At 66.0% G+C, this 55,023-nt stretch carries 57 protein-coding genes (2 of these 57 running past the window's edge); 39 read left to right on the top strand and 18 right to left on the bottom strand.

The window, feature by feature from the left end:
* Positions 1-245: the final stretch of a PLP-dependent cysteine synthase family protein gene (locus GN331_RS16345; protein WP_156643389.1), read on the top strand. The gene continues 874 nt to the left of window position 1, outside the view; only the last 245 of its 1,119 coding nucleotides appear in the window; its start codon lies off the left edge, out of view; the stop codon is at positions 243-245.
* On the opposite strand, the gene GN331_RS16340 is transcribed toward GN331_RS16345, so the two are convergent.
* The gene (locus GN331_RS16340; protein ID WP_156643357.1) at positions 166-1,332 is read right to left on the bottom strand and encodes an alginate export family protein; all 1,167 of its coding nucleotides are present in this window, start codon (positions 1,330-1,332) and stop codon (positions 166-168) included. The genes GN331_RS16345 and GN331_RS16340 overlap by 80 nt on opposite strands.
* A gap of 195 nt (positions 1,333-1,527) precedes the next feature.
* Between GN331_RS16340 and GN331_RS16335 the strand changes: the two genes are divergently transcribed.
* The 7 genes from GN331_RS16335 to GN331_RS16305 all read left to right on the top strand — a co-directional run bounded on the left by GN331_RS16335 (position 1,528) and on the right by GN331_RS16305 (position 8,490).
* A complete protein-coding gene (locus tag GN331_RS16335) occupies positions 1,528-1,692 on the top strand; it encodes a hypothetical protein (protein WP_156643356.1) in 165 nt (54 codons plus the stop codon).
* Positions 1,693-1,720: 28 nt separating this feature from the next.
* Complete coding sequence (gene nirK / locus GN331_RS16330) at positions 1,721-3,235, top strand: copper-containing nitrite reductase (protein ID WP_156643355.1); 1,515 nt, start codon at positions 1,721-1,723, stop codon at positions 3,233-3,235.
* 1 nt (position 3,236) lies between these two features.
* The gene (locus GN331_RS16325; RefSeq protein ID WP_156643354.1) at positions 3,237-4,022 is read left to right on the top strand and encodes a formylglycine-generating enzyme family protein; all 786 of its coding nucleotides are present in this window, start codon (positions 3,237-3,239) and stop codon (positions 4,020-4,022) included.
* Positions 4,019-4,612: an SCO family protein gene (locus GN331_RS16320; RefSeq protein WP_156643353.1), complete on the top strand. Its 594-nt coding sequence runs from the start codon at positions 4,019-4,021 to the stop codon at positions 4,610-4,612. Before GN331_RS16325 ends, GN331_RS16320 begins: the two co-directional genes overlap by 4 nt.
* Positions 4,613-4,724: 112 nt before the next feature.
* Positions 4,725-6,617 (top strand): DUF3604 domain-containing protein, encoded by a 1,893-nt coding sequence (locus GN331_RS16315; RefSeq protein WP_156643352.1) that lies wholly within the window; start codon positions 4,725-4,727, stop codon positions 6,615-6,617.
* A complete protein-coding gene (locus GN331_RS16310; protein ID WP_156643351.1) occupies positions 6,614-7,486 on the top strand; it encodes a peptidyl-prolyl cis-trans isomerase in 873 nt (290 codons plus the stop codon). The genes GN331_RS16315 and GN331_RS16310 overlap by 4 nt, the downstream gene beginning before the upstream one ends.
* Positions 7,483-8,490, top strand: coding sequence for a HupE/UreJ family protein (locus tag GN331_RS16305; RefSeq protein WP_156643350.1), 1,008 nt, complete (start codon positions 7,483-7,485; stop codon positions 8,488-8,490). The genes GN331_RS16310 and GN331_RS16305 overlap by 4 nt, the downstream gene beginning before the upstream one ends.
* A 12-nt stretch (positions 8,491-8,502) precedes the next feature.
* Here GN331_RS16305 and GN331_RS16300 read toward each other — a convergent pair whose 3' ends face one another.
* Positions 8,503-8,913 carry a g-type lysozyme inhibitor gene (locus GN331_RS16300; protein WP_156643349.1) on the bottom strand — a complete coding sequence of 137 codons (411 nt, stop codon included), beginning with the start codon at positions 8,911-8,913 and terminating at the stop codon, positions 8,503-8,505.
* A 146-nt stretch (positions 8,914-9,059) separates the two neighbouring features.
* Between GN331_RS16300 and GN331_RS16295 the strand changes: the two genes are divergently transcribed.
* Positions 9,060-9,884: a CHAD domain-containing protein gene (locus GN331_RS16295; RefSeq protein WP_156643348.1), complete on the top strand. Its 825-nt coding sequence runs from the start codon at positions 9,060-9,062 to the stop codon at positions 9,882-9,884.
* Here GN331_RS16295 and ppk2 read toward each other — a convergent pair.
* Positions 9,868-10,680 carry a polyphosphate kinase 2 gene (ppk2, locus tag GN331_RS16290; protein WP_156643347.1) on the bottom strand — a complete coding sequence of 271 codons (813 nt, stop codon included), beginning with the start codon at positions 10,678-10,680 and terminating at the stop codon, positions 9,868-9,870. The genes GN331_RS16295 and ppk2 overlap by 17 nt on opposite strands.
* 33 nt (positions 10,681-10,713) lie before the next feature.
* Positions 10,714-10,989, bottom strand: coding sequence for a hypothetical protein (locus tag GN331_RS16285; RefSeq protein ID WP_156643346.1), 276 nt, complete (start codon positions 10,987-10,989; stop codon positions 10,714-10,716).
* Between the two features lie 117 nt (positions 10,990-11,106).
* Here GN331_RS16285 and GN331_RS16280 point away from each other — a divergent pair, with 117 nt between their 5' ends.
* The 4 genes from GN331_RS16280 to GN331_RS16265 all read left to right on the top strand — a co-directional run bounded on the left by GN331_RS16280 (position 11,107) and on the right by GN331_RS16265 (position 14,226).
* Entirely contained in the window at positions 11,107-12,807 is a 1,701-nt protein-coding gene (locus tag GN331_RS16280) for a SulP family inorganic anion transporter (RefSeq protein WP_156643345.1), read from the top strand.
* A gap of 85 nt (positions 12,808-12,892) precedes the next feature.
* Positions 12,893-13,279 carry an EF-hand domain-containing protein gene (locus GN331_RS16275; RefSeq protein ID WP_156643344.1) on the top strand — a complete coding sequence of 129 codons (387 nt, stop codon included), beginning with the start codon at positions 12,893-12,895 and terminating at the stop codon, positions 13,277-13,279.
* Positions 13,276-13,800, top strand: a complete 525-nt coding sequence (locus tag GN331_RS16270; protein WP_197427200.1) for a DUF3011 domain-containing protein — start codon at positions 13,276-13,278, stop codon at positions 13,798-13,800. The genes GN331_RS16275 and GN331_RS16270 overlap by 4 nt, the downstream gene beginning before the upstream one ends.
* 6 nt (positions 13,801-13,806) lie before the next feature.
* Positions 13,807-14,226 carry an ion channel gene (locus GN331_RS16265; protein ID WP_156643342.1) on the top strand — a complete coding sequence of 140 codons (420 nt, stop codon included), beginning with the start codon at positions 13,807-13,809 and terminating at the stop codon, positions 14,224-14,226.
* 157 nt (positions 14,227-14,383) lie between these two features.
* Here GN331_RS16265 and GN331_RS16260 read toward each other — a convergent pair whose 3' ends face one another.
* Together GN331_RS16260 and GN331_RS16255 are read right to left on the bottom strand one after the other, a co-directional pair.
* Positions 14,384-15,652 carry a HEAT repeat domain-containing protein gene (locus GN331_RS16260; RefSeq protein WP_156643341.1) on the bottom strand — a complete coding sequence of 423 codons (1,269 nt, stop codon included), beginning with the start codon at positions 15,650-15,652 and terminating at the stop codon, positions 14,384-14,386.
* A 370-nt stretch (positions 15,653-16,022) separates the two neighbouring features.
* Positions 16,023-16,553 carry a GNAT family N-acetyltransferase gene (locus tag GN331_RS16255; RefSeq protein ID WP_231734552.1) on the bottom strand — a complete coding sequence of 177 codons (531 nt, stop codon included), beginning with the start codon at positions 16,551-16,553 and terminating at the stop codon, positions 16,023-16,025.
* A 17-nt stretch (positions 16,554-16,570) separates the two neighbouring features.
* On the opposite strand from GN331_RS16255, the gene msrB reads away from it, so the two are divergent.
* The 3 genes from msrB to GN331_RS16240 all read left to right on the top strand — a co-directional run bounded on the left by msrB (position 16,571) and on the right by GN331_RS16240 (position 18,141).
* The gene (gene msrB / locus GN331_RS16250) at positions 16,571-17,020 is read left to right on the top strand and encodes a peptide-methionine (R)-S-oxide reductase MsrB (protein ID WP_156643340.1); all 450 of its coding nucleotides are present in this window, start codon (positions 16,571-16,573) and stop codon (positions 17,018-17,020) included.
* Between the two features lie 132 nt (positions 17,021-17,152).
* The gene (locus GN331_RS16245; RefSeq protein ID WP_156643339.1) at positions 17,153-17,617 is read left to right on the top strand and encodes a glycine zipper 2TM domain-containing protein; all 465 of its coding nucleotides are present in this window, start codon (positions 17,153-17,155) and stop codon (positions 17,615-17,617) included.
* Positions 17,618-17,673: 56 nt separating this feature from the next.
* Positions 17,674-18,141: an FUSC family protein gene (locus GN331_RS16240; RefSeq protein WP_156643338.1), complete on the top strand. Its 468-nt coding sequence runs from the start codon at positions 17,674-17,676 to the stop codon at positions 18,139-18,141.
* Between the two features lie 13 nt (positions 18,142-18,154).
* On the opposite strand, the gene GN331_RS16235 is transcribed toward GN331_RS16240, so the two are convergent.
* The gene (locus GN331_RS16235) at positions 18,155-18,595 is read right to left on the bottom strand and encodes an Ohr family peroxiredoxin (protein ID WP_197427199.1); all 441 of its coding nucleotides are present in this window, start codon (positions 18,593-18,595) and stop codon (positions 18,155-18,157) included.
* A 164-nt stretch (positions 18,596-18,759) separates the two neighbouring features.
* Between GN331_RS16235 and GN331_RS16230 the strand changes: the two genes are divergently transcribed.
* Entirely contained in the window at positions 18,760-19,455 is a 696-nt protein-coding gene (locus GN331_RS16230; protein ID WP_156643337.1) for a DUF4410 domain-containing protein, read from the top strand.
* Positions 19,456-19,503: 48 nt separating this feature from the next.
* Here the strand turns inward: GN331_RS16230 and GN331_RS16225 are convergent, their stop codons facing one another.
* Positions 19,504-19,989, bottom strand: coding sequence for a DUF6491 family protein (locus GN331_RS16225; RefSeq protein WP_156643336.1), 486 nt, complete (start codon positions 19,987-19,989; stop codon positions 19,504-19,506).
* Positions 19,990-20,138: 149 nt separating this feature from the next.
* Here GN331_RS16225 and GN331_RS16220 point away from each other — a divergent pair, with 149 nt between their 5' ends.
* Positions 20,139-20,501, top strand: coding sequence for a hypothetical protein (locus tag GN331_RS16220; protein ID WP_156643335.1), 363 nt, complete (start codon positions 20,139-20,141; stop codon positions 20,499-20,501).
* 3 nt (positions 20,502-20,504) lie between these two features.
* Here GN331_RS16220 and GN331_RS16215 read toward each other — a convergent pair whose 3' ends face one another.
* Positions 20,505-21,674, bottom strand: coding sequence for a carbohydrate porin (locus GN331_RS16215; protein ID WP_156643334.1), 1,170 nt, complete (start codon positions 21,672-21,674; stop codon positions 20,505-20,507).
* A gap of 12 nt (positions 21,675-21,686) precedes the next feature.
* Positions 21,687-22,706, bottom strand: a complete 1,020-nt coding sequence (locus tag GN331_RS16210) for a DUF4105 domain-containing protein (protein WP_156643333.1) — start codon at positions 22,704-22,706, stop codon at positions 21,687-21,689.
* 84 nt (positions 22,707-22,790) lie between these two features.
* Between GN331_RS16210 and GN331_RS16205 the strand changes: the two genes are divergently transcribed.
* Complete coding sequence (locus GN331_RS16205; RefSeq protein ID WP_156643332.1) at positions 22,791-24,212, top strand: metal-dependent hydrolase family protein; 1,422 nt, start codon at positions 22,791-22,793, stop codon at positions 24,210-24,212.
* Here the strand turns inward: GN331_RS16205 and GN331_RS16200 are convergent.
* From GN331_RS16200 to GN331_RS16185, 4 genes are all read right to left on the bottom strand, one after another.
* Entirely contained in the window at positions 24,209-25,798 is a 1,590-nt protein-coding gene (locus GN331_RS16200) for an MFS transporter (protein ID WP_197427198.1), read from the bottom strand. The genes GN331_RS16205 and GN331_RS16200 overlap by 4 nt on opposite strands.
* A gap of 19 nt (positions 25,799-25,817) precedes the next feature.
* Positions 25,818-26,819, bottom strand: coding sequence for a glutaminase A (glsA, locus tag GN331_RS16195; protein ID WP_156643331.1), 1,002 nt, complete (start codon positions 26,817-26,819; stop codon positions 25,818-25,820).
* Between the two features lie 111 nt (positions 26,820-26,930).
* Positions 26,931-27,176, bottom strand: a complete 246-nt coding sequence (locus GN331_RS16190; protein ID WP_156643330.1) for a hypothetical protein — start codon at positions 27,174-27,176, stop codon at positions 26,931-26,933.
* Positions 27,173-28,249 (bottom strand): MBL fold metallo-hydrolase, encoded by a 1,077-nt coding sequence (locus GN331_RS16185; protein WP_156643329.1) that lies wholly within the window; start codon positions 28,247-28,249, stop codon positions 27,173-27,175. Before GN331_RS16185 ends, GN331_RS16190 begins: the two co-directional genes overlap by 4 nt.
* A 79-nt stretch (positions 28,250-28,328) precedes the next feature.
* Between GN331_RS16185 and GN331_RS16180 the strand changes: the two genes are divergently transcribed.
* From GN331_RS16180 to GN331_RS16155, 6 genes are all read left to right on the top strand, one after another.
* Positions 28,329-28,943 (top strand): TetR/AcrR family transcriptional regulator, encoded by a 615-nt coding sequence (locus GN331_RS16180; RefSeq protein WP_156643328.1) that lies wholly within the window; start codon positions 28,329-28,331, stop codon positions 28,941-28,943.
* 137 nt (positions 28,944-29,080) lie between these two features.
* Positions 29,081-30,358, top strand: a complete 1,278-nt coding sequence (locus tag GN331_RS16175) for an FG-GAP-like repeat-containing protein (RefSeq protein WP_156643327.1) — start codon at positions 29,081-29,083, stop codon at positions 30,356-30,358.
* A 34-nt stretch (positions 30,359-30,392) separates the two neighbouring features.
* Positions 30,393-30,953, top strand: coding sequence for a peroxiredoxin (locus GN331_RS16170; protein WP_156643326.1), 561 nt, complete (start codon positions 30,393-30,395; stop codon positions 30,951-30,953).
* 253 nt (positions 30,954-31,206) lie between these two features.
* Positions 31,207-33,951, top strand: a complete 2,745-nt coding sequence (locus tag GN331_RS16165; protein WP_156643325.1) for an Orn/Lys/Arg family decarboxylase — start codon at positions 31,207-31,209, stop codon at positions 33,949-33,951.
* Positions 33,952-33,965: 14 nt separating this feature from the next.
* Positions 33,966-35,666, top strand: coding sequence for an aspartate:alanine exchanger family transporter (locus GN331_RS16160; protein ID WP_156643324.1), 1,701 nt, complete (start codon positions 33,966-33,968; stop codon positions 35,664-35,666).
* A complete protein-coding gene (locus GN331_RS16155) occupies positions 35,663-37,012 on the top strand; it encodes an OprD family outer membrane porin (protein WP_156643323.1) in 1,350 nt (449 codons plus the stop codon). Before GN331_RS16160 ends, GN331_RS16155 begins: the two co-directional genes overlap by 4 nt.
* Before the next feature lie 4 nt (positions 37,013-37,016).
* On the opposite strand, the gene GN331_RS16150 is transcribed toward GN331_RS16155, so the two are convergent.
* Positions 37,017-38,627: a M20/M25/M40 family metallo-hydrolase gene (locus tag GN331_RS16150; protein ID WP_156643322.1), complete on the bottom strand. Its 1,611-nt coding sequence runs from the start codon at positions 38,625-38,627 to the stop codon at positions 37,017-37,019.
* Positions 38,628-38,910: 283 nt separating this feature from the next.
* Between GN331_RS16150 and GN331_RS16145 the strand changes: the two genes are divergently transcribed.
* From GN331_RS16145 to GN331_RS16130, 4 genes are read left to right on the top strand one after another with little or no spacing between them, the layout of a single operon-like run.
* A complete protein-coding gene (locus tag GN331_RS16145; protein ID WP_156643321.1) occupies positions 38,911-40,842 on the top strand; it encodes a DUF3604 domain-containing protein in 1,932 nt (643 codons plus the stop codon).
* Complete coding sequence (locus GN331_RS16140; protein ID WP_156643320.1) at positions 40,842-41,720, top strand: peptidyl-prolyl cis-trans isomerase; 879 nt, start codon at positions 40,842-40,844, stop codon at positions 41,718-41,720. The genes GN331_RS16145 and GN331_RS16140 overlap by 1 nt, the downstream gene beginning before the upstream one ends.
* Positions 41,717-42,715, top strand: a complete 999-nt coding sequence (locus tag GN331_RS16135; protein WP_156643319.1) for a HupE/UreJ family protein — start codon at positions 41,717-41,719, stop codon at positions 42,713-42,715. The genes GN331_RS16140 and GN331_RS16135 overlap by 4 nt, the downstream gene beginning before the upstream one ends.
* A gap of 18 nt (positions 42,716-42,733) precedes the next feature.
* A complete protein-coding gene (locus tag GN331_RS16130; RefSeq protein ID WP_156643318.1) occupies positions 42,734-44,188 on the top strand; it encodes an alpha/beta hydrolase in 1,455 nt (484 codons plus the stop codon).
* Here the strand turns inward: GN331_RS16130 and dbpA are convergent.
* Complete coding sequence (gene dbpA / locus GN331_RS16125) at positions 44,154-45,536, bottom strand: ATP-dependent RNA helicase DbpA (protein ID WP_156643317.1); 1,383 nt, start codon at positions 45,534-45,536, stop codon at positions 44,154-44,156. The genes GN331_RS16130 and dbpA overlap by 35 nt on opposite strands.
* A 16-nt stretch (positions 45,537-45,552) precedes the next feature.
* On the opposite strand from dbpA, the gene GN331_RS16120 reads away from it, so the two are divergent.
* The 4 genes from GN331_RS16120 (at position 45,553) to GN331_RS16105 (ending at position 48,252) form a co-directional block, all read left to right on the top strand.
* Positions 45,553-46,560 carry an SRPBCC family protein gene (locus GN331_RS16120; RefSeq protein WP_197427197.1) on the top strand — a complete coding sequence of 336 codons (1,008 nt, stop codon included), beginning with the start codon at positions 45,553-45,555 and terminating at the stop codon, positions 46,558-46,560.
* 80 nt (positions 46,561-46,640) lie between these two features.
* Positions 46,641-47,141 (top strand): pyridoxamine 5'-phosphate oxidase family protein, encoded by a 501-nt coding sequence (locus GN331_RS16115; RefSeq protein ID WP_156643315.1) that lies wholly within the window; start codon positions 46,641-46,643, stop codon positions 47,139-47,141.
* A 39-nt stretch (positions 47,142-47,180) separates the two neighbouring features.
* Positions 47,181-47,861 carry a 2OG-Fe(II) oxygenase gene (locus tag GN331_RS16110; RefSeq protein ID WP_231734551.1) on the top strand — a complete coding sequence of 227 codons (681 nt, stop codon included), beginning with the start codon at positions 47,181-47,183 and terminating at the stop codon, positions 47,859-47,861.
* Positions 47,862-47,871: 10 nt separating this feature from the next.
* Positions 47,872-48,252, top strand: a complete 381-nt coding sequence (locus tag GN331_RS16105; RefSeq protein WP_156643313.1) for a VOC family protein — start codon at positions 47,872-47,874, stop codon at positions 48,250-48,252.
* Positions 48,253-48,259: 7 nt separating this feature from the next.
* Here the strand turns inward: GN331_RS16105 and GN331_RS16100 are convergent, their stop codons facing one another.
* Together GN331_RS16100 and GN331_RS16095 are read right to left on the bottom strand one after the other, a co-directional pair.
* The gene (locus GN331_RS16100; protein ID WP_197427196.1) at positions 48,260-49,921 is read right to left on the bottom strand and encodes an acyltransferase family protein; all 1,662 of its coding nucleotides are present in this window, start codon (positions 49,919-49,921) and stop codon (positions 48,260-48,262) included.
* A gap of 81 nt (positions 49,922-50,002) precedes the next feature.
* Entirely contained in the window at positions 50,003-50,353 is a 351-nt protein-coding gene (locus GN331_RS16095; RefSeq protein ID WP_156643311.1) for a hypothetical protein, read from the bottom strand.
* A gap of 131 nt (positions 50,354-50,484) precedes the next feature.
* Between GN331_RS16095 and GN331_RS16090 the strand changes: the two genes are divergently transcribed.
* The 6 genes from GN331_RS16090 to GN331_RS16065 form a co-directional block, all read left to right on the top strand.
* Positions 50,485-51,126 carry a glutathione S-transferase family protein gene (locus tag GN331_RS16090; protein ID WP_156643310.1) on the top strand — a complete coding sequence of 214 codons (642 nt, stop codon included), beginning with the start codon at positions 50,485-50,487 and terminating at the stop codon, positions 51,124-51,126.
* Positions 51,127-51,192: 66 nt separating this feature from the next.
* Positions 51,193-51,492 carry an I78 family peptidase inhibitor gene (locus tag GN331_RS16085; protein WP_156643309.1) on the top strand — a complete coding sequence of 100 codons (300 nt, stop codon included), beginning with the start codon at positions 51,193-51,195 and terminating at the stop codon, positions 51,490-51,492.
* A 133-nt stretch (positions 51,493-51,625) separates the two neighbouring features.
* On the top strand, positions 51,626-52,237 hold the full coding sequence (locus tag GN331_RS16080; RefSeq protein ID WP_156643308.1) for a GspH/FimT family pseudopilin: 612 nt from the start codon (positions 51,626-51,628) through the stop codon (positions 52,235-52,237).
* The gene (locus GN331_RS16075) at positions 52,231-52,845 is read left to right on the top strand and encodes a prepilin-type N-terminal cleavage/methylation domain-containing protein (RefSeq protein ID WP_156643307.1); all 615 of its coding nucleotides are present in this window, start codon (positions 52,231-52,233) and stop codon (positions 52,843-52,845) included. The genes GN331_RS16080 and GN331_RS16075 overlap by 7 nt, the downstream gene beginning before the upstream one ends.
* Positions 52,846-52,862: 17 nt before the next feature.
* Positions 52,863-54,602: a hypothetical protein gene (locus tag GN331_RS16070; protein ID WP_156643306.1), complete on the top strand. Its 1,740-nt coding sequence runs from the start codon at positions 52,863-52,865 to the stop codon at positions 54,600-54,602.
* 13 nt (positions 54,603-54,615) lie between these two features.
* A protein-coding gene (locus GN331_RS16065) for a prepilin-type N-terminal cleavage/methylation domain-containing protein (protein ID WP_156643305.1) crosses the window boundary here: on the top strand, positions 54,616-55,023 show its 5' portion. It continues 1,929 nt past the right edge of the window; the window shows 408 of its 2,337 coding nt (coding positions 1-408); its start codon is at positions 54,616-54,618; its stop codon lies beyond the right edge, outside the window.

The raw sequence follows: 55,023 nt of genomic DNA, 5'->3' as shown, positions 1-55,023 counted from the left end.
GCCTGCGACTTGCCGCGGCGATGCGCGCGCGCGGCGCGCGGGGCAGCATCGTCGGACTGCTTTGCGACCGGGGCGAACGCTACGAGGAAACGCTGTATTCGACTGCGTGGTTGCGGGAACGCGGCATCGCGCCGCCTGCGCTGCCGGCCGAACTCGACGACGCCGTCAGTGCGCCCATTCGAGTTGGACCCACAGCTTCGTCGTGTCCCGTGCGAATCCGTCGGCCGCGTAGTCTGCCAACTTGACGAGTCCCTTGACGCGCTTGCCCACGGGAAAGCCGAACGACGCATTCGACTCCGTGCCGTAGGCGCCGCCGACATCCGCATCGTAGCGATGCCAGGCGACTTGCCAATCGAGCGTGCCGCCGCGCGCGGCGCCTTCGAGTGCGATCCAGCGATCGTCGAGACCGCCCACCGGCGTCGTGTTGAACTTGTCGGCCCAACCGTTGAACGCGTGCAGGCTGGCGAGCGGCGTCTGCAACGCATGGCGCCCGTTGCCACCGAGGTGTTCCCATCCCAGTCGGCCCGTCGCGTGCGCGAAGGTCCACGCAGGCTCGATTCGCCAGTACGCATGCGCGAAGTGCAGCGGGTTGTCGGCGTAGTCGCGTTGCAGCGCGTAATCCAATGCGATCGACGGCCCCTGCGTTTTCGGCGGACGCGTCGTCGCGAGCCGCAGGCCGGTGGTGACGGTGGAAGCGGCGCGCACGTCCTGGTCTTCGTGCAGCAACGCGTAGGCCTGCCACTGCCACGTCGCATCGCTCGCCCATTGCAGCCAGACCATGTGCGTCGCCAGGTCGCGTTCGCGCGCGAGCGGATCGCGCGCATCATCGCCTGCGACGCGGTGGACGCGATCGAACCAGGCGTAACGCGCGTCGAGGTTGTCGCGGACATGCCACTGCAGGGCCAGTGCGTCGAACGTCTGCTCGTTCTGTCGCCAACCGCTGTTGCCGACCCAGCGCTGGTTACCGAAAGTCACCCGCTGGCGACCCAGCGTCACCTGCTTGCCGTCGCGCTTGAACGCCACCCACGCCTGGTTCCACTCTGCGCCGGCGGGATCGACGATCGCGGGCAGATCGCGGCGCGCGTTGGTGCCATCGTCGTGCGCGCCACCGGCCACGATGCCTTCGCCTTCGATCAGGGCCGACCATTCGTCGGACCACGCAAACCTCGCACCGAGGCGCAGGCGCAGCGTCGTGGCGTCGGCGTCGTGGAGGAAGGCCTGATCCTCCACGTGCTCGTTGCGCAGGCGTAAGTTCCACTCGGTCGACACCTGCGCGCACGCGAGGGTCGGCACGCCGAGGAGCAGTGCACAGCAACCGCGGAACACGTTCATTCGAACCCATCCGGAAGGGAGATGGCGCCAATCTCACCGTTGTCCGCAATCGCAGCCATGACCCAGGTCAAGCGATCTCGCACGTACCGCAAAGCGGCTTTTGCTTGATCCAGGTCAGGGCCACGCCGCGACGGCGGGCGGAGACTGACGCTCGAAGTCCAAGTCCTCCTTCCAATCGATGACCGGGGAAACTCCATGAAAGACGTAACCCTTTATGCGTTGGTCTCTGTCGCGCTGCTCGCCGCGGCCCTTGCGGTGGTCGGCCTCGTGACTGCTGCAGAGTCAGCCGCTCCGCAATCCACGCGTGCGCAAGTCTCCAGCGAGGTTGCCTCGCCGCACGCGATGTCCGTTCCGTTCTGACGAACGCCAGGCAAACAGGAGTCGGGAGATGATCAAGCGCTTCGCACGTGTCCTCGTCGTGGCCGCCTGCATCGCAGCGGTCGCCGGCTGCGGCGGCAAGGACAAAGCGGTCGACGGTGGGAAACCCGTCGCGACCGAATCCGGTGGTTCGCTCAAGGGCGACCTCGGTCCGCCGCAGGGACCCGATGTCCGTGCGGTGTTGACGACGCCGCCGATGGTGCCGCCCGCCACGGGTCGCAAGGCGCCCGCGCGCGTCATCGTCGAGCTGGATGTCATCGAAAAGGAGATGCCGATTTCCGAGGGCGTGACCTACACGTTCTGGACCTTCGGCGGAACGGTGCCGGGCAGTTTCATCCGCGTGCGGCAAGGCGACACGGTGGTGTTCCACCTGCGCAACATGCCGCACAGCAAGATGCCCCACAACATCGACCTGCATGGCGTGACGGGGCCGGGTGGTGGTGCCGCATCCAGCTTCACCGCGCCGGGCCATGTCACGCGCTTCACGTTCAAGGCGCTCAATTCGGGCCTGTTCGTGTATCACTGCGCGACCGCGCCGGTCGGCATGCACGTGGCGAACGGCATGTACGGCCTGATCCTCGTCGAACCGCCGGAAGGCATGCCGCCGGTGGATCGCGAGTACTACGTGATGCAGGGCGACTTCTACACCACGGGCAAGTATCGCGAGAAAGGCCTCCAGCCCTTCGACATGGAAAAGGCGATCGACGAGCATCCGACCTACGTGTTGTTCAACGGCATGGAAGGCGCGCTCACCGGCGACAAGGCCCTCAAGGCGAACACCGGCGAAACCGTGCGGCTGTACGTCGGCAACGGCGGGCCCAATCTCGTCTCGAGCTTCCACGTCATCGGCGAGATATTCGACAAGGTGTGGTTCGAAGGCGGCACGCGCTTCCAGGAGAACGTGCAGACCACGCTGATTCCCGCAGGCGGCGCGGCGATCATGGACTTCCATCTCGAAGTCCCGGGCAGCTACGTCCTCGTCGACCACTCGATCTTCCGCGCGTTCAACAAGGGCGCACTCGCGATCCTGAAAGCCGACGGCCCCGAGCGGAAGGACATCTACTCCGGCAAGGAAGTCGATGCGATGTACATCGGCGACCGCGCCAGCGCGAACCTTTCGGCCGTCACGCAGGCGGCGACCGCCGCGACGACCGGCGCGCTGACGCCCGCGGACCAGACCAAGGCAGGCGAAGCGCTGTTCGCGGGCACGTGTTCGACGTGCCACCAGGCGAACGGGCAGGGCATGCCGGGTGTGTTCCCGCCGCTGGCCGGTTCGGACTACATCGCCGCCGACCCGAAGCGCGTGGCCTCCATCATCCTGCACGGCCTCGTCGGCAAGGTCACGGTCAACGGCAAGGAGTACAACTCCAACATGCCGCCGATGAGCCAGCTCACCGACGACGAAGTGGCCAACATCGCCACCTACGTCCTCAACAGTTGGGGCAATCCGGGCGGACACGTGACGAAGGAAGAGGCGGCGGCAGCGCGCGCCGCAAAACCCACCACGGCGTCCGAAGGACATTGAGATGCGTGCAGTCGTCGCCGGCACGTGCGTGTTCGCCTGCCTGGCCGCGTTCGCGGTCGCGGCAGGCAACACCGCGCCGCGTTACGCGGGATTGCCCGGCGGCAAGTTCAAGTCCGCGCTCGCGTACGAAGATGCGAAGCAGGGCGTGCGGATCGCGCCGTTCGCACTCATGCGCAAGCCGGTGACCAACGGCGAGTTCCTCGCGTTCGTGCGCGCGCATCCAGAATGGCAGCGGGGCCGCGCGCCGGCGGTCTTCGCCGAGGGGCGTTATCTGACGCACTGGGCCGGACCGACAACGCTCGGCGATCACGCACGGCCGGAGCAACCGGTGACGTGGGTGAGCTGGTTCGCCGCCGACGCCTACTGCGCGTCGGTCGGCGCGCGCCTGCCGACCTGGAACGAATGGGAATACGCGGCGGCGGCGGACGAAACGCGTCGCGATGCACGCAGCGACCCTGCGTGGCGAGAACGCATCCTCGCGTGGTACGCACGTCCGTCCACGCAAGCGCTGCCGCGCGCCGGATTGCAGGCGCCCAACGCCTACGGCGTGCAGGATCTGCATGGCCTGGTGTGGGAATGGACAGACGACTTCGCATCGCTGCTCGTCTCCGGCGACAACCGCAACCAGGGCGATGCCGACCGACAGAAGTTTTGCGGCGCGGGCGCGCTGTCGATGGACGACCGCGACAACTACGCGGTGCTGATGCGCGTGGCGATGCTCTCCTCGCTCGATGCGCACGACGCCACCGCCAACCTCGGATTCCGATGCGCACGGGGTGTCCGATGAAACGGCTTCTGGCGATGGCCGCAGGCATCGCGATGCTGTTCGCATTGGTCGGTGCGGTGCAAGCCGGTGCGCCTGCAGCGCGGCCGGCCGATTCGGTGTACCAGCTCTCGGTGCCGCTCACCGACGCAAAAGGCAAGACGCAGGATTGGCGAACGCTGGCAGGCAAGCCGCGCATCGTCGCGATGTTCTATACCTCATGCCCGTACATGTGCCCGCTGATCGTGGAATCGGGCAAGGGCGTCGTGCATGCGCTGCCACCCGCCGAACGCGAACGCATCGGCATGGTGCTGATCAGCATCGACCCGCAACGCGACACACCAGCCGTGCTGCGCGAGACGGCGACCAAGCGGAAGGTCGACACGACACAATGGATTCTCGCCGCGCCTGCGCCCGCCGACGTGCGCAAGATCGCCGGCGTCCTCGACGTGCGCTATCGCCATCTCGCCGACGGCAACTTCAACCACACCAGCGTGCTGATCCTGCTGGACGCGCAAGGGCGGATCGTCGCGCGAACCGAGCAGATGGGGCCGAAGCCCGACCCGGAATTCCTGGCGGCGGTGCGTGCCCAGCTGGCGGCGGGGACGCGCTAGCGTTCGACGGGCTGACTCGGCAGTAGGAGTACGCATTCCGCCCTAGGTAAAACTACCGAAGCGCGGCGCCACCGCGGATGGCACAAGGGCCAGGCCACCAGGAGGCCGAACCATGCCCGCCCATCTCGCATCGAACACGAAGACACTCGCCGGCGCTGTTTGCATCGCGCTGCTCGGTCTGGCCGGATGCACCAAGCCTGCGGAAGAGAAAACGGCCGCGGAAACCAAGCCGGCCTCACCGAGCACGGCGACGTCGCTGCCCGCGGCCAATCCCGAGCGCAACGTCTACTTCGGCAACGTGCACGTGCACACGGGGTGGTCGTTCGATGGCCTGACCAACGGCTCGAAGACCACGCCCAGCGACGCCTATGCCTGGGCCCAGGGCAAGGAGATCACCAACAGCGGCATCGGCGGGAAGATCCAGATCCGCACGCCGCTCGATTTCTACATGGTCTCCGACCATGCCGAGTACATGGGCGCGTTCAACCAGATGTCGAACCCCGACAGCCCGCTCAGCAAGACCGAGCTGGCGAAGGGCGTCAATTCGCCCGATCCCAACGTGCGGCTGCAGACCTTCGCCGGCGTGCTGCGCGACATGAGCGCGGGGAAGAGCGATCCGCTCCTGAGCGATCCTGCGCTCGCGAAAACCGTGTGGTCGCAGATCGTGAAAGCGGCGGAAGAGAACTACCACCCCGGCAAGTTCACGACCTTCGCCGGTTTCGAGTGGACATCCAATCCCAACAAACGCAACCTGCATCGCGTCATCGTGTTCCGCGATACGAAGACCTTGCCGGAGATGGCGCTGTCATCGCTGGATTCCGACGACCCCGAGAGCCTGTGGAAATGGATGGCGCTCCAGCGCAAGCGTGGTTCGACGCTGCTCGCCATTCCGCACAACGGCAATGCGAGCGATGGGCGCATGTTCGAACTCGTCAAGTTCGACGGCAAGCCGATCGACGCCGCCTACAACGCGACGCGCGCGGAGAACGAACCGCTCTACGAGATCACCCAGATCAAGGGCACGTCGGAGACGCACCCGTCGTTGTCGCCCACCGATGAGTTCGCCGGATTCGAACCCTGGGACTACACGCTGAGCGCCGATGCCGAGCGCCCCACCAAGCGCGCGGGCAGCTTCGCGCGCAAAGCCTTGCTCGATGGTCTGTCGCAGGCGCAGAGCGGGAATGGCAACCCGTTCAAGTTCGGCTTCATCGGCGACAGCGACACGCACAATGCGGCCTCGTCGGTCGAAGAGTTCAACTACACGGGCAAGTTCGCGAACGAGAACGAACCGAAGGATCGGCTGATGGGCCTCAAGGGCCAGCCGCCCAAGCAGATCACCCAGATCCAGCAGTTCAGCTCGGGCGGGCTCGCCGGCGTCTGGGCGGAACAGAACACGCGCGAGGCCATCTTCGATGCCATGCAGCGCAAGGAAACGTTCGGCACGTCGGGGCCGATGATCCGGTTGCGCTTCTTCGCAAGTTGGGACCTGGGCGCGGATGCGCTGAAGCAACAAGACTTCGTCAAGCGTGCGTACGCGGGCGGCGTGCCGATGGGCGGCGACCTGAAACCGTCTGCCACAGGCAAGGCGCCGACGTTCTTCGTGACGGCGCTGAAGGATCCCAAGAGCGGCAACCTCGATCGCGTGCAGATCGTGAAGGGTTGGCTGGACGGCAAAGGCATGCAGCACGAGCGCATCTACGACATCGCATGGAGCGGCGATCGCAAGCTCGCCGTCGATGGCAAGCTGCCCGCGGTCGGCAACACGGTCGATCCCGCGAAAGCGACCTACACCAACACCATCGGCGCGCCCGAGCTGATGGCCGCGTGGACGGACCCTGCGTTCGATGCGGGTGAGCGCGCGTTCTACTACGCGCGCGTGATCGAGATTCCGACGCCGCGCTGGAGCACGATCGACGCGGTGAACCTGAAGATGGCCGTGCCGAAGGGCCTGCCGGTCAGCATCCAGGAGCGCGCCTGGAGCTCGCCCATTTGGTACGCACCGTGATCGCCCTGCAGCGACTGCTGCGCGAACCGCTCCTGCACTTCCTGGTGCTCGGTGCGTTGCTGTTCGCGGTGTATGGATGGATGCAGCGCGACGCATTGCAGGCGCCCGACGAAGTGGTGGTCGACCAGGCGCGCGTCGATGCGCTGTCCGCGCGCTTCCATCGCCTCTGGCAACGCGAGCCCAGCCCCGACGAACTGCGCGGCATCGTCGATGCGTGGGTGCGCGAGGAGATCCTCTATCGCGAGGGCGTCGCGGTCGGCATGGAGCGCGACGACGATGTCGTGCGCCGGCGCGTCGTGCAGAAGCTGACCTACCTCAACGAAGGCATGGCGGTGGAGGTGCCCACGCAGGCCGAGTTGCAAGCCTGGCTGCACGCGCATCCGGACGATTACCGGCTCGCGCCGCGTTACGCCTTCCGACAGGTGTATTTCGATCCGACCCAACACGGTGATGCGTTGGCGCGCGACATCGCACAGGCGCAGGCAAGCCTGCAGCGCGATGCGAATGCGAACGTGGGCGACGTCGCGATGCTTCCGCAGACGATGCGCGATGCGGCGGCCGATGAAGTCAGTCGCACGTTCGGCGCACAGTTCGCGCAATCGTTGCCTGCCATTCCCGACGGGCGCTGGAGCGATCCGATCGCATCGGATTACGGCGTGCATCTGGTGTGGATCGATGCGCGCACGCCGGCGCGCATGCCTGCACTGGCGCAAGTGCGGCGCGACGTGGAGCGCGACCTGCTCGCCGACCGCACGAAAAAGGCCAACGAGGCGTTCTACGACACGCTGCGCAAGCGCTACACGGTGAAGGTCGACGCCGACTTGGGCGGTACGGCCGAATCGCACGCCGTCGCGGTGGGCGCACGATGACGCGCGCCGCATGGCTGATGCGCACGGCATGCGTGCTGTTGCTGTGCGCCATGGCGGGGCTGGTCCACGCGGATGTGTTTCGTCCCGCGTATCTCGAATTGCGAGAGGCTGGCCAGGATCGCTTCGAAGTGCTGTGGAAAGTGCCTGCGCAGTCCGCCGACATGCGCCTGGCGATGCATGTCCGCTTCCCCGACGGCACGGTGACCGAAGGTGCGACGCGCGAAGCGTTCACCGGCGATGCCATCATCGAACGCTCGACGATCCATCGCGCCGGCGGGCTGATCGGTCAGCCAATCGCGTTCGAGGGCAGGGCGATCGGCGCCACCGACATCATGGTGCGCGTGCAGTGGGCCGACGGCACCAGCCAGGTCGAACGCCTGCCGATGACGCGGCCCGCGTTCGTCGTCGAAGCACCGGCCTCGGTGTCGCGCATCGCGTGGTCCTACGGCGTGCTGGGCGTCGAGCACATCCTCGGCGGCATCGATCACTTGTTGTTCGTGCTCGCGTTGCTGCTCATCGTGCGCGGCGGCAAGCGCATCGTCGCGACGATCACCGCGTTCACCGTGGCGCACAGCATCACGCTCGTCGCGGCGACGATGGGTTGGGTGCATATTCCCGGACCGCCGGTCGAAGCGGTGATCGCGTTGAGCATCGTGTTCGTCGCCTCCGAAGTCGTGCATGGCCTGCGCGGCAAACCGGGCCTCACGGCGCGCGCACCCTGGGTGGTCGCCTTCACCTTCGGCCTGCTGCATGGATTCGGGTTCGCGGGCGCGTTGGCGGACGTCGGACTTCCGCAGAAGGCGATTCCCGTTGCGTTGTTGATGTTCAACGTCGGCGTCGAAGTCGGGCAGTTGCTCTTCGTCGGCGGTGTGCTGGCGGTCATGGCGCTGGCGCGTCGGCTGCCGGTCCAGCCGCCGAAGTGGAGCGAGTACGCCGCGGCCTACGCCATCGGGAGCGTCGCGATGCTGTGGGTGTTCGAGCGCGTGGCGGCGTTCCAGGGGTGACGGGCGCTTCCGTCACCGAACCTCGAACGAAATCGTATACGGCACAGCTTCCGCGCGACGCGCCGAGGCGCGCATCTGGAACACCTGGATCGTGTAGTCGCCCGATTTCGGCAAGGGCCCCGACCAATCCGCGCCCACCGAACCCGATCCGATCGCGGTGGCGGCGCCCGGCTTGTCGCCCGGCGCGAAGACGTTGAAGTTGGCGTTGCTGTTGCCCGCGATCTTGACCGTCAAGGTTTGCCCGGACTTCGCGCCCAGCGCGTACTCCACGCTGTCGTAACCGGAGAAGCTGCCTTTCATCGAGGCGCTGCTCGTTCCCTTCGCGAAGTGCACGGGAACGGACGTCACCTTGTCGGAGGCATACGCGGTGGCGGCGAAGAGGGCGAGGGCGGCGCCCCAGCGGAATGCAGCGGTCTTGAGCATGAGGTTTCTCCACTCGTGCAGGGGGAACGCAAGAGCCGCGAGAAATACACCGGGCCCCGTTATGCGTTCGTGACCCGCGGGCGCCCTCGCGTTCACGCCTGCGCTCGTACCCTGACGCCACGTCAGTTGTCTCCGGGCATCTGCGAATGCGCGACACACCGCCCCACGGACCCGGCATCGCACTTCGCGACTACGGGCTCGCTGAACTCGCGAATGCGATCGACGACCTGGCCCGGCGCGGCCGCGACCTCCATGACGGCATCCACCAGGCGCGCAAGGCGATCCGGCGTACGCGTGCGCTGTTGGCCCTTGGTCAACCGTTGCTGGGGCCCGGCGTCAAATTGATCGATCGGGAATTGCGCGCAGTGAACCGGCGCCTGTCGCCGTTGCGCGATGCGCACGCACTCGTCCAGACATTCGATCGTTTGCGCACCAAGGCGCGCGACGAAGCCACACGGACGGCGCTCGCCGGCGCGCGGCGCATCGCCGCCCGGCAACGTGCGGCGATGGCGAAGGATCCGGCGTTCGCGGTCAGGCTGCGACACGAACAGGCGATCGTGGCGACAATGCGGGCCGCATTGACGGGCCTGCCCTGGGAGTCGCTTTCCATCGCCTCCGTGACCGATGCGATGGCTGCGACGGCGCGGAAGGCAAGCACTGCGCGCGAACGCGCCTTCGCGAGCGACGATGCGGATGCCTGGCACCAATGGCGCCGGCGCATGCGGCGTCTCTCGCAGCAACATCGCGCCGCGAGCGCCGCCGGCCTGGCCGTGCCCGATGGATTCGACAAACATGTGACCGAACAACTCGGCGTGCTGCAGGACCTGAGCCTGCTCATCGCGCAGTGCGACAAGCACGCTGCGTTCCCGGCCTACAGGTCGGTGCTGCGACGGTTTGCGAAGCGCACACTCGCGCGCCAGCGCAAGCGCTTGCGATCGGTGGTCGACGCGGCGCTCAGTACCGCTCCTTGACGTAGCGGTAGGGGTGGTCGGGTTCGACGTAGTCGCCACGCTTCTGTCGCTTGGGCAGCTGGACTTTCACGCGCGGCAAGGATTCGTAAGGGATCTGGTCGAGGATGTGCCGGATGATGTTGAGGCGTCCGCGCCGTTTGTCGTCGGTGCGCGCGACGAACCACGGCGCATGCGGCGTATCCGTCGCGACGAACATCTCGTCGCGCGCCCGCGAGTAGTCGTACCACTTGCCGTAGGACTTCAGGTCCATCGGCGTGAGCTTCCAGATCTTGCGCCCATCGTCCGCGCGCGCCTGCAAGCGCAGCGTCTGTTCCTCTTCGCTGACTTCGAGCCAGTATTTCAGCAGGATGATCTCCGACTCGATGATCGAGCGTTCCACCAGCGGCGTGATGCGCAGGAAGCGTTTCACCTTCGATTCCGGCGTGAACCCCATGACGCGCTCGACGCCGGCGCGGTTGTACCAACTGCGGTCGAAGATCACGACTTCGCCGCCCGCGGGAAGGTGCTTCAGATAGCGCTGCATGTACATCTGGCTCAACTCGCGCTCGGTCGGCGCAGGCAATGCGACGACGCGGAAGACACGCGGGCTCACGCGGTCGGTGATCGCCTTGATCGTGCCGCCTTTCCCGGCGGTGTCGCGGCCCTCGAAGACGATGCACACCTTGAGCTGCTTCGCGACGATCCACTGTTGCAGCTTGACCAGCTCGACGTGAAGCTTATCGAGTTCGGCCTCGTAGTCCTTCCGCTTCATCTTCTCGGGAGGTGCTGCAGCGTCATGTTGGTCTTTGCGTTTCATCTCGCATGCTCCGCATCTGCGCGGTGTCGCCGCTCAGGTGTGCTTCTCGTTCTCCAGGGCCCGGCCGACGATGTCTTCGTAGAGCTGCACGATCTGCGCGCCCAGTGCGTGCGCTTTCGGATTGCGGGTGACGAACTTCGCCGCGTCCTGCGCGTCTTCCAGCGCATGCGTCAGGAAACCGACTTCCGAATCGGTCAGGCGTTCGCCGCCGTCGACGCGCTTCTTGATATCCAGCAAACGCGGCAAGCGGAATTTCGTGAGTCGATCGAGCAACGCCTGGAGGGTGGCGTCTTCGCTGCTGTCTGACATGCGCGGCACCCCGGGACGGAGCAACGGCGCTATTCTGCGCCTGCCGCGCCGGCGTGCGCCATCGTCGTTCGAAGCTCTGCCGGAGCGCGGCATGCGCACCTGATCGAAGGATGAGCCATGGATCGCTGGCTGCGTTGGGTGCCCGGACTCCAGGTCCTGCGGCGATACGAAGCCGCGTGGCTGCCGAACGATATCGTCGCCGGCCTGGTGCTGACCACGATGCTGGTCCCCGTGGGCATCGCCTATGCGGTCGCGTCCGGTCTGCCCGGCATCAACGGCCTGTACGCCACCATCGTTCCCCTCCTGGCGTACGCGGTGTTCGGACCCAGCCGCATCCTGGTGCTCGGCCCCGATTCGGCGCTCGCGGCCGTGATCCTTTCGGTGGTGTTGCCGCTGTCCGCAGGCGATCCCAACCGCGCGGTCGCGCTTGCCGGAATGATGGCCATCGTGTCGGGTGCGGTGTGCATCCTGATCGGCCTGATGCGCTTGGGCTTCGTCACCGATCTGTTGTCGAAGCCGATTCGCTACGGCTACATGAACGGCATCGCGCTCACGGTGCTGATCAGCCAGTTGCCGAAATTCTTCGGCTTCTCGATCGAAGGCCAGGGGCCGCTGCGCGATGTGCTGCAGATCGGGCGCGAGATCCTTGCGGGCCACGCCAACTGGGTCGCCACTGCGGTCGGCGCCGGCACGCTCGCGACGATCCTGTTGCTCAAGCCTTACAAGCGCATTCCCGGGTTGCTGGTGGCGGTCGTCGCCGCAACGCTCGCGGTCGGACTGCTCGGGCTGGGCGAGCGATTCGGCGTCAAGGTGCTCGGGTCGCTTCCGCAGGGGCTGCCGTCCTTCGCGCTGCCGATCATCTCGGTCGCGGACATGGCGCAAGTCGTCATCGGCGGATGCGCCGTTGCCATGGTCGCGTTCGCGGACACCAGCGTGCTTTCGCGCATCTTCGCTGCGAAGAACAAGACGCACGTGGATCCCAACCAGGAAATGATCGGCCTGGGCGCGGCCAATCTCGCGGCGGGGTTGTTCCAGGGCTTCGCGATCAGCAGCAGTTCTTCGCGCACGCCGGTGGCCGAGGCCGCGGGCTCGAAGACGCAACTCACCGGCGTGGTCGGTGCAGTCGCCGTTGCGTTGCTGCTCGTGTTCGCACCCAATCTGTTGTCGAACCTGCCCAACAGCGCGTTGGCCGCCGTCGTGATCGCCGCGGCGATCGGGTTGTTCGAGTTCAAGGACCTGCGCCGCATCTTCCGCATCCAGCGCTGGGAGTTCTGGCTGTCCATCGTTTGCTTCGCCGGTGTCGCGTTGTTCGGCGCGATTCCCGGCATCGGGCTTGCGATCCTCATCGCCGTCATCGAGTTCCTGTGGGACGGCTGGCGCCCGCATTTCGCCGTGCTCGGGCGCGTGGACGGGATTCGCGGCTTCCACGACATCACGCGCTATCCGGACGCGCGGCGCGTTCCGGGCCTGGTGCTGTTCCGCTGGGATGCGCCGTTGTTCTTCGCCAACGCCGAGCTCTTCCGCCAGCGCGTGCTCGACGCCGTGGCCGCGTCGCCGACGCCGGTGCGGCGGATCATCGTGGCCGCCGAACCGGTCACCAGCATCGACGTGACCTCGGCGGACATGCTCACCGAGCTTGTGCAGTCGCTGCGCCAGTCGGACATCGAATTTCGATTCGCCGAACTGAAGGACCCGGTCAAGGACAAGTTGAAGCGCTTCGAACTGTTCGAACGCTTCGGTGCCGAGAAATTCCATCCGACCGTGGGCGCGGCGGTCGACGACTATCTCGAGACCTACGAGGTGGACTGGCGGCCCTGAGGGGCGGGGGCCGTCTCGCAAGCTTCACGCCGGACCCACGGAACCGACTCGACACTCGCCTGCACGATGCGCGCCGGAGAGGACGATGCAACGCACCCTGATCGTGATTGCGGCCTGTGTGTTCGCCTGGGGAACCGCGGCGAGTGCGGCCACGCAGACGTCGGCGGCCTACACCGGCGCCCATGCGACGTTCGACCAGATCGACGGCAACAGCGCCGGTCGGATCAGCTTCGAGGAATACCGCAACTTCGGCGTGGGTGTCTTCCACGGCCTGGACGCGAACCACGACGGCATCGTCGACGCCAAGGAGCACGCATCGGCGACGACCGATGTCGACATCGTCGCCTTCAACGCGGCCCTGCGCAGTTGGTTCGATTCGGCCGACACCAACAAGGACGGTTATCTCGATTGGGACGAATGGTCCGCCGCGCCGGTCGGGCCGGCGCGCTCCGCCGCGGGAGAGACGAAATGAAGGCGCATTGGATCGCAGGATCGGTCTTGTTGCTTGTCGCCGCGAGCGCGCCGCTCGGCACGGTGCATGCGCAGTATCAACCGGCGCAGCCGGGCGTCGTGGAATGCAGTTCTTCCAACGGGCGCATTCAACGCTGCCCCGTGGATGCACGCGGCGGTGTCGTGCTGCAAACGCAGTACAGTCGTTCCGGTTGTTACCAGAACGAAACCTGGGGCTTTGATGCCACCGGGGTCTGGGTCAGCAACGGATGTCGCGCGTCGTTCCTGGTCGGGCAACCGCCGCAGAATCATTCGTCCGGAAAGAACACCGCGGCCGCCGTTGCGGCGGTCGCGCTGATCGCCGCCGCCGTGCTCGCGGCGAACAAGGACAAGGACGATCACAACAGCGGCCCGGTGCCCAACGATCGCGACGCCGCGCGCGAATACAACGGCGGCTGCGATGCCGCCCGCGCGGGCGCGCAACTCCCGTCGTATGCAAGTCCGTCGTACCGCAACGGTTACATGGCCTGCCTGCGGCGCTGACGGGCGATGCTGCTCGAACTCCTCGTCGCCTCGATCATGGTGTTCGCGACGGTGCTCGTGCACGCGTACGGGCTGATCTTGCTGGCGCGCGTGCTGCGCCTGGAAGTCCGCATGAACCGCAACCATTTGCGGCACGTACCGATCGCGGCCGTGCGCTCCTCGCTGGTGCTCGTGTTCGGACTGATGCTCCTCCACGGGCTGGAAATCTGGCTGTACGCGCTGGTGTTCCTCGACATCGGCGCGGTGGCGGACCTGCGGACCGCCGTCTACTTCTCGACGATCAGCTTCGCGGCCATCGGCTACAGCGATGCGGCGATCGAACCGCGGTGGGCGCTGGTCGCGGCGATCGAAGGCATCAACGGTCTCGTCCTGTTGGGTTGGTCGACGGCGTATTTCGTGACCGTGATGAGTCGGCTGCGGCCCTGATCGCGCTCAATCCCTGCCGGCCCGTGCGCGGAGATGCGATACGCGATGTCGTAGTCGTCGACGAAATCGCCGATCAGCATGGGCGGAGGCGCTTGCTCGCGCGCTTCGCGATGGACGCAGCCGCCGAGTCCGGACAACGCGACGGCAAGCAATCCAATCAGACGCCGCGACATGGCGCCATCCGCATGTTGCCGTCGGGGGAGACCAACACCGTTCCCGCGCTTTCCAGTTGAATCAACAGTTCGCCGTGTTCCGTGATCCAGGAGGTCCTGGGCGCACCCGGCAGGATGCGCCAGGGGGTTGCGCGCATCGTGCCGTCGGGGGCGCGTGCGATTTCGTGGATGGCGCCGTGCGCAAGCCCCTCCAACATCACGATGCGCTTGCCGAGCACATGCAGGTCCTTGACGTTGACTTCGGCGAGCTGTCGTCGCGTGCCGCCGTCGCCGACAAACACCAGCTCGCCACCGAACTCGCCGCGATCGCTCCCTGCAAGCCAACCGTCGTTGACTCGCATGGCAACCTGCGGAACGACATCCGGCGCCGTCTTCAACCAGCGCGCGCGCTTGGCCGCGATATCCGCGTAGTACGCGGCAAGCTCCGGCCTCATGGACGGCGGCGGATCGTCATCGCTCGTCAGCCTTGCGGGGTAGGCGAGCTTCGTGATCGACGCCTTGTCCTTCTTGATCGAGAGCTTGCGATAGCGCAGGTCCGCCGCGGGCGCATCGACAGGCGAGGAGCAGTTGGCGACGCCTTCGCCCAGGTTCCAGACGGCGATGAAGCGCAGCTGGAAGTCGTCGTCCTCCTGCTTGCCGACGAACGTCGTTCCATTTCGCAAGCTGGCAGCAGCGCTTGCAGCGGTTTCGCGAACGGGCGGATACCAATGTGCGCGTGCCGTGCGTTCGAGCGGCGAGATCGCGCGCGGATCGCGCAGGCGGCCGAGCGATTCCGCCGCGGCCCACGCGACGCGCGCATCGACAGGATCGTCGAGCAGCGCGATCAGCGCATCCACCGAGGGGGCGTAACCGATGAAGCCCAACGTGAGTGTCGCGCCAAGCCGGATTTCCGATTCGGGATTCGAAAGCAGCGCGACGACCGCGGGGCCGGCATCGCGCGAGGCGGGTCCCACTTCGGCAAGGTCGCGCAACTGGAAGATGTCGGGCGCTTGGTTGCCGAATCGTTCCGCGAAGATCGCGCCCGAACGGCGCGAGTGCATCGCGATGAGCGCGTCATCGATCTGCGCGGACGTGGACGGACGCCGCGCGCGCAACGCGATCAGCGCCGCTTCGGTGCTCGCTGCATCGGCGCCGAGCCCGCCCAGCACCGAAAGCGCACCCGCGACCTTCGCCTCGGACGCCGCCGGATCCTGCGCGATCGCGAGCAGGCCGGGCGCCGCGGCCGCGCGCTCGGGTCCCATGTCGGCAAGCACGGTTCTCAGGCTGAAGAGGACGTCCCTGCTGCAACCACGATCGCATCGCGCCGCTTCGACGATGAAGGGGATCACGCGCGGCCCGGCCCGTGCGAGAAGGAACCCTTCGCGGTTGTGGGGCGCGCCCTCCGATACCAGGAAATGCGCGACGCGTTCCCGCGCCTCTTCATCGCTCGTGGCGATGCGCGGGACATCGGGTCCGCAACGCTTGTCACACTCGTGCTGTTTCAGTGCAAAAGCGACGCCGCCGCCAACCAACACGACGCCCAACACCACCAAGAGTTTGACTCGACGACGCACGGCATCCCCCGACAACGCCTTTCGGCTCCCCTTCCCGAAGTCTAGCGTGGGCTCCGCAGCGGCATCCGCATCAAAGGAAGCGGTGCATCACGTAAACGTCGACCAGCCCGTCGCGCTCATGCTCGAACGCTTGCGGGATGCGGCCGACGATCGAGAACCCGAGCGTTTCGTACAGCGCGATCGCGGAGGCGTTGTTGGCGACGACGTAATTGAATTGGATGGCCGTGAAGCCGCGTTCCTTCGCTTGTTCGAGGCTGTGCTCGACCATCGCCCTGCCGACGCCCCGGCCTCGCGCGTGCGCGGCCACGATGTAGGTGGCACTGGCCACGTGCGACCCGCGATCGGGGTAGTTCTCCCCCAGCTTGTAGACGCCGACGATGTCGCCGCCGGGGTCGATCGCCACCCAGGCCTGATGCGATCCGAACCAGTGGGCCTCGCACATCGCCGCCGGCATGTCCCTGAATGGCAGCGTCGCATCTTCCAGCGCGGCTGCGCGCACGATCGCGTAAATCGATCCGGCGTCGGCGGTTGTCGCGGCGCGAATCGACACCATTTCAGAGTCCTTGCCCACAGGTTCATGCCTCATCCGCAAGAGGCCCATTCTGCCCGGAGACCACGATGACGAACTACCGCAAAACGCCCGAGGCCATCGCCAAGCTGACGCCGGAGCAATACCGGGTCACGCAGGAAGGCGCCACCGAACGTCCCGGCACCGGCGAGCTGCTGAAGAACGAGCGGCCTGGCATCTATGTCGACATCGTGTCGGGCGAGCCGCTGTTCGCTTCCTCGGCCAAGTACGAATCGGGCTGCGGCTGGCCGAGTTTCACCAAGCCGATCGCGCCCGCCACCATCAACGAGGTGCGCGACACCTCGTACGGGATGACGCGCACGGAAGTGCGTTCGGCCAACGGCGACAGCCATCTCGGCCACGTCTTCGACGATGGCCCGCAAGACCAGGGCGGCCTGCGCTACTGCATCAACTCGGCAGCGTTGCGCTTCATTCCCCGCGAGGAGATGGAGGCGGCCGGATATGGCGCGTGGATCGACCAGGTGGAGGACCTGCGCTGAATTCGTGAGGTCGCGCCGGCGCGAATTCCGCAGAGTTACCGATGCGCGGGCAGTAAATCTTCGGTAGCGGCGGCTCGGTGATTGCGGGACAGTCCGACACTCGTGCAGGCGGCTATACGGAGGCTCCCGGAAATGAAGCGCAACAGTTTGTGCAAATTGTTGGTGATGAGTTCGCTGGTGCTTGCCGGCACCGGCGTCGCGAATGCCCAGACCGCCAACAACGGTCTCCTCGAACGCGAGGACGGCGTGTATCTGCGGTGCGCCATGTGCGGCACCATCGACAGCATTACCCAGAACGTCGGTAACCAGAGCGGCGGTAGCGCCGGCGCGACCATCGCGGGCTCGGTGGTGGGCGGGCTGGTCGGTAATCGTGTCGGCGGCGGAAGAGGGCGCAGGGCCGCCACCGTGGCCGGCGTGGCCGCCGGCGGCGCGATCGGCAACTCGGCGTCCAGCAACAATCAACCCAGCCGGTCGACGGTGCGCGTCAACCTGGGGCGCGGCAGTTTCATCAATGTCAGCGTGGACGATGCCAGCGACCTGCGCGTCGGCGACATGGTGGAAGTCGACTCCAACGGCAACGTGACCCGTCTGCGCTGAGGGCGGCCGGTCGCACGGATCATTGCGGCCTCGCCACGCCGTCGTCGAGGCCCGCAATGCCGCGATCGCACGTTCGGTTCCAACTGTCGGTGCGTGCGTCGGTCGCGGCGGCGCTCGCGTTCTGGATCGCCGAACTGTTGGGCGCCGACTACGCCATCTACGCGCTGATCGGCGCCGTCATCGTCACGGATCTGAATCCCGCGACGAGCCGGCGCCTGGCGATCCAACGCATGGCCGGAACGATCATCGGCGCGGTCGTCGGCGCGTTGCTGCTCAACCTGTTGCCGAACGGGCCGATCGCACTCGGCCTTGCGATCTTCGTTTCGATGTTGACCGCGCATGCGCTGCGCTTCGAATCGCCGGCAGCGCGCGTTGCCGGTTACGTTGCGGCGATCGTGATGTTCGACCACCACGACGACCCCTGGCGTTATGCCTTCGATCGCGCGTGGGAAACGCTGGTGGGCATCGGCTCAGCGCTCCTGGTCGGGCTGGTTCCGTTGTGGATGCGCGACAAAGAGCGCTGAAGCATCGCGTCGGTCACGACGTCACGACGTTGACCGCGACATCGACATTCCCGTGTACCGCCTTCGAATACGGGCAGGTCTCATGCCCGATCTGCGCGATCTTTTCCGCGACGTCCTGCGGCACGCCGGGCATGCGGATGTCGAACTTGGCCTGCAGCACCCATGCGGCGCCGGACTGGGCCACGTCGACCTGGATGTCCACCGACAGATCGTCGGGAAGCTTGACCTTCTTCTTGCTCGCCGCGATGCCGAGCGCGGTGATGTAGCACGCCGACCAGGCGCCGGCGAAGAGTTGCTCCGCCAACGGATGCGGCTCGACGTCGGCGATCACGCGCCCGGGCGCGTTCGGCGAGGACAGGTTGAGGTCCACGTTGCCGTGTTCGCCGCCCTTGACGACGGTGTGGGTCTTGCCGGTGAAGAGGATCTTCGGGCTCTCTTTCATGTTCGCGTTCATTGCGTCACTCCGATGGTTCCCCATGCCTCGATCATGCGCCCGCGCAGTGGCCCGTGAACGGTCGGTTGCAGTCCGTCGATCTGCATCGCACGACGCCGCGCGCTTCACCCGCGCATAACCTCGCGGGGCGCTTATTTGCGCGGCTTCGCCACCGGGCCATCGACATGCGTGCTGACCGTGCAACCCTTCTCCTGATGTGCTGCGCGATGTTGGCCGCCTGTGCGACGACGCCATCGCCACGATTCGAACAAGCCGATGCGACACAGGAAGTGACGCGTCCCGAGCGTCTCCTCGTCTACGACTTCGTCGGCACGCGCGACGCGCTTCCGCCGGATACGCAGATCACCACGTATGTCGATGCGAGCGCGCCGGCGCAGACCGCGCAGGACGTCGCGCTCGGCCAACAACTCGGGCAACAGGTGGCGCAGCAACTCGTCGCGCGGCTGCGTGCCGCGGGCATCGACGCTTATCCCGTGGGCTCCGGGCCGGTGCCGAAAGTGGGCGATGTCGTGGTGCGCGGCGAATTCGTCTCGGTCGATGCGGGCAGTCGATCGATGCGGATGCTGGTGGGATTCGGCGCGGGCCGCGCGCAATTGAGCACGCTGGTGGAAACCTTCCAGATCACGCCGACCGGACCGCGCGCGCTCGCGTCCGCGCAAGCCGACACGCAGGGCGGTCGACTGCCTGGCGTGTTGTTGCCCTTGGGACTCGGCGGCATGGGCACCAGTGCCGCGTTGTCGGGTGCCTCGAATGTCATGCAGGAGCGCGGACCCGAATCGATCCGCGCCGCTGCACAACGCACCGCCGATGGCATCGCCGATTCGATCATCGGCATCTACCGCGAGCGTGGTTGGAAATAGCGGGCTCACCCGTTGGGGAGTCACCCGCTGGGGGATCACCCGCAAGGGTTAGCCTGCGTCGGCTTCCGGCGGCGCCGCGCTCTGTTCGATGTACTCGGCCTCGCGCAATTCGCGCTTGGCTTCGCGCAACGCGCTGCCGTCGATCGGACGGATGCTCTCGATGCGGCACGACGGACCGACGCTGCTTCCCATAGCGCTGCCCATCGCGGAACCCGGCACCACGCGATCCAGGCGCGCGGTCACCTGGCCCATCGAGTTGGTGACCTGGATGCGGCCCGCCGGGCCGAGGCCATTGCAGCGACTGCGCAATTCCAGCAGGAAGCCGCGATTCGCGCTTTGCCACACGGCCACGGCCTGGTCGCCCAGCGGCGTCCAGTTCGTGGTGCCCATCGTACGGTCGAGCCGGAAGCTGTTCACGGGTGCGCCTGCGTGCTCGCGATACAGCGCGAGCCGATCCTCCGTCGACAGCGTGGGCCCGTGGGAGCAGGCGCACAAACCGCCCGCCAACGTGAGGACGAACAGAACTCGTTTCATTTCCGCTCCATGGCAACGTCGACACTCGACCGCCGCTGCATACGCCGACGCAGGTAAAGCGGCAGTCAAGCCGCGCACCCGTCGGGATAACGCCGCCTTTACGCCCGCTCGACAAGCTTGCGCACTTCGACGCCAAGTGGAGCCGGGTCATGTATCGAACTGCGCTGTGGATCGCGATCGGCGTCGTGCTCGCGCTCGTCGCCGTGTATCGGGTGCCTTCGTGGCCGACGGCGCGATCGACCGGCACGCTCGCCAACTGCCCGATGATCACCGCGACGGTATCGCCGCGCGATGCGCGCCGCGAACTCGAGCGTTTGCGCCGCGCACCACCGGGCAACGTGACGCCGGATGCGCGTTGCACGCTCGAGCTCGAACAGGTCGCGAGCGGCGAACGCCTCCGCGATGCGCGCAGCACCTGGATCCGCACGACCGCCATCTGGCTGGTGATCGGCATCGGCGTATTGGTCGCGCTGTACTTCAGTCGGCTTTGGCGGCGCTTCTTCCGCAGATGAGCCTCAGAACTTGATGTTCGTGCGGAAGCCCGCGAACACATCGTTGGCGTAGCCGCGCGGCGCGGGATCGATGAACTGCACGTTCGCCGTCAGCAGGAAGTGCGCGCTGAAGGCGAAGGTGTAGAACAGTTCCAGACCGTGTTCGTCGCTGAGCGGGAAGACCGGTTCGGTGCCGCGCTTGAGCGTCGAACTGGGTGCGAAGCGGTAGTAGCCGATGCCGAAGCGATCGTCGGGCCGCGAGGGTGCGAATGTCGGATTGCCCGCGACGCCGAGCGCCATCGACCAGCGCCCGAGCGTCGGATTGCCGTCCCACAGGCTCGCGTATCCGAACACGCCCCAGCCGCGCATCGGTTGCGCGGGGTCTTGCCGAATGAATTGCTGGAACGCGTAACGCGCTTGCCAACCACCCTGGCGCTGGCTGGGTGTCGCGCCGCCGGTGCCCGGCGGGAAGATCAATTCGGGCACCGAGCGCAGATCCAGACTGTGCGCAGTGGTGCCGCCGAGCGTGAAGCTGTGGAAGCCCATGCGGCCGCGCCACGGCCTGCGCACGGTGACGGTGGCGAAGCCGGAGACGCCGTTCTGGAAGGCATCGTGCAGATCAGTGCGATTGGTGGCGTCCTGCGCATCCCACAAGCCGATGGCGACCTGCGTGCGCGCAGTGGGGACGACCAGCAAACCGCCGAGCACCATGGGCGGTGTGTTGAACGAAATGGGCGCCGCCAACATCAGCGCCTGGAATCCTTCGCGACCGCCGCCGCCGAGGATGGGCGTCGCCGCCGCGCGCGTCACCATGTTGATCTTGCCGAGCGTGAGCGTCGCATTGTCGATGCGCTGGCTCACGCTGAGCGCCATGTCGAAGTCGGCCTTGTTGTTGATCGGGAAGGCCGCGGCCGTGTTGACGGGCAATACAGCGCCGTTGCCGGAGTTGTTCGGGTTGCGGCCGTAGGTGTATTCGGGCTGGAGATCGATGGTGAAACCTTCCCAGCCGCGGATGCGGATGTAGGCGTCGACCTTGCCGGAGAACCACGCATCCGTGTCGCCATCGCCCGCGAGTTGGCCCGTGCCGAAGTTGGTGAGGTCCACGCGCGCGGTGAACCTCGGTTCGTCGTCCTCCGCGGCCGCAGCGGATGCCGTCGCGAGCAAGAGCGAGAGTGCCGAAGCGAATCGAAGCATGCGCAGTCCTCCCTATCGTCCAGGCGGAATCGGCAACCCCTCGCGGATGCGCTGCGAGAAATCGGGCGCGTCACCGGCTGCCTGCGCCTTCTCGTTGATGTGGGACTGCGCGCGGAGCGTCGCGAAAGGAATGGAGGTGTCGAGGAAACCGGTTCGATACAGATAGCGGTCGCTGTATCCGTTCAACACGTGGCGATAGTCCAGCGGTCCCGTGCGACCGGCGCGGTTGGCGTAGCGCACGATGTTGATCGTGCAGCTGTTGCTCAGCAGATGATAGAACTCGGGCTTGTCCGCGAGTTCGTTGATGCGCTCGGCATATACGAGGAACAGGCGCCGCGCGGCTTCCGGCGACGTGTTCGTGCGATACAGGAACACATCCTCGTGGCGATGGTTCGTGCGCACGCCGACGATGTCCCGCTCGGCGCCGACCACGTAAATCAATTCGAAGCGCCGGAACATCGAGGCGATCGGATCGAAGCCTTCGCCGACTTCGGGGCGCGTTTCGATCGAGACGGCGATCGGATCGCCATTGTCGAAGTTGAAGCTGACGAACGTGTGCGCGACCGGGCCCGGCCACCAATACGAGACGAAGAAGTCCAGGGACGTCAGGTCGGACAAGCGCACTTCGCGTTCTTCGTAGCGGACATCGAAGTCGTCGGTGCTGCGATAGGTGAAGTTGCGATATCCGCTGATGCGCACGCGGTCACCGTCGATCTGCACGCGCGGCATGACGGCGACTTCCGGTGGCCACTCGCGGTCGTGCGAGGGATGGATGAGCCATCGGCTGCCGATCGCCGCAACGACCAGCGCAATGGCGATCCACGCAGGCCAGCGCCAACGCGCCTTCCACAACGCCCATCCCGAGAACAGCAGGAACGCCGTCGCGACGATCCACTGCAGCGACGCGACGCCCACCGGCGCATAGCCGATGCCGAGGAAGGCCCAGAGCACGCACCCTGCGAGCAACAGATGAGTCATCCAACGCAACGGTGCGAAGCGTGACGACAAGCGCTTGGCGTTGGGACGTTCCATGTCGGGCGGAGCATATCCTCATCGCTCGTTAACGGCATTTCGCTCTCAATTACACCCTTGCTTCACACGGACAAGGACGCGCGCATGTCGTACCAGCGAATCCTCTCGATGATCCTGGTGTCCCTGGCGTTGGTGGCCTGCGACGCGAAACAGCAGGGCACAACGCCCGCCGCGACCTACACACCGCCTGCAGCGACGACGTCTGCAGCAGCGCCCGGTGTCGCGAATGCCGCCCCCGTACCGACGACACTGTTCCGCAACGTCCACATCTTCAGCGGTCAGGGCTCGAGTTTGTCGGAGGCGAGCAACGTGCTCGTGCGCGGCAACCGCATCGAGAAGATCTCCACCGCCGACATCCAACCGGAAACGGGCACCACGGTGATCGATGGGGCAGGGCGCACGCTGATGCCGGGCCTGATCGACATGCATTGGCATTCGATGTTCGCCACGGCCACGCTCGCCGACCTGACCGCGGACAACGGTTACATCAACATCATCGCGGCGGCGGAATCGACCAGGACGCTGATGCGCGGCTTCACCACCATCCGCGACGTGGGCGGTTCGTCGTTCGCGCTCAAGCGTGCCGTCGACGAAGGCCAGCTTCCCGGTCCGCGCATCTATCCTTCGGGCGCGATGATCTCCGTGACCAGCGGCCACGGCGATTTCCGCCATGGCATCGACTTGCCGCGCGTGATCGGCGGTCCGTTGACGCAACAGGAGCGAACGGGCGAGGCGATGATCGCCGACAGCCCCGACGAAGTGCGCATGCGCGTGCGCGAACAACTCATGCAGGGCGCCTCGCAGATCAAACTGACGGCCGGCGGTGGTGTGTCATCGCCGAACAGCCCGCTCGACGCGATCACCTTCACCCCGGAGGAACTGCGCGCCGCCGTGCAGGCCGCCTCCAACTGGGGCACGTACGTCACGGTGCATGCGTACACGTCCGAAGCGATTCGCCAGGCGATCGATGCAGGCGTGAAATGCATCGAGCACGGCAGCCTGATGGACGACAAGACCGCGCAACTCATCAAGACCAAAGGCATCTGGCTGAGCATGCAACCCTTCCCGCCGGAACTGGGCAACGCGTTCCCGAAGGGTTCCAACGAATGGAACAAGGCGCAGGAAGTCTTCGCCGGCAACGACCACGCCTATGAGCTGGCGAAGAAGTACGGCCTCAAGGTGGCGTGGGGTACCGACGTGCTGTTCTCGCGTGCGCTGGCCACAAGGCAGGGTGCGATCCTGGCGAGCCTGACGAAGTGGTATTCGCCCGCCGAGACGCTGACGATGGCGACCAGCACGAACGCCGAACTCCTCCAACTCTCCGGCAAGCGCAATCCCTATCCCGGCGTGTTGGGGCGCGTGGAAGAAGGCGCGCTGGCCGACTTGTTGTTGGTCGATGGCAATCCGATCGAGAACATCCAGCTCGTCGCCGACCCGGAGCACAAGTTCCTGGTGATCATGAAGGACGGCAAGCTCTACAAGAACACCGTGGCGGCGGCGCGCTAGTCCGCGGGAATTTCACCCGGTCGGTAAGCCGGCAATCGCGAGGCGGGCAGCATGGTGAGCAACGCCAGGCCCGCCATGATGCAGAAGCCGATCTTCAGCGCGAGCAATCGCGATTCGGTGTTGATGCGCAGCGCTTCGGCCTTCTGCTCCGGCGATGCGCTCGTCCGCGCGATGACGTCTTTCAGGTGATCGTTGCTGACGAAGGTGATGTTGTCGAGATTGACCTCGGACTGGATTTCGATGGGGAGCGTCGGGTTCTGCGTGAGCTGGCGCAGCACCGCCGAACTCAACAAACCGACCAGCAACGCACCCGCGACCGCCGTGCCGACTGCAGCGGCGAGATTGTTGGTCGTGCCGCGCAACGAGCCGACATCGCCGGCGAGTTCCTTCGGCGAGGACGTCACCAACACGTTGAACAACAAGGTCACGAGTGAACCCTGCCCGATGCCGAACAACACCAGGCCGAACAACACCGGAACCGAACTCCAGTCGTTGTGCACGACGAAGGCCAGCCACAACAACGCCGTGGCACACAACCCGAAGCCGAGGACACCGATCCTTCGCGGCGTGAGCCGGTCGTAGAAGCGCACGATGAACATCGCCGCGAAGAATACGGTGAGGTTGAACGGCAGCATCGCGACCGCGGTCGCCAGCGCCGAGCGCCCCTGCACGATCTGGATGTACAGCGGCACGGAGAAGTTGAGCATGGCCTCGAGCGCAACGACCGAGAACATCGCGTAGACGGCCGCGCGCTCCTGCGGCGACTCCAGCACCGACAAGGGCAGCAGCGGCGTGCGACCAGTGGCTTCGCGACGCCGCGTCCACAGGAAGAACGCCTGGCCGAGCACGATGCCCACCAGGATCATCGCCGGCGCGGGCGACAGTCCGACGATGTTGAACGGCGCGGACGGCCGCGCGAGCGCGATGCCCCAGCCGTTGAGATTGTTGAAGCCGAAGCTGATCAGGATGATCGCCGTCGCGGCAAGCAACACGCCGATGCCGTCGATCTGCACGTCGGGGCGTCCGTGGTCGGGCTTGAGCTTGAAGCTCAGCACGAACACCAGCGCCGACACGACGATGAGAATGCCGAACACCGGGCGCCAACCGATGTAAGTGCCGAGGATGCCGCCGATCAGGAACGCAAGCACGCCCGCACCCGCGCGCGCCGAACCCAATGCACCCAAGGCCTTCGCCTGTTGCGTGCCCGTGTAGTTTTCCGCGATCAACGCGACGAGCGACGGCACGATGACTGCCCCCGCGGCGCCGCAGATCGCTTGCGCGGTGATCATCGCGGTCGCGTTGGGGCTCATCGTCATGAGCACCTGCGCCGATCCGAACACGATCACCGCCAGGCGGAACACGCGCAGTGCACCGAAGCGTTGCACGAGCTTGGCGCCCAACATCACGAAGCCCGCGACGATCATCGAGTACGCGACGATGCCGGTGGCCACCACCGTCGGCGCGACGCCGAAACTTTCGACCATGCCGCGCATCGCGACCGGCAGCGAGGCGACGTTGAACGACATGATGGATTGCCCGAACGCGATGGCGATCATCGGGATCCACGAGTTCTTCGTTTCAGCCATGGCCATGCTCCCGGCGATGTCAGGGGTGGGGCGAGGAAACCAGCAGGTCGAGCCCGAGGCGTTGCGACAGGAACTGCGCCGCGAGTTGCCCGCGCACGCTGTTGCCTGCTTCATCCAGTGGCGGCGCGAAGGTGCCCAGTCCACCCTTGCCGGGCGATACGGTGACGATGCCGCCGCCGATGCCGCTCTTTCCCGGCAACCCAATCTCGTACAGCCAATCGCCGGAGGTTTCGTAAAGCCCCGCGGTCACCATGACGGCGAGTGCCGGGTGGCAGACCTCGGGTTTGACGACCTGTTCGCGCGTGACCGGATTGAAGCCGCCATGCGCGAGCGTCGCGCCCATCACCGCGAGGTCCCTTGCGCTGACGTCGAGCGAACACTGTCGTGTGTACAGCTCCGTCGCCATGGTCGGATCGCAATACAGGCGCCCCATGCTTTCGAGCATCCAGGCGATGCTGCGATTGCGGAAGTTGGTTTTCGACGCCGATTCGTACACCTCTTCGTTAACGGACAGCGTGCGTCCGGCGAAGCGCGAAAGACCTTCGTGGAGGAAGCGCCACTTGTCCGCTTCGGTGTCGCCCGGTGCCAGGCTCGTCGTCGCGATCGCGCCGGCATTGACCATCGGGTTCGTGCGCCCGTCGGTCGTGCGTTCGATGCCGGCCAGGGAGTTGAAAGCATGGCCTGTCGCATTCGCGCCCAAGCGCTCGCGTGCGCCCGTCGCGCCGATCAGATCGCAGACCAACGCGAACACGAAGGGCTTGGAGACGCTCATGATCGTGAAGGTGTGTTCGGCATCGCCGGCGGAGAACACACGCCCATCGACGGACACGACGCAAATGCCGAACAGTTCGCTCGGCACGCGCGCCAGCGCCGGATAGACCTGCGAGTTCTCCCCGAGCGTGACAGTACCGAAGCGCGCATGCGCTTCGGTGACCAGGCGAGTGACGAGATCGACGGGCGGCAAGGTCCCGGTCGAAACGAACGCGGCGTCACTCTCTACAGGCGCGTGTGTCGGATCCATGCAGCGCGACGCACCGAAGCGAAGTTCGCGCCATTGTGGGAGACCGCGAATTCGCGAATGTAATCGGCTCGTGAAGTCGGCGGCCGACACTCATCCATTCGGTGGAGCGCGTCAGAAGGACCGGATGTCGTGGGGCTTGTAGCGGAACCCGGCATCGATGAGCGTTTGATCGACGATCGCGGCGACCTGGTAACCGCTGCGTTCGATGGCGGCGCTCGCATCGTCGACCGTCATCCGCCCGGCGATGCTCACCAGGGAGGCGTCGAAGTTGATGCGGGCGCCGAGGTCGACCTGGAGGATCGCGTCGATGATGCTGCGGACGCCGTCTTCGGGCAGGTCCTGGATGCGCAGTTTCATCGTGCTTCCACCCATGCGGTCAGTGTTTCTGTTTCGGTTTCGGTGTCGCGCCACCAGGTCGTGGTCCCCGCGGGTGACGTCAGGTCCAGGCGTTCGCCCATGCGCGGCGTGGTCAACGCGATGCCGCGCGCACTGCTCAACGCAAGCACGCGCTCGAAGGGGTCCTGCCAGCCGTGCATCGCGAGGTCGAAGGTGCCGTTGTGGATCGGCATCAACCAACGCGCGCGCAAGTCTTCGTGCGCCTGCACCGTCTGTTCCGGCTGCATGTGCACGTAGGGCCACTGCGGGTCGTAGGCGCCGGTTTCGATCATCGCCACGTCGAAGGGGCCGAAGCGACGCCCGATTTCCTTGAAGCCGTCGAAGTACCCCGTGTCGCCGCTGAAGAACACGCGCAGCGCATCGTCCTTCGCACCGTCGACGATCACCCACGACGCCCACAACGTCTTGTTGCCGTCGAACAATCCGCGTCCGGAAAAGTGTTGCGCGGGCGTGGCGGTGAATTGCACGCCGTCGATGGTCGTGCCTTGCCACCAATCGAATTGATGGACCTTCGATGCATCGACGCCCCAGGCGATCAATCGATCACCGACGCCGAGCGGCGTGAGGAACACATCGGTGGTCTTCGCAAGTTGGAGGATCGTGGTGCGATCCAGATGGTCGTAGTGATCGTGCGAGAGAAGTACGCCGCGCAACGGCGGCAAGTCTTCCAGTGCGATGGGCGGTGCGTGGAAACGTTTCGGCCCCATCCACTGCACCGGCGATGCGCGTTCGGCAAAGACCGGATCGGTGATCCAGTAATCGCCGCGCAGCTTGATCAACATCGTCGAGTGGCCGAGGCGGAACAGGCTGCGGTCCGGTGCGGCTTCGAGGTCGGCGCGCGTCAGGGTTTCCACCGGCAGCGGGGCCTTCGGCACCGTCGTCTTCGGCTTGTTGAGCAAGACGTTCCAGATGATCCCCAGGGTCTTGGCCAGGCCTTCGGCGGGCTTGGGCGCGGGGTTGCGGAAGCGGCCGTCGGCGGCCTGGGGCGAGGCGAGGCGGGCAGGGGCGGGAAGCGAGGGGGCGTGCGTGTTCATGAACAGGTCCGCAAGAAGTACACGACTCAGTGTAGTTTCCAATTCCGAAAAGTAAACCCCCCGGTGTAAACTTTCGGCCATGTCGAGCCTGACCACCCCCTCCCGCCTGACCGACCGCAAGCGCGCCGCGATCGTCGACGCCGCCGTGGCCGAGTTCCGTCAATCGGGGTTCGCGGCGACCAGCATGGACAAGATCGCCGCGAGCGCAGGCGTGTCCAAGCGCACCGTCTACAACCACTTCCCGAGCAAGGAAGCGTTGTTCGCGCAGATCCTCGAACAAATGTGGGAACGCAGCATCGAAGGGCTCGACCTGGTGTATCGCAAGGATCGTCCGCTGCGCGATCAGCTGCTCGAATTGCTGCAGCAGAAGCTGGAACTGCTGCGCGACGAGAACTATTCGGAACTTGCGCGCGTCGCGATCGCCGCCGGTCTCCATGCGCCCGAACTTGCGCGGGAACTCGTCACGCGCATGGGCAATCGCGAAGAAGGCCTCACGACGTGGATTCGCGCCGCGGCCGCTGACGGACGTTTGAAAACCGACGATCCCTTGTTCGCCGCGATGCAGATGCATGCGCTGGTGAAAGGCTTCGCGTTCTGGCCGCAGATCGCGCTGGGGCAACCGCTGCTGACGCTCGTGCAGCAGAAGAAGGCCGCGGAATCGGCGGTCGACATGTTCCTCGCGTACTACGCATAGCCTACGGGCCCGCCTACCGGGCCATCGCTCCGTCAAGCTCTGCTGGCATCGGACCACCGAACCAAATCCCGAGCTACCGGTATCCACCACGTCTCCCACTGTGGGCCGGTCGCGTCGAGCCGGCGAAGGAACGGGCCATGCATGCGAAGCAAACATCGAACGGGCGGGTGCGGCTTGTTGCGTGGTCCGCGATCGCCCCCGGCCTGCTGTTTTCGGCAACGACGTTCGCCGCGAACCACGTCGTCACCGCGAACTCCAACATGACCTTTACGCCGAGCACGCTCACCATCGTGGCTGGCGATACGGTCACGTTCCGCAACGGTGGCGGCCTCCACAACGTGCGGTCCGATCCGGGGGCGATCCCGGCGTTCCGCTGCGCCAACGGATGCGACAACACGGGCGGCAACGGCGCGCTGAGTACCGCGGCCTGGTCGGCGACCGTGTTCTTCCCGACGGCCGGCACGGTGCGTTACTTCTGCGAGCGGCACGGCAGCGCCGGTGGCGTCGGCATGGCCGGTCGCATCACCGTCACCGCGCCCATCGCGAAGCAGAGCAATTTCAACGGCGACAATCGCTCCGACATCCTGTGGCGCAACACCAGCACCGGCGCGAACGTGATCTGGCGTTCGGCGATTTCGACGACGCCGACGGCAGTCACCACCTTGTCCACGCCGTGGCGCGCGGTGGGTTTGGGCGATTACAACGGCGACCGTCGCTCGGACATCCTGTGGCGCAACAGTACGACCGGCGTGAACGTGATCTGGCGCTCGGGCAACTCGACCACCACCACGCCCGTCAGCAGCATGATCAGCCTGTCGTGGACCGTGGCCGGCTCGGGCGATTACAACGGCGACAATCGTTCGGACATCCTGTGGCGCAACACGACCACCGGTGCGAACGTGATCTGGCGTTCGGGCAGTTCGGCGATGACCCAGGCGGTGTCGACGCTCGCGACCGCGTGGCGCGTCGTGGGGTCGGGCGATTACAACGGCGATGGCCGCTCCGACATCCTGTGGCGCAACACCAGCACCGGTGCGAACGTGATCTGGCGTTCCGGCAATTCCGCGACATCGCAAGCCGTGACCACGATGGCGAGCCAGGCGTGGACCGTCGTCGGGTCGGGCGATTACAACGCCGATGGCCGCTCCGACATCCTGTGGCGCAACATCACCACGGGCGCGAACGTGATCTGGCGTTCGGGCAGTTCGGCCGCCGTGCAGGCGGTGACGTCGGTATCGACCGTGTGGCGCGCCGTGAGCTCGGGCGACTTCAACGGTGATTTGCGCGCCGACATCCTGTGGCGCAACTCCACCACGGGCGGCAACGTGATCTGGCGTTCGGCGATCTCCACGACGCAGACGGCGGTGACGGTGCAGGCGAGCCAGGCGTGGACGGTCGTCGGCTTTACGGAATAGAGTCGATGCGACACGTCACCAGGAGAACTGCGTCATGCGCCCACTGATGAGGTTCGCCGCGCTCGGCGTGATCGGCATCGTCGCGTTCGTGGCGCCTTCGCTGGCCGCGTTGAAGGTCGACACTAAGGCGCCGGACTTCAGCGCGCCGGCCTATCTCGCGGGCAAGCCCTTCACGTTCAAGTTGTCCGATGCGCTGAAGAAGGGCCCGGTGGTCGTGTACTTCTTCCCCGCGGCGCACACGCCGGGCTGCAACATGGAAGCGCATCTGTTCTCCGAGGCGATCGACGAGTTCAAGGCGGCGCACGCGACCGTGATCGGCGTGACGGCCGGCAACACCAGCGAACTCGCCGATTTCTCGAAGGAAACCGAACATTGCGGCGGCAAGTTCGCGGTCGCCGCCGATGACGGCGCGAAGATCGCGAAGCAGTACGACGCGATCCTGGCGCAGAAGCCCGAGTGGTCGAACCGGACGTCGTATGTCATCGCGCCGTCGGGTTCGATCGCGCATGTGTACTCGGATCTCAACCCCAGCAAGCACGTCAGGGAAACGCTCGATGCGGTGAAGGCGCTCGAGGCACATCATGCCGCGCACTAGCCGCGAAATGTTGAACGCAGGGACGCAAGGTGACCTTCGTGAGCGGGCTTCACGCGGACCGACGGCGCTGCCTCCCGTGGGCGCCGAACAATTCGTGACCAGTACTTAAAATGACCCGTTCAGGGGATACGTAGTTTTACTGGCCGCTATCTGCGTTTGTTCTGATGCGCGACCCCAAAACGGGTTGCACGATTCGCACTGTCCCCGCCGCCGGTGTCGGCGCGCGGCCGCGTAATCTGCATCGGAGGCCGTGATGAAAGATCCTGCCAACGCATCCCATCACCTCGCCAACGTCTACGCGGGCGCGATCTTCCGCGAAGACCAATGGCGTCGGCTCAATGCATACGCGCGCGGGTGGGCGGAGATGCCCGATTCCGCCGAGTTGCGTGCGAAGTGCCGCACATTGAGCGGCGACATCGCGCGCATGGAGCATTGCTGGGCGTATCCCGGACCGCGTTTGATCGAAGCGATCCGCGAGTCGCTCGAAGCCGGAGATGCCGCGACGTTCGCGCGACTTGTGCGCAAGGTCTCCGACGCACTGCTGTCGTCGGACTTCCGTCGCGAAGAATCCGCGTGGGAAGCCGGTGCCGAGACCGAAGGCCGCGTGCTGGATTTCGCGCCGCCCTCGCTCGACGGCGGACCGGTGCAGCGCCCGTATTTCGAAGTGTTGATCGTGACACCGAGCGAACCCGCGCAATGGCAGCGCGCGAAGGACGAAATGCGCCGCCTGCGCCGCCCGGACGATGCGTTCGATTACGCGGTGGTGCACGTCGGCAGTTTCGAAGACGCCGTGCTCGCCGTGATGCTCAACACCGACATCCAGGCGGTCGTGCTGTACGACGGCTTCGGCTATGCCACGCGCCACGACATTCCCGACCTGCACGAATACCTCGTCCGCACGATTCCGCCGAAGGCCGACACCTTCGAGCCCGGCGCGCTCTCCACGCGACTGGCGAAGACGATCGCGTCGTTCCGGCCGGAGATCGACATCTACCTGTTGTCCGATCGCGCGCCCGAACGCCTCGCGGCGAGCGACGAGATGGCATCGATCCGTCGCGTCTTCCACCACGTCGAAGAACCGATGGAGCTGCACCTGTCGATCCTCGACGGCGTCAAGGACCGTTTCGAAACGCCGTATTTCGACAACCTGAAGAAATACGCCACGCGCCCGATCGGCACCTTCCACGCGCTGCCCATCGCGCGCGGCAAGTCGGTGTTCAATTCGAACTGGATCCGCGACATGGGCCAGTTCTACGGCACCAACATCCTGTTCGCCGAATCCTCCGCCACCACGGGCGGGCTGGACTCGCTGCTCGAGCCCACCGGCAACATCAAGAAGATGAACGAGGCGACCGCGCGCGCGTTCGGCGCCAAGCGCGCTTACCTCGGAACCAACGGCACGTCCACGTCGAACAAGATCGTCGTGCAGGCGATCTGCAAACCGGGCGACATCGTCATCGTCGACCGCAACTGCCACAAATCGCATCACTACGGGTTCGTGCTCACGGGCGCGCAGCCGTATTACGTCGAAGCCTTCCCGCTGGTGCAGTACTCGATGTACGGCGCGGTGCCGCTGCGCACGATCAAGAAAGCGCTGTTGGACTGCAAGGCCGAAGGCACGCTCGCACGCGTGAAGGTGATCGACCTGACCAACTGCACGTTCGACGGCCACATGTACAACCCGCGGCGCGTGATGGAAGAGTGCCTGGGCATCAAGCCCGACCTGGTGTTCTTGTGGGACGAAGCGTGGTTCGGTTTCGCGCGCTTCAGCCCGCTGCATCGCAAGCGCACCGCGATGGGCGCGGCCGCGGCACTCGCCGAGCGCTATGGAAGTGCGGAATATCGCGAGGAATACAAAGCGTGGAAGGAGAAGACCGCAAACCTCGATGATGCGGCACTGCTCGACACGCGCCTGATGCCGGATCCCGACAAGGTCCGCATCCGCGCCTACCAGACCAACTCGACGCACAAGTCGATGTCGGCCTTCCGCCAGGGTTCGATGATGCTGGTGTGGGACGACGACTTCCACCAGGTCGAAGGTCCGTTCGAAGAAGCCTTCTTCGCGCACACCTCCACCTCGCCCAACCTGCAGCTGATCGCTTCGCTCGATCTTGCGCGACGCCAGATGGAACTGGAGGGCTACGCGCTGACGCTGCGCATGACCGAGATCGCGCTGCGCCTGCGCAACACGATCAACAACCATCCACTGATCTCGAAGTATTTCCGCATCGCGACGCCCGGCGAGATGATCCCGGCGGAGTTCCGCGAATCGGGCATCGAAGACTACGGGCCGCCGAACGGCTCGTGGGTCGACCTGATCGCCTCTTGGGACAACGACGAATTCGCGCTCGACCCCACGCGCATCACGCTGCTGTGCGGCTCGGCCGGATTCGACGGCACGCAGTTCAAGGGCATGCTTTCGGATCGGTTCGACATCCAGGTCAACAAGACCTCGCGCAACAGCGTGCTGGTGCAGACCAACATCAACAACACGCACAGCGATGCGGCGCTGTTGGTCAAAGCGTTGGCCGACCTCTCGCGCGACATCGAAGCGAAGCAGAAGAACGACACGACCAGCGGGCGCGAGCAGTTCGCCGCGCGCGTCAAGTCGCTCGTGACCGACGTGCCGGACCTGCCCAACTTCAGCCGATTCCACGACGGCTTCCGCGACAACGCCAAGGCGCGCAGCAACGAAGGCCACATGCGGCCGGCGTTCTTCATGGCCTACGACGAAGACAACTGCGAGTTCGTGCGCCTGGCCAGCGAAGAAGTCGACAAGCGCCTGAAGGACGGGCCGGAGATGGTGTCGGCGAACTTCGTGATTCCGTATCCGCCCGGCTTCCCGATCATGGTGCCGGGGCAGGTGATCACCGCCGATACCGTCACGTACATGCGCAAGCTCGACGTGAAAGAGATCCATGGCTACCACGCCGCGCAAGGCTTGAAACTGATCAAGCCTTCCGTGTTGGAGAACCGCAACGCCACCTCCACCCGTTGACAGGGAGTACCACCATGCAAGGGTTCTTCCAATTCCTCGCGGACAATCCGTACATCCTCTTGTTCTTCACCGTCGGGATGGCGGTGTGGGTCGGCAAGTTCTCGGTCAAGGGTTACGGGCTCGGCATGGTGGCGGCGGCGGTCGTCGTCGGCGCTGCGTTGGCGACGTGGGCATCGACGTACGGCGTGAAGTTGCAACTCGACAACTTCGCCAAGTCGCTTTTCTATTACCTCTTCATGTACGGCGTGGGCCTGCGCGTGGGCCCGGCGTTCTTCAACAGCCTCAAGAAGGACGGCATCACCTTCACGATCCTGGCGGTGATCTGCTCGTGCCTCGGCTTGTTGCTGGTGGTGCTGACGGTCAAGTGGTTCGCGCTGCCGCCCGGTTCGGCCGGTGGCATCCTCGCCGGCTCGCAGACCATGTCGGCGGCGATCGGCACCGCGGAAATGGCAGTGGAGCAGGGCGCGTACAAACTGCCGGCGGGTTCGACCGCCGAACAGGTGTCGGGCATGATCGCGCTCGGTTACGGCGTGACCTACATCTGGGGCACGGTCGGCATCATCCTGATCTGCAAATACCTGCCGCGTTGGTGGGGCGTTGATGCCAAGAAGGCCGCGAAGGAATACGAAGCGGCCAATGGCGTGCGCAATGTCGATGACGCCGGCATCACCGGCTATCGCACCGGCGGGCTGCGTGCTTATCGGCTCGAGAATTCCGCGACGGATGGACAGAGCATTGCGCAGTTGCGCACGGCGTATCCGCAATATCGGATCGCGAACGTGGTGCGCGACGGCGCGTCGCTCGGTGCGGGCGCAGACCTCGTGTTGCGCAAGGGCGATATCATCGCATTGGGTGGCCGGCTCGAAGACCTGACGTCGAACCTCGGCCTGCTGGGCCCGGAAGTCCCCGACGCGGGCGTGCTCAACATCCCGCTCGACCAGGCCGAAGTGCTCGTGGTCAACAAGGAATTCGAAGGGCGTCCGCTCAAGTCCTTCGCGCCCGAAGAGTTCGCGGGACAAGTCGGGATCAGCCGCATCGAGCGAAGCGGCGAACCGCTTCCGCTGGGCGCGGAAACCGCGCTCAAGCGTTTCGACGTGCTGTACCTCACCGGCTTGCGCAGCGCGGTGCAGAAGATCGGCGACATGGTGGGCAAGATCGCGCGTCCGAGTACGTCGACGGATCTGTTGACACTTTCGGCGGGCATGGTGATCGGGCTGCTCATCGGCAAGATCACCGTACCGGTCGGCGATTTCTCGGTGGGCCTGGGCAACGCCGGCGGCTTGCTGCTGTCCGGCATCCTCGTGTCCTCGGTCGTGTCGCGCCTGCGCTTCTTCGGCAGCACGCCGAACGCGGCGCGCAACATCCTCGAAGACCTGGGCCTGGTGACGTTCATCGCGATCGTGGGCATCAACGCCGGTGCGACGCTGCTCGAACAGCTGACCGGTGCGATCGCAGTGAAGATCTTCCTCGCCGGCTTCATCGCGAGCACGATCCCGCCCTTCGTGACGTGGGCGATCGGCTATCACTTCTTCAAGATCAATCCCGCGGTGTTGATGGGCGGCGTGGCGGGCTCGCGCTCGCACTCCGGGCCTGCACGCGAAGCGTCGAAGGAGATCGACAGCACGGTGCCGTGGGTCGGCTTCCCGGTCGGTTATGCGGTGTCCGGCGTGCTCTACACCGTGTTCGGCTACTTCGCCATGGTGTTTTCGCAATGAGCGCGTGCGTCGCCCCGCGACGCATCTGGCTCGCGGTGCTCGCCGCAGGCGTCGGCGCGTGCATGGCCGCGCCTGCGATGGCGCAGACCACCGCGCCGCCGCCGGAAGAGGAGGAGGAAGGAGACTCCACCGAGCAGGGCCACACGCAGATGGACGGCAGCTTCGGCGTGCTCACCCACGACGAATGGGTGCGCGAGACGCGGCGCAAGGCGTTCGAAGACACCGACTGGAAATTCCAGGCGCGCAGCTACTACCTGGGCCGCGAGAAGTACGACGACACCGAAAGCGAAGCGTGGGCGCTTGGCGGCTCGGCGGGATTCAAGACCGGCTACTTCCGCGAGCGCTTCGCCTTCGGCGCAACCGCCTACGGTTCCGCGCCGCTGTACGCACCCGACGAAAAAGACGGCACGCTGTTGCTCAAGCCCGGCCAGGAAGGCTACGCGGTGCTGGGCGAGGCCTATGTCGAAACGCTGCTCGGCGAAGAGGCGAAGCTGACGATCGGCGCACAGGGGCTCGACACGCCCTACATCAACAAGAACGACTCGCGCATGACGCCCAACACGTTCCTCGCCGCGGTCTTCAGTGGCCTTCACGGAGACGGAAAACAAACCGGGCAATGGCGTTGGGGCGCGGGCTACGTCGACAAAATCAAGGAACGCAACAGCGATGAGTTCGTGTCGATGTCAGACGACGCAGGCGCGGACATCAAGCGCGGCGTGTACGCCGCCGGCCTGAACTACACCAAGGGCGAGCTCTCGATCGGCGCGATCAATTACTGGAGCAGCAATGTCATCAACATCTTCTACACCGAGGCCAAGTACGGCATCCCGATCGGTGGGAACGCGAAGCTGAAGTTCGCGGCGCAGTACTCCGACCAGCAGAGCGTTGGCGACAACCGTCTGACCGGTAGCGACTTCGAAGCGCACCAGTGGGGCGTGAAAGCCGAACTCGGCGCGGGCGGCGTGCTGCTCACGGCGGCGTACACCGACGCCGGCGGCGACCGCGACATGACCACGCCGTGGAGCGGCTATCCGGGCTACACCAGCGTGCAGGTGGAAGACTTCAATCGCGCGGGCGAGACTGCGTGGCTCGTGCGCGCGGCCTACACCTTCCCGAAGCACACCGGCCTGAGTGCGTACGCGTTGTATGTCGCCGGATCGGATCCGGATGCGGCCTCGGGTTATGGCCGCGGCGAGACGGACTTCAACGTGCAGTGGTCGCCCCCTGAGGGCATGCTCAAGGGGCTGATGGTGCGCGTGCGCTACGCGGTGGTGAATCAGGACGATCCTGGCGATACCGACCTGACCGACTTGCGCGTGATGGTGTTCTACGACCTGCCGTTCTGAGCGATCAGTTCTCCGACAACGCCTTGCGCGGCAACTTTTCCGAACGCATCGCCGCGTTGTACGCGAACGAGGCCACGATCGCGGAGGCCTGCTTGAGGTCTTCCGGCACGATGTGGTCGAGCACGTCCAGATCGCTGTGGTGGACGTTGGTGAAGTAGTCCAGGTCGTCCTGCACGAACTGGAAGCCGGGCAGGCCGATGTTGTCGAAGGACACGTGGTCGGTGCTGCCGGTGTTGCGCTGGGTGACGATGGTCGCGCCGACGTCGTTGAACGGCTTGAGCCACGTTTCGAAGATCGGCGCGACCGCCATGTTTTCCTGCGCGTACACGCCGCGGATCTTGCCGCCGCCGTTGTCGAGGTTGAAATACGCCGCGACGTTGCCGTAATCGCGCGCCGGCTGCAGCGTGCCCTTCACCTTGCGAAGGGAAAGCGGCATCGCCTTTTCCTGCGGGTCGGTGGGGTCGGGGAACTTGCCGAAGTGGCGCGACACGTAATCGGCCGAGCCGAGCAGGCCCTGTTCTTCGCCGGTCCACAACGCGATGCGGATCGTGCGATCGGGCTTCGCGCCCACGGCCTTGAGGATGCGCATGGCTTCCATCATCACCGCCACGCCCGCGCCGTTGTCGGCGGCGCCCGTGCCCGCGTGCCAGGAATCCATGTGCGCGCCGATGATCACCACTTCATTGCGGTGCGGGCCGGTGCCGGGGATTTCGGCGAGGGTGTTGTAGGCCGGTTGATTGGCGTCGCTGGTGAAGTTCGCATCGACGTTGACGCGCAGGCGCACCGTTTCCTTGCGGTCGAGCGCGCGCATCACGTTGTTGTAGTGCTCGGCGGACATCGCGAGCGACGGCACGCCGACCGATTCACCCGCCTTGCGTGAACCGCCACCGGACACGAGGAGGATGCCGTTGTCCCAGCCGCTGGGGCTGACGGCGGCGACCGCGCCTTCGTCGATCAGGAACTGGTTCAACAGAGGCGTGAACTCGATGCGCTTGCGGCGCTTGTCGCGCGCTTCTTCACGCGCTTCGTCGGTCTGGTCGGCGGGCACGGTCAGCGACTTCATCGCATCGAGCGTTTCGTCCGTCTCGCGATGCCAGTCGGCCTTCTCACCGGGCTTGTAGGCGCGCGCCTCGGCGATGAAGACGATCTTGCCCTTCAGCTTGCCCTTGAACTTCTCCAGGTCCGCCTTCGATTCGAGCTTGGCGGCGAAGGCGTCGCCTTCGACCGGCCCGTTCGTGCCGGGCGTCCAGGCCTTCGGCAGCGCGTGCAGCGGAAACGCGCGCGGGCTCAGCATCTCGACGCTGGCCCTGCGGAACTCCCAGCCGCGGCCGAAGGGCTCGAGCATGGCTTCGTCGTGGACGTTGGCCAGGCCCCACTCGTTGAACTTCGAACGCGTCCAGGCATTCGCCTGCGCCATCGCCGGGGAATTGGTCAGGCGCGGACCGATCTGTTCGGTCAGGTGCGTCAGCAGCGGCATCACCTGCGAATGCGTGAAGGCTTCCTGCCGAATGCGACCGGTCATGGACAGGTCGACCCGCTCTTCAGCAACACGGTTTTCGGCGTGCACACCGCCGACCAGCATGACGGCAGCAGCCGCCAGCAGCACTCGCTTCATGGATTTCCCCTGGGACGAAGGCGACAAAGCGTCGAGTCTGCCATCGCGTACGGCCCCGGACGCTGGGCCATGAGTCATGGTCAGGGGGAAACAGATCACGCTGCGGGCCCCTCCCATCGGGAGAGGAGGCGGGGAGGCGGGGCGTGGTCTCCCAGCGAGTTTTGTGAAAACAAGCCTCGCTGGTCCCCCTGTCGAACACGAACACTCTCGCTGCGGAAATAACTCGTTCGCTTTTCTTCGAACGTCGGCGTTACATGGCGCACACCGTTCGCAGGGCACTGCAATGTCGGATAAAACTCGCGCTCTGCTGGAGACCACACCCGTGCAAGCGTTCGCCAGGTTGTTGCCGCTGATGTTGTTGCTCGCCGCGTGCAAGCCGGTGCCGGATGCCGAGCCGCCGAAGGTCGCGCCCGCGGCGACGACGCAAGCCGTCGCACACACCGCGTACCCGACGCGCGCCTACTTCGGCGACACGCATGTGCACACCGGTTGGTCGGTCGACGCGGGCACCGAAGGCGTGGTCACCACGCCGGAAGAAGCCTTCCGCCTGGCGCGCGGCGACGAGGTCACGTCGAACACGGGGCGCCCGGTGAAGCTCAAGCGCCCGCTCGACTGGATGGCGATCACCGATCACTCCGATGGCATGGGCACGATCAGCGAAGTGATCGCGCGCAATCCGGAAATGATGGCCGATCCCGTTGTCAGGGGTTGGTCGGATGCATTGCGCAGCGGCGACGAACACCGCATGCACGACGCGGCGATGGACCTGATCCGCCACCAGGCCAACGGCAAGACGCCGGACGTGATGGAAGATCCGAAGTGGATGGGATCGGCGTGGCAGAAGACGATCGTCATCGCCGACAAGTACAACGCGCCGGGGAAGTTCACCGCGTTCATCGGCTACGAATGGACCGTCAACGCCAACGGCGGCAACAACCTGCATCGCAACATCATTTATCGCGATGGCGCCGACAAGGCGAAGCAGATGCTGCCGCTGACGACCTTCCAGAGCCAGGATCCCGAAACGCTGTGGGCGTGGATGGAAGACTACGAACGCAAGACCGGCGGCAGGGTGCTGGCGATTCCGCACAACGGCAATCTCTCCAACGGCCGCATGTTCGAAGAGCAACGCTTCGACGGCCGTCCGCTGACGCGCGAATACGCGCAGACCCGCGCACGCTGGGAGCGCTTGTTCGAAGTCGTGCAGATCAAGGGACAGAGCGAAAGCCACCCGCGCCTGTCGCCCAACGACGCGTATGCGAACTGGGATCTCTGGGATGCCGGCAATCTCGTCGGCCTGCCCAAGCAGCCCGGCATGCTGCGCACCGAGTATTGGCGTGAGGCGTTGAAGTCTGGTCTGCGCCTGGACCGCGAGCTCGGCGCCAATCCTTTCAAGCTGGGTGCGAACGGCGCGACCGACACGCACACGGGCCTGCCGACCGCGGAGGAGGACAACTTCTGGGGCAAGTTCCGCGGCGTCGAACCCTCGGCCACGCGCTGGCAACCGACGGTGCTCGGCTCCGGTCCCGCGGCCAAGCGCGGATCGGACATGGTGTCGGCGGGTTACATGGGCGTGTGGGCGACGGCGAACACGCGCGAAGCCTTGTGGGATGCGATGCAGCGTCGCGAAACCTTCGCGACGACGGGCACGCGCATGACGCTGCGTTTCTTCGGCGGCTTCAATTTCAGCGCGGAGGATTTGAAGGACCTCGTCGCGAACGGCTACGCCAAGGGCGTGCCGATGGGCGGCGACCTGTCGGCGTCCCCGCAGCGCGCTAAGGCGCCGACCTTCCTCATCGCGGCGATGAAGGATGGCGACGGCGCGAACCTCGACCGCGTCTCGATCATCAAGGGCTGGGTGGACGCCGAAGGACAGACGCACGAGAAAGTGTGGGACGTGAAATGGTCGGGTGCGCGCGCCCCTGATGCCAAGGGCAAGTTGCCGGATGTCGGCAATACGGTCGATCTGAGAACCGCGACGTACAAGAACACGATTGGTGCGCCCGAACTGATCGCCGCGTGGACCGATCCGGAATTCGACCCGCGCGTGCGCGCTGTGTACTACGTGCGCGCGCTGGAAATCCCAACGCCGCGCTGGACCGCCTACGACGTCGTGCGTTTCCATTCGAAGATGCCGGCCTCCGTGCAGATGACGCTGCAGGAGCGCGGCTTCACCTCGCCGATCTGGTACACGCCGATGGCCGGGCACCGTTGATGCCCACGCCGCGACTGTTGCGTGAGCCGCTGCTGCATTTCCTTGCGATCGGTGCGCTGTTGTTCGCACTCGATGCGTGGGTGAACGGCGCGGGTGCGTCCGATCCTTCCGCGATCATCGTCGACCAGGCGCAGGCGAATGCGTTGGCGGTGCAGTTCGAACGCACGTGGCAGCGGCCGCCGACGCAGGCGGAGCTGCGACAGTCGATCGATGCGTGGATCGAGGATGAGTTGTTGTATCGCGAAGGGCTGTCCGCGGGGTTGGATCGCGAAGACGAGGTCGTGCGTCGGCGCGTGGCGAACCGCATGGCCTCGCTGAACGAGGGTATGGCGGCCGCGGTGCCGCAGGATGCGGAACTGCAGGCGTGGTTGCGCACGCATCCGGGGGCTTATCGCATCGCGCCGCGTTACTCCTTGCAGCAGGTTTACTTCGATCCGCGGCGTCGGGGCGCGCGATTGCACGCTGACGTCGAAGCAGCGCGTGTACTGCTGTCGCGCGTCGAAGGCGCCGTGCCGGGCGACGTCACGTTGTTGCCGGCGCACGTGGACGCGATGGCGGCCGACGATCTGGTCACGTCGTTCGGCAGCGCATTCGTGCACGCACTCGACCGTGCGCCGATCGGCGAGTGGAGCGGCCCGATTGCCTCGAGCTTCGGCACGCATCTGGTGCGCTTGAACGCGCGCACTCCCGCGCGTCTGCCACCCTTGGCGGACGTGCGCGAAGAGGTGGAACGCGACTGGCTGCGCGATCGCACCCGGCGTGCCGATCGCGCTTATCTCGCGGCGTTGCGCAAGCATTACAAGATCGAACTGGACGCAGACCTCGCGCAGGCGATCGCGGACAACGGGCAGCGCATCGCGGCCGACGGCGCACCATGAATCGCTGCCTGTGGTGCGTTGTGCTGTTCCTGATCGCTGCGTGCTTCGGAACGGCTCGCGCGGATACCTTCCGTCCCGCGTATTTCGAACTGCGCCAGATCGACGCCGAACGTTACGACGTCCTGTGGAAGGTGCCCGCGTTGGATCGCGGCACACCGATGGCGATGCACGTCCGCTTTCCCGACGGCACGCGCGTAGAAGCAGCGCCGCGTACCGCATTCACCGGCGATGCGATCGTCGAACAATGGCGCGTGCATCGCTCCGGCGGGATGGTGGGGCAGGCGATCCGTTTCGAAGGTCGCGCGACGGGCGCGACGGACATCATCGCGCGCGTGGAATGGGCCGATGGTGCCAGCCAGGTCGAACGCCTCCCGCCCGTGCGCACGTCTTTCATCGTGGAGGCGCCCGCATCGACCGGCCAGATCGCCTGGTCGTATCTCGTGCTCGGCGTCGAGCACATCCTCGGCGGTATCGATCATCTGCTGTTCGTGCTTGCGTTGTTGCTGGTCGTGCGCGGCGGTGTGCGCATCGTCGCGACGGTGACGGCGTTCACTGCGGCACATAGCCTGACGCTGGTCGCCGCGACACTGGGCTGGGTGCACGTGCCCGGCGCGCCGGTGGAGGCGACGATCGCGTTGAGCATCGTGTTCGTCTCGGCCCAGGTGATTCGCGGCATGCATGGAAAGCCCGGGCTGACCGCGCGCGCCCCGTGGGTCGTCGCGTTCGCGTTCGGGTTGTTGCATGGCTTCGGCTTCGCCGGCGCGCTGGCCGATGTCGGATTGCCGCAGAAGGCCATTCCGATTGCGCTGCTGACCTTCAACGTCGGCGTGGAGCTCGGCCAACTGGTGTTCGTCTGCGGGGCGCTTGCCGTGGTGGCCGCGACGAAGCGGTGGATCCCGCGCCTGCCCCAGTGGTCCCACTACGCCCCGGCCTATGCGATCGGCGGGGCTGCCGCCTTCTGGACGATCCAGCGTACAGTGTCGATCTGGGCTTGATTCCAAGGGGGCGCGGCGATGCGCGCACTGGCACGCAGACTGGCGGCGATCGCGCTTCTCCTGCTCCTGGCGCTGTTCGCGCTTCGCGCCTGGCAGTCCACGCAAGGGCCGCGCTTGCAGGCCTGGCACAAGATCGTGCCGACCGAGCTGGACGCCGACGACATCCGGCACGCCGACTGGAATCGCTACCTCGCGGCCGAGTCGCGCATGTTCGACCAGGTGCATCGCGACCTGCAGCAAAAGATGAAGCCCGAAGATCGCACGCCGATCAATCGCTACAACGACGGCAGCCTCGCTTCGCAGATGGCCTTCGGCCAGGACTGGAATCGCTCCTGGATGCTGATGCCCGTCGAACAACCGCGCGGCGTCGCCGTGCTGTTGCATGGCCTGACCGACGCCCCGTACAGCATGCGCAGCCTGGCGGAGTTGTATCGAAGCGAAGGCTTCATCGCGATCGTGCCGCGCATGCCGGGCCACGGCACGGTGCCTGCGGGCCTGACGCGCGAAGGCCGCAAGGAATGGGAAGCCACCGTCGAGATGGCGATGGCCGAGGCCACGCGGCGGGCAGGCGGTCGCTTGCCCGTGCATCTCGTTGGCTATTCGAACGGCGGCGCACTCGCGCTGCTGCACGTCATGCGTCGGATCAGCAACGGTGAACGCAGCGACGTGCAACGCATCGTGCTTCTCTCGCCGATGATCGAAGTGAACGCCTTCGCGCGCTACGCAGGGCTCGCGGGCGTTCCCGCGTTCTTCACCCGCTACGCGCAATCGGCCTGGCTCGACGTGCTGCCCGAGTTCAACGCGTTCAAGTACAACTCCTTCCCCGTGCGTGCGGCGCGCGAGTCCTACCTGGTGACGAGCGATCTGCAGGCCGCGATGGAAGCCGTCGTCGCCCGGCGCGCGATGGGGCAGGTGCCGCCGATCCTCGCGTTCCAGTCGGTCGTCGACGACACGGTGACTGCGCAAGCGGTGATGACGCGCGTGTTCGACCGGTTGCCGGCGAACGGCAGCGAGCTGGTGTTGTACGACGTGCATCGGGGCCGCGTGATCGATCCGATCCTGCGTCCGACGGCGACCGCGTGGATTCGCAATGCGTTCAAGCTTCCGCGGAACTACACGCTGACGATCATCGGCACGGCGTCCGAAAACGATCCGGCCGCCGTCGCGCGCTCGCGCCCCGCGGGGTCATCGGACATACAGGCGCGCCCGCTTGGCGTGTCGTACCCGGGTGACCTGTACTCACTGTCGCACGTCGCCTTGCCGTTCCCCGCCGAGGATCCGTTGTACGGCAATCGACCGTCGGGCCTTCGGGTGTTGCAACTCGGGAACGTCGCCGTGCGGGGCGAACGCAACACGCTGGCGGTGTCGCAGGACAGTCTCAACCGACTGACGTGGAATCCGTTCTACGCGGACATGGCGGCGCGCATCGAAGCGACGATCACAGCTTCCGAACGCGGAACTTCTTCGCCTTGATCCGTCCGTTCTGCAAGCGCGCGAGCGCGTTGTTGGCCTGCGCCGCGGGCACCGCGACGTAGCTGCGCGTGGCGAACACATCGATCTTGCCGATCGTGTCGCCCTTCAATCCGCCTTCGCCCGTGAGCGCGCCGACGATGTCGCCGGGCCGCAGCTTGTCGGTGCGGCCGCCGTCGATGCGCAGGGTCGCCATCGGCGCGCGTTGCCCGACGTTGGCCTTCAACGCCGCCAGGGGCGGGCGTTGCAGCGCGATGCGGAGATTCAACGCTTCTTCGATCGCCTTCAGTCGCGGCAATTCACGCGACGTGCAAAGCGTCAGCGCCATGCCCGAGCGCCCCGCGCGACCGGTGCGTCCGATGCGATGCAGGTACGTATCGGGATCGTTGGGCACGTCGTAATTGACCACGGCGCCCAGGTCTTCGATGTCGAGACCGCGCGCGGCGACGTCGCTCGCCACCAGCACGGTGCAGCTGCGATTGGCGAACAACACCAACACTTCCTCGCGATCGCGCTGCTCCATGTCGCCGTGCAAGGCGAGTGCGGAGAAGCCCAAATGCGTGAGCGAGGAAACGGCTTCTTCGGTATCGCGCCGCATGTTGCAGAACACGACCGCGTTGTTGCCGCCGTGGTCCATCAGCAGGCCGGCGAGGGCGGAAGGTTTGCGCTCCGGATCGATCTCGTAGAAACGCTGTTCGATCGGCGCGGCATCGGCGGCGCCTTCGACGGTGACTTCCACCGCATCGCGCATCGTGGCGCGCGCGATCTCGCGCACGGCATCTGGGAAGGTGGCGGAGAACAACAACGACTGGCGATCCTTCGGCGTCGCTTTCACGATCTCGCGAATCGGTTCCTCGAAACCCATGTCGAGCAGGCGATCGGCTTCGTCGAGCACGAGCGTGCGGATGCCCTTCAGATCGAGCACCTTCTTGCGCAGCAATTCCTGCACGCGGCCCGGCGTGCCGACGACGACATGCGGCGGATGCCCCAGCGACGCCAACTGCGGCCCGAGCGCGACGCCGCCGGTCAACGTGAGCAACTTCAGGTTCGGCAAACCGGTGGCGAGTTTGCGGATGTGCTTGGCGACCTGGTCGGCCAACTCGCGCGTGGGGCAGAGCACCAACGCCTGTGCGCGAACCTGTGCGAGTTCGATGCGCTGCAGCAACGCCAGGCCGAATGCCGCGGTCTTGCCACTGCCCGTGGGCGCCTGCGCGATCAGGTCGTGGCCTTCGAGCAGGGCCGGGAGACTGCGCGCCTGGATCGGCGTCATGCGCACGTGGCCGAGCGCATCGAGGCCCTGCATCAGCGCGGGGTCGAGCGGGAGATCGGAGAATTCGACGGCGTCGTTCATGCGGCATGATACGCAGATGACCGCTTACCCGCCGCCTCCGTCGCCGTCGGACGACGCCATCCGCACGCTTCCCTACCACTTCGGATGGCCCTTGCTGGTCGGCCTGGTCACGGGCCTCGCGTTCCGACTGGTGTTCAACGCCAAGCCGGGCGAGCCCTACGCGACGATGATGATTTCGTTCCTCTTCCTCGCGCCCCTGGCCATCGGCGTGGTCACCGTCTATATCGCCGAACGCCGCGGCCGCCAGACGTTCGCGTACTACGCGGCCGTCCCCGCGCTGGCGAACGTCCTGTTCGTCATCGGCACGCTGCTGATCAATCTCGAAGGGATCATCTGCGCGATCCTGATCGTGCCCCTGTTCGCGATCATCGGCGCCATCGGCGGCGTGCTCATGGGCGTCATCGTGCGCTGGACGAACTGGCCGAAGCAGGCGACGTATTCGTTCCTCCTGCTCCCGTTGGTGTTGGGGGCGTTCGAACAACGCCTGCCGCTGCCCAGGCACGTCGCGGACGTCAGCCGCACGGGCTACGTCGCCGCTTCGCCGGAAGAGGTCTGGCGACAGATCCAGGAGGCCGAGCGCATCGCGCCCGCGGAAGTCGACTCGGCGTGGATGGTGCGCATCGGCGTACCGACGCCGCGCGCGGGCGTGACCCGGCAGTCGGCGGACGGCCGCGTCCGGACGATCACGATGGGGCGCGGCGTGCATTTCGACCAGCGCATCACCGACTGGCAACCCGGGCGCTACATGCGCGCGGTGTACGACTTCGCGCCCGACTCGTTTCCGCCGCGCGCGCTCGACGACCACGTCAGGATCGGTGGCCATTATTTCGACATCGTCGACACCGACTACACGCTCGTGCCGCACGGTCGCGGCACGCAGCTCACGATCCGCCTGCGCTATCGCGTGAGCACGCAGTTCAACTGGTACGCCGATCCGATCGCGCAGTGGTTGGTCGGCGATCTGGAAGACACGCTCCTGCACTTTTACAAGCAGCGCAGCGAGCATCGCTTCCGTCCTGCGTGAACGGATGACGGCCGCCATCGCCCGGCGTTCACCGGCGTTTCAATACAACCGTCGAAACCCCATTGGCGGAGTTGTCGCGCATGTCCACGCCCCAGGAACTCGAAGGCAAATTGTGGAAGGCCCTGAAGTCTGACCGGACGATCTTCGTCGGGCTCGACGGTGAAGAACACGCACGTCCCCTGACGGCGCTCTATGAACAAGAGCGCGGGCCGATCTGGTTCTTCACGTCGAAGGACAGCGCGCTCGTGCAACAGATCGGCGATTCGGGCGGCGCCGCGGTCGCCAATTTCGCTTCGAAAGGGCACGACCTGTTCGCGAGCGTGTCCGGCGCGCTTGCGCTGGACATGGACCGCGACGTCATCGACCGCTTGTGGAATCCCTTCATCGCCGCGTGGTACGAGGGCAAGGACGACCCGAAGCTGGCGCTGCTGCGCTTCGACGCCGACCACGCCGAAGTCTGGGAGAACGCTTCGAGCCTGCTGGCCGGCGTGAAGCTGTTGCTCGGCGTGGATCCGAAGGAGAGCTACAAGGACCACGTGGCGAAGGTCGACCTGCATGGGGCCGGCCCGCGCGGGCATTGATGACGCCCCGTTGATGGGACCGTGGCCATGCTTCCGGCCATGTTCCTGCGCACTGGCCAACTCGACGTCGCCGATCGCCGACAGGCGCCGTTCCCGCTCCTGGTCGCGCACGACGTGCTCGACCCGGCGTCGGCCTCCGCGCTCGATGACGACTTCCCGCGCTATGCAGGCGCGGGCTACTTTCCGCACGCGGCCAACGATTGCGGGCAGAGCGTCAACGCACTCGTTTCCGAGCTGACGTCACCGGAATTCGCGAATGCCCTCGGTGAACACCTGGGCATCGCGCGCCTCTCGCAATATCCGCCGCTCGTGACGATCTGCCGCTCGCTCAACCTGCGCCACGGATCGATCCACACCGACAGCGTGTCGAAGGTCGCAAGCCTGCTGCTGTATCTCAACCCGCAATGGCCCGCGGAATCGCACGCCGGCTGCCTGCGTTTCCTCGCGCAGCCGCACGACATCGAAGCCACGCTCATCCCCGAGATTCCCCCGGTGTACGGCACGTTGGCAGCATTCAAGCGCACCGACTGCTCGTATCACGGCCACTTGCCGTTCGAAGGCGAGCGGCACGTGATCCAGGTCGCGTGGCTCGTCGACGCTGCGGCCAAAGCGCGCAAGACGCGGCGCGGGCGCCTGTCGCGTTTCGTCAAATGGGTCACGGGGCGGATGGACCGCGCTTACGGCAAGCATCGCGACAAGAACGCGGCGCACCTGGACTGAGATCGCGGGCATGCACCGTTCCCGACTTTGCGCCCTGCTGATCGACTGCAACACCGACGACATCGAGGCGGCGGCCGGTTTCTGGTCCGCTGCACTCGGCCGCGGCATCGACCGCACGCATCCCGGCACGCGCGGCAACTACGTGATGCTGGAAACGCCGGAGGACGAACCCATCGTGCAGTTGCAGCGCGTCGCGCACGAAAGCCGCGTGCACATCGACATCGAGGCCGACGACATCCCGGCGGAAGTCGCGCGGCTTGAAACTCTCGGCGCACACGTTGTGCAACGCCTCGAACGTTGGGTGGTGATGGAGGCGCCGACGGGCCAGCGCTTCTGCATCGTGCGCGTGCAACGGCCCGGCTTCCCGAAGAACGCGACCAACTGGGACTGACGCCGCGTTACCAGGCGTGGCGGAACTGCCGCGCCTTGGTCGCGCTCACATGGTGCGTATCCCAGTAGAGCGGCACGCCGTCGAGCACCGGCGGACATTCGGTCGCGGTGCAGAATCGATCGGTGACATCGAGCACTTCGACGTTGGGATAGCGCGCCTGCAACGCGTGGAGCTTGGCGTAGACCGGACGCACGCGCGCATCGAACTCCGCGCGCGGCACCGCGCAATCGGGCGCACCGCGCAGGCACTTGGGCACGGGCGTGCGCAGCAACGGCGTCGGGCCGACGATCACGATGCGGCGCGTATGCGTGAGCTTGTCGAGCACCGGATCCAGGTCCGGCATGTACTTGATCCACCAGCCCGCGAAGATGACCGTGTCGACGCCCTGGATGCGTTGCATGACCTGCGCGTTGAACTTGCCGCATTCGCCCTGCGTGTCGAACGGGCGGCACGCATCGCGCGTGTAGTTGATCGCGTTGCCGGCCATCGGCATCCACGAATACGCCATCGAATCGCCCCACACCGCGACCGTCGCGCCCTTGGGATCGGGGCACTTCGGGAAGGCGGTGTCCATGGCGAGATAGCGGCACGTCGGATCGGGCCGGTCGATCGCAACGGCGGTGGGCGGATCGTAGGGACGCAGGACGTTGATCGAGATCACCGCGAGCACGGCCGACAGCGCCGCACCGCTCAAGACCGTGCGGCCCGACGCGGACCGCATCTTGCGGAAGGGCTGTTCGACGTACTTCCACGTCACGATCGCCAGCACCACCGAGACGGCGCACAGCGCGAGGCGCACGCGCAGATCGTCGCCGTCGGTCGCCCGATACAGCGCCAGCAAAGGCCAGTGCCACAGATACAGGCTGTAGGAAATCAGGCCGACCCAGACCATCGGCTTGCTGGCGAGGAAGCGATTCGAACCGCCCGCGACGATGAGCGCCGCGCCCAGCACCGCGGGCGCCGCGCCGATGCCGGGGAAATGTCCGATCGGCACGACGCACGCAACCAGGACGACCACGACGCCGAGCGCGCTCGCCCACGACGGCAGTCGCAGCGACGACGCAGCGACGAGTCCACCGATCGCCAATTCCCAGAACCGCGCGGGCATCTGGAAGAACGCCGCATCCGACGATTGCGCGATCCACCATTCGCACAACGCGAACGACGCGAGCGCCAACGCCACCATCGCCTTGCGCGAGCGCGTGAACAACAACAACGCAGGCCACAGGAAATAGAACTGTTCTTCGACCGACAGCGACCACAGGTGCAGCAGCGGCATCTCGTCGGAGGCCGCGTCCCAGTAACCACCGGTGTTCAGCTGGAAAAAGACGTTGGCGAAGAAGGCGAGCGAGGCCCCCGCGCTGCGCGCGGTTTGCGCCTGCGATAGCGGATCGAGCAGGAACCACGCCGCCACGAGCGTGACCAGGACCACGAGCGTCGCCGCCGGCACGATGCGCCGCACGCGGCGCGCGTAGAAGGCGAGCAGGTCGATCGTGCCGTGCTCGCGGTGTTCCTTCAGCAGCAGCGAGGTAATCAGATAGCCGGAAATGACGAAGAACACGTCCACGCCGACGAAGCCCGCCCCGCCGAGCCCGGCGTGGTAGGCGAGGACAGACAGCACCGCGATGGCCCGCAGGCCATCGATTTCCGGACGATAGACATTCCCCATGCCGCCATTATCCGACGGGTGGCGGGCCGGGTGTGTGCCCCGCGCCATGATCCGCACCAGCCCGGGCGATGGGAGCGGGGCCTAGCCCCCCGGCATCGGCAGGCACTCCATCACTTCCACCCCGTCGCCGGGGAAGATCGTGAAGTGCGGGTGCCCTTCGAACATGCGCGCGGCGGCTTCGTGCGACGGCGCCTGGACCACCACGAACGCCGCCATCGCGTTGCGGATCGGCTGCACGCCCTGTTTGTCGACGCGCAAGGTCTTGCCCAGGGGCGCGCCGTGATCCTCCACCGCGCCGTGGTGCGTCTCCATCCATGTCTTCCAGGCCGCGATGCCTTCCTGCTCGCGCGCCTTGCGCGTGGCCTCCGGCAGTGCATCCCACGGCGCGCGGGACTCGGGCGAGCCGGTGAAAATCGCGAGGTAGGAGGCCATGGCCGGATCCTGCAAGGGGCGGGTGGCCGAGCCTATCGCGAACGATGTCCCGAAGCGGTCGACGCACGAATCGGATATTGGCGCTTGACGCTCCGCGCCAGACTGTCGCCTTCCCACCGGAAGCCGCCCTGATGATGACGCTTTACGACTACCTTCCCTCGCGCAACGCCTGGAAAGTCCGCCAACTGCTGCAGCACCTCGCGATTGCGCATCGCACCGTCGAGGTCTCGATCTTCGAAGGCGCGGGCCGCACGCCGGAATTCCTGGCGCTCAATCCGACCGGCAAGGTGCCGGTGTTGCAGCTCGACGATGGCCGCGCACTCGCCGAATCCAACGCGATCCTCGCCTTCCTCGCCGACGGCACGCCCTATCTGCCGAGCGATCCGTTCGCGCGCGCCAAGGTGCATCAATGGTTGTCGTTCGAACAGGAAAACGTCGAAGCCGCGATCGGCTCGCTGCGGCACTGGGTGATGACGGGGAAGCTTGCGCGGCGTTCGCCGGACATCGTCGACGCCAAGCGCAACGGCGCGCAGCGCACGCTCGCGGTCCTCGATCGCGAACTCGCGCAACGCGCATTCATCGCCGGCGAGGATTACACGATCGCCGACATCGCGTTGTTCGCTTACGCCTCTCGTGCCGAAGAGGCGGACGTCCCGCTCGCGCCGTTCCCCGCATTCCGCGCATGGGTCGCGCGCGTGGAGGCGCAACCGGGCTTCCTCGCGGCGTCGCACCCGTATTCGATCGATCCGCGCTCGGTCGGGGAATTGCCGTGAATGCGCCCCGGGTGCGTTGACTTATTCTGGATCCCCGCCTTCGCGGGGATGACAGGAGAGAGGTCGATGCATCGGATCGGTCTTGCAGTCGCCATGGCCTGCGTGCTCTGCGCATGTTCGTCGGTGGATCCGAAGGAAACCGCGGTCAGCAGCGCGCGCACCGCCAAGTGCGACACCAGCAACCTCGACTGGGCCAAGGGGCAACCGGCGAACGAGGAGAACGCGCGCCGCCTGGTGCGCGAGAGCGGGCTCGGGCTGTGGCGGATCATCGGCCCGGACAACGTCGAGCGCGCCGATTACCGCCCGGACCGCCTGACGATCTACACGGACAAGAACAACGTCATCCAATCGCTCGATTGCCATTGAGGCAAGGCGCACGCGCCGCAGCATGATCATCGCGCGGCGGCGCGTGCAGCGATACGGCTCACGTTTTCGTTCGTCCCTCTCGCTGGCCCGCCCGTCCGTTTAGTGCCCGTGAAGAAGCGCCAGCGGCGTTTCAATGCATGGACACGCAAACGAGGCGACGATCATGGCGCGCGCGCCATCCCCCGGATTCACGTTGCTCGAGTTGATGATCGCGGTTGCGATCCTGGCCTTGCTGGCCGCGCTCGCCGCGCCGTCGCTGGCGGACTTCTTCGACCGCAACCGCGTGCGCGCGGCCGCCGACGACGTGTCCAGCCTCATCAGTCGCGCGCGGGCCGAATCGGTGAAGCACGACTTGCCGGTCAGCATCCGGGCGGTCGGGAGCAGTGGCGCCTGGTGCATCGGCGCGAACGAGGCGGCGCTGCCCACCGGCGGTGCCAAGGCCGACGACAACGCGACCGCATGCGATTGCACGCAAACCACGCAGTGCATGGTCTCCGGGATCCGGCAAGTCGTCTCGTCCGACGAATACCACGGCGTGTCGATGGGCACGCTGCCCGGGAACATCCGCCTGGACAACAAGCTGGGCGCCATCATGTCGGCGAACGGCACGCTGGGAACGCAATCGGTCACGCTGACCTCGCCGACCGGGAAATACGACGTCGTCGTGCAGGTGCAAACGCTGGGGCAAGCGCGGCTGTGCACGCCGAGCGGAAAGCCGACGTTGTCGGGGATGGCGCAATGTTGAACGTCCGTCGCCCCGCACGTGGTTTCACGCTCATCGAGTTGATGGTCTCGCTCGTCCTCGCGCTGGTGGTGATGGCGGCGGTGGTCACGCTCGTCGTCGCCGTGATCCGCTCCAACCGGCAGACGCTGCAATCCACGCGCCTGAACCAGGAATTGCGCGCAACGCTCAACCTGGTCGCCAACGATCTGCGGCGTGCGCGTTCCATCAACGATCCTCTGTCCGCCGCGGTCGGCCCCAATCCGTACGCCAACATCCAGACGCCCAACGGCAACACGTGCGCGATCTATGGCTATGACGGCATGCATGGCGCGCGGACATGGCACGTACTGCGGGTCGACAACAACGGACGGCTGGGCTTGCGCAGCATTTCCGATGCGACACCGCCGGCCAACTGCGGCGACGGCACGTTCGCGCAACTGAGTTCGAACCAGGTCGACATCCGCACCATCACGTTCCAGCGCGTTCCCGCGAACGCACCCGACGATTTCGTCCGCCAGATCGACGTGACCATCACCGGCCGCCTCGCCGACACCAATCCGTCGGCGCCTCCCATCGAGCGGACCATGCGCCAGACCGTCTACGTGCGCTCGGTCGGCACCGGCATTTGACCCTCACGGAGGCCGCCATGCGCGCCCACTCCATTTCGCGTTCGCGTCAGTCGGGCACCGTGCTCCTGATCGCGCTCGTGCTGTTGTTGCTCGCGGGCCTGCTCACGCTGTTCGCGCTGCGCGTGGGCGTGTTCGAACAGAGCAGCACCGGCAACGACGTCCGCGCGAAAGTTGCGGGCGAAGTGGCCGAGGCGGGGCTGGCGCAGGGATTCGAATTCCTGATCCGCCAGCACCCGGACATGCTCACCAACGCAGGCTTGTGGGAGCGCTGCTCGGCCACCGACGAATCCTTCCCTTGCGGCGCCGTCCCCAACACCCTGTTCGACGACGACGGCGATCCGGACACCGCGCAAGTCTCCCGTCGCGGTTCGATGTTCCGCCTCGCCGCCGACACCACCCACACGATCGCCAACATCGACCTGGCGCTGTCGCAGCACATGCTGCGCCTGCCGACCTCGTCGAAGATCACGGCGATGGCGAACGGGCAGGGCGTGTCGTACGGCGTCGCCCCCGTCGTGTGTTTCGCGCGCGCGCCCGCCAATCCGGCGGGCGGCATTCCGTGCGGCAACGTCGGCGCGTCGAGCGTGAGCATCGCGACCTTCGTCAGCGTCGCGCGCCTGCCCGGCGAGAACACGAGCAGCACGCTGGTGCAGACCGTCGGCCAGTACCCGAAGCTCGGCGACGAGATCGTGCGCACGCCGCCGATCATGGCCTCCGGCGCGGTGGACGTGACCGGCAACCTGCAGGTCGTCACCAATCCCAATGCCGGCGGCGTCGGCGTTCCGGTGTCGGTGTGGAGCCGCCTGGACATCGACAAGCACGGCACGCCCAACACCTGCTACGCCGATGAGTTCTTCCGTTACACGCAGGGCAGCCACGTGCCGTCGATCTACCAGAGCACGATCCGCTGCGACGACTGCAAGTGCGACGCCAGCGGCGCGCCGGCCACGCTGAGTTACGACGCCAGCGGCAACAACCGCTGCTCGGGCGGCTTCACCGATTGCGAAGGCATCGACGTGCTCGATGTCGACGCCACCACCAATTCCAACACGCTGTACAACACCGGCGGCCACGTCGGCGCGAACTTCAACGTGCGCTCGGATTCGCTGTCGTATCCGACCTGCGAATTTCCGCCCGACCTGTTCCGCTACGTCTTCGGCGTGCCGGCGTGGGTCGACAACAACCTGGACTGCTTCGCCGAAACCAAGGGCGGCTCGGTGCTGTACCAGAACCCCGACAACGGCGTGGTCGCCACCGTCGCACCCGACGAAGCGTATCTGTACAAGATCGCCGACAAGATCATCCCGACGCTCGCGCACCAGAACCTGGTCCGCGGCATCCAGACCGGCACCGGCGCGCTGCTGTCGTCCTCGACCAGCAAGGGCATCATCTGGTGCCAGATCGATTGCGACCTGAGCGGACAGATCGGCACGCCGGACGCACCGGTGCTGTTGATCCTCGATGGACCCGTGCAGATCCACGGCGTGGTGTTCGGTTTCGTGTTCGTCCGCGACACCGGCAGCCCGCTGCGCCCTGCGACGGGCAGCAGCACGTCCGGTTCGTGCCCCAGCAACTGCATGGTGCAGATGAACGCGAACTCCGCGATCTACGGCGCGCTCGTCGTGCAGGGCCAGATGAAGGTCAACGGCACCGCGGCGGTCATCTACGACGGCAACGTGATCAACGGTGTCGTCCAACAGGCGGGACTGGTGTACGCGACCTTGCCGGGCGCGTGGACCGACCGCGAGTCGTACTGAAGGAGAGGGAACCATGATCCTCCATCGCCGCAGCGGCGGGTTCAGCCTCCTCGAAGTGCTGGTCGCCATCGTCGTGCTCACCGTCGGCCTGCTCGCACTGGCGGCCTTGCAGGGCAGCCTGACGCGCTCCTCGTCGGACGCGAAAACGCGCGCGCGCGTGTCGGCCATGTTGGCGGCGCGCATGGATGCATTGCGCGGCAGCAACTACGGCAACCTGACGCCCGAAGGCGCGCAGGCGGCGATCGTCAGCGCCGACGGCGTTCCCGCCAACGATTGCGATCCCGCCACGCCCGACAACACCGACTGGATCGACTGCGCGCGCGTGGAATCGGGCATCGGCAGCCTCACCGCGCAGCAGACGATCAACACCTGGTACGGCGCGGGGTCCTTCGCCACGCCCGCGCCCGCGCTCAACGCGCAG

Origin of the sequence: Noviluteimonas gilva (assembly GCF_009740395.1) — a bacterium.
In the GTDB taxonomy this organism is placed as follows: domain Bacteria; phylum Pseudomonadota; class Gammaproteobacteria; order Xanthomonadales; family Xanthomonadaceae; genus Noviluteimonas; species Noviluteimonas gilva.
This window is presented reverse-complemented; position numbering and strand designations above follow the sequence as displayed.

What these genes read in the sequence shown, in the direction of transcription:
- GN331_RS16265 (WP_156643342.1), top strand. Translation starts at nt 13,807, where the DNA reads ATGCTGCTCGAACTCCTCGTCGCCTCGATCATGGTGTTCGCGACGGTG.
- GN331_RS16210 (WP_156643333.1), bottom strand. Translation starts at nt 22,706, where the DNA reads ATGGAACGTCCCAACGCCAAGCGCTTGTCGTCACGCTTCGCACCGTTG.
- GN331_RS16170 (WP_156643326.1), top strand. Translation starts at nt 30,393, where the DNA reads ATGCGCCCACTGATGAGGTTCGCCGCGCTCGGCGTGATCGGCATCGTC.
- GN331_RS16335 (WP_156643356.1), top strand. Translation starts at nt 1,528, where the DNA reads ATGAAAGACGTAACCCTTTATGCGTTGGTCTCTGTCGCGCTGCTCGCC.
- ppk2 (WP_156643347.1), bottom strand. Translation starts at nt 10,680, where the DNA reads ATGAAACGCAAAGACCAACATGACGCTGCAGCACCTCCCGAGAAGATG.
- GN331_RS16100 (WP_197427196.1), bottom strand. Translation starts at nt 49,921, where the DNA reads ATGGGGAATGTCTATCGTCCGGAAATCGATGGCCTGCGGGCCATCGCG.
- GN331_RS16235 (WP_197427199.1), bottom strand. Translation starts at nt 18,595, where the DNA reads ATGAACGCGAACATGAAAGAGAGCCCGAAGATCCTCTTCACCGGCAAG.
- GN331_RS16200 (WP_197427198.1), bottom strand. Translation starts at nt 25,798, where the DNA reads ATGGCTGAAACGAAGAACTCGTGGATCCCGATGATCGCCATCGCGTTC.
- GN331_RS16300 (WP_156643349.1), bottom strand. Translation starts at nt 8,913, where the DNA reads ATGCTCAAGACCGCTGCATTCCGCTGGGGCGCCGCCCTCGCCCTCTTC.
- GN331_RS16150 (WP_156643322.1), bottom strand. Translation starts at nt 38,627, where the DNA reads ATGAAGCGAGTGCTGCTGGCGGCTGCTGCCGTCATGCTGGTCGGCGGT.
- GN331_RS16160 (WP_156643324.1), top strand. Translation starts at nt 33,966, where the DNA reads ATGCAAGGGTTCTTCCAATTCCTCGCGGACAATCCGTACATCCTCTTG.
- GN331_RS16225 (WP_156643336.1), bottom strand. Translation starts at nt 19,989, where the DNA reads ATGAAACGAGTTCTGTTCGTCCTCACGTTGGCGGGCGGTTTGTGCGCC.
- GN331_RS16130 (WP_156643318.1), top strand. Translation starts at nt 42,734, where the DNA reads ATGCGCGCACTGGCACGCAGACTGGCGGCGATCGCGCTTCTCCTGCTC.
- msrB (WP_156643340.1), top strand. Translation starts at nt 16,571, where the DNA reads ATGACGAACTACCGCAAAACGCCCGAGGCCATCGCCAAGCTGACGCCG.
- GN331_RS16280 (WP_156643345.1), top strand. Translation starts at nt 11,107, where the DNA reads ATGGATCGCTGGCTGCGTTGGGTGCCCGGACTCCAGGTCCTGCGGCGA.
- GN331_RS16080 (WP_156643308.1), top strand. Translation starts at nt 51,626, where the DNA reads ATGCATGGACACGCAAACGAGGCGACGATCATGGCGCGCGCGCCATCC.
- GN331_RS16245 (WP_156643339.1), top strand. Translation starts at nt 17,153, where the DNA reads ATGAAGCGCAACAGTTTGTGCAAATTGTTGGTGATGAGTTCGCTGGTG.
- GN331_RS16255 (WP_231734552.1), bottom strand. Translation starts at nt 16,553, where the DNA reads ATGGGCCTCTTGCGGATGAGGCATGAACCTGTGGGCAAGGACTCTGAA.
- GN331_RS16145 (WP_156643321.1), top strand. Translation starts at nt 38,911, where the DNA reads ATGTCGGATAAAACTCGCGCTCTGCTGGAGACCACACCCGTGCAAGCG.
- GN331_RS16185 (WP_156643329.1), bottom strand. Translation starts at nt 28,249, where the DNA reads ATGAACACGCACGCCCCCTCGCTTCCCGCCCCTGCCCGCCTCGCCTCG.
- glsA (WP_156643331.1), bottom strand. Translation starts at nt 26,819, where the DNA reads ATGGATCCGACACACGCGCCTGTAGAGAGTGACGCCGCGTTCGTTTCG.
- GN331_RS16275 (WP_156643344.1), top strand. Translation starts at nt 12,893, where the DNA reads ATGCAACGCACCCTGATCGTGATTGCGGCCTGTGTGTTCGCCTGGGGA.
- dbpA (WP_156643317.1), bottom strand. Translation starts at nt 45,536, where the DNA reads ATGAACGACGCCGTCGAATTCTCCGATCTCCCGCTCGACCCCGCGCTG.
- GN331_RS16305 (WP_156643350.1), top strand. Translation starts at nt 7,483, where the DNA reads ATGACGCGCGCCGCATGGCTGATGCGCACGGCATGCGTGCTGTTGCTG.
- GN331_RS16180 (WP_156643328.1), top strand. Translation starts at nt 28,329, where the DNA reads ATGTCGAGCCTGACCACCCCCTCCCGCCTGACCGACCGCAAGCGCGCC.
- GN331_RS16270 (WP_197427200.1), top strand. Translation starts at nt 13,276, where the DNA reads ATGAAGGCGCATTGGATCGCAGGATCGGTCTTGTTGCTTGTCGCCGCG.
- GN331_RS16320 (WP_156643353.1), top strand. Translation starts at nt 4,019, where the DNA reads ATGAAACGGCTTCTGGCGATGGCCGCAGGCATCGCGATGCTGTTCGCA.
- GN331_RS16090 (WP_156643310.1), top strand. Translation starts at nt 50,485, where the DNA reads ATGATGACGCTTTACGACTACCTTCCCTCGCGCAACGCCTGGAAAGTC.
- GN331_RS16070 (WP_156643306.1), top strand. Translation starts at nt 52,863, where the DNA reads ATGCGCGCCCACTCCATTTCGCGTTCGCGTCAGTCGGGCACCGTGCTC.
- GN331_RS16075 (WP_156643307.1), top strand. Translation starts at nt 52,231, where the DNA reads ATGTTGAACGTCCGTCGCCCCGCACGTGGTTTCACGCTCATCGAGTTG.
- GN331_RS16295 (WP_156643348.1), top strand. Translation starts at nt 9,060, where the DNA reads ATGCGCGACACACCGCCCCACGGACCCGGCATCGCACTTCGCGACTAC.
- GN331_RS16110 (WP_231734551.1), top strand. Translation starts at nt 47,181, where the DNA reads ATGTTCCTGCGCACTGGCCAACTCGACGTCGCCGATCGCCGACAGGCG.
- GN331_RS16340 (WP_156643357.1), bottom strand. Translation starts at nt 1,332, where the DNA reads ATGAACGTGTTCCGCGGTTGCTGTGCACTGCTCCTCGGCGTGCCGACC.
- GN331_RS16315 (WP_156643352.1), top strand. Translation starts at nt 4,725, where the DNA reads ATGCCCGCCCATCTCGCATCGAACACGAAGACACTCGCCGGCGCTGTT.
- GN331_RS16240 (WP_156643338.1), top strand. Translation starts at nt 17,674, where the DNA reads ATGCCGCGATCGCACGTTCGGTTCCAACTGTCGGTGCGTGCGTCGGTC.
- GN331_RS16215 (WP_156643334.1), bottom strand. Translation starts at nt 21,674, where the DNA reads ATGCTTCGATTCGCTTCGGCACTCTCGCTCTTGCTCGCGACGGCATCC.
- GN331_RS16120 (WP_197427197.1), top strand. Translation starts at nt 45,553, where the DNA reads ATGACCGCTTACCCGCCGCCTCCGTCGCCGTCGGACGACGCCATCCGC.
- GN331_RS16205 (WP_156643332.1), top strand. Translation starts at nt 22,791, where the DNA reads ATGTCGTACCAGCGAATCCTCTCGATGATCCTGGTGTCCCTGGCGTTG.
- GN331_RS16140 (WP_156643320.1), top strand. Translation starts at nt 40,842, where the DNA reads ATGCCCACGCCGCGACTGTTGCGTGAGCCGCTGCTGCATTTCCTTGCG.
- GN331_RS16165 (WP_156643325.1), top strand. Translation starts at nt 31,207, where the DNA reads ATGAAAGATCCTGCCAACGCATCCCATCACCTCGCCAACGTCTACGCG.
- GN331_RS16135 (WP_156643319.1), top strand. Translation starts at nt 41,717, where the DNA reads ATGAATCGCTGCCTGTGGTGCGTTGTGCTGTTCCTGATCGCTGCGTGC.
- GN331_RS16190 (WP_156643330.1), bottom strand. Translation starts at nt 27,176, where the DNA reads ATGAAACTGCGCATCCAGGACCTGCCCGAAGACGGCGTCCGCAGCATC.
- GN331_RS16230 (WP_156643337.1), top strand. Translation starts at nt 18,760, where the DNA reads ATGCGTGCTGACCGTGCAACCCTTCTCCTGATGTGCTGCGCGATGTTG.
- GN331_RS16175 (WP_156643327.1), top strand. Translation starts at nt 29,081, where the DNA reads ATGCATGCGAAGCAAACATCGAACGGGCGGGTGCGGCTTGTTGCGTGG.
- GN331_RS16325 (WP_156643354.1), top strand. Translation starts at nt 3,237, where the DNA reads ATGCGTGCAGTCGTCGCCGGCACGTGCGTGTTCGCCTGCCTGGCCGCG.
- GN331_RS16155 (WP_156643323.1), top strand. Translation starts at nt 35,663, where the DNA reads ATGAGCGCGTGCGTCGCCCCGCGACGCATCTGGCTCGCGGTGCTCGCC.
- GN331_RS16285 (WP_156643346.1), bottom strand. Translation starts at nt 10,989, where the DNA reads ATGTCAGACAGCAGCGAAGACGCCACCCTCCAGGCGTTGCTCGATCGA.
- GN331_RS16115 (WP_156643315.1), top strand. Translation starts at nt 46,641, where the DNA reads ATGTCCACGCCCCAGGAACTCGAAGGCAAATTGTGGAAGGCCCTGAAG.
- GN331_RS16105 (WP_156643313.1), top strand. Translation starts at nt 47,872, where the DNA reads ATGCACCGTTCCCGACTTTGCGCCCTGCTGATCGACTGCAACACCGAC.
- GN331_RS16095 (WP_156643311.1), bottom strand. Translation starts at nt 50,353, where the DNA reads ATGGCCTCCTACCTCGCGATTTTCACCGGCTCGCCCGAGTCCCGCGCG.
- GN331_RS16085 (WP_156643309.1), top strand. Translation starts at nt 51,193, where the DNA reads ATGCATCGGATCGGTCTTGCAGTCGCCATGGCCTGCGTGCTCTGCGCA.
- GN331_RS16220 (WP_156643335.1), top strand. Translation starts at nt 20,139, where the DNA reads ATGTATCGAACTGCGCTGTGGATCGCGATCGGCGTCGTGCTCGCGCTC.
- nirK (WP_156643355.1), top strand. Translation starts at nt 1,721, where the DNA reads ATGATCAAGCGCTTCGCACGTGTCCTCGTCGTGGCCGCCTGCATCGCA.